Raw genomic sequence first — 57,116 nt, forward strand, 5'->3', positions numbered from 1 at the left:
AGGAACCGGCGCGCATTTTGAAGCGAGCGGATGCTGCCTGCTTCTTCTCCCCGCCGGGGAGAAGGTCGCGGCAACGGGATGAGGGGGCAAGGGTGGCGATATTCGGGGAGCTAGCCCTTCATCCGACCCTTCGGGCCACCTTCTTCCCGGCGGGAAGAAGAAACGAGCGGCGATCTCGAACCCAATGTATTTGGCGTGGCGCCCGTATCCGAAATGCTGACCCGCTCTGTAAAACCGAATGGTAGCGGATGACAGGAGTTCATCTTCGAAAAAAGCTGCTTGCAGCCGACTACCAGAATCAAAAACGGCGCCAGAGGCGCCGCTTTCTTTTACCTGTCGCTCAATCGTCGCGCCCTGGAGGTCGGGCAGCGGGACGATCGTTTACGCCTTAGCGGAACGAACGGGAAGCAACGTTACGGATGTCGTAACGTGTCAGGCCGATGTCGCTCAGGGCCTGGTTGGACAGGCTGCCAAGTTCGTTGATCGTGCGGCGGTAGGAGATCCAGTTCTTTGCGATGCGGATGGGGTTCATGGTCGTTTCCTCAATCTATCTCTGTTGATTTCGTCGGCCGGCTCAGCGGTTTCTCTGTGCTCTCGGCTGTTGAGGTTTATATATAGACATTAAGCCATGTTGTGCAGTGCAGAATTTAAGCGACTGCCATGCATTTGTGCACTATGTCGGCTAAATTTGCGGCTTTGAGTATCATCTGAGCAAAATATGAGCGGAAATGCCTGCGTTTCATGCGGCCTTCGCGCATTTGGCAGCCTTCGGTGGCGCTCAAGGGCGATTTGCGGTGTGAAAAGGGCGTTGAAAGGGCCTCAGGCACTATCCGGGTGCGGCGTTAATGCTCGGCCAGTGATGCATTTTTCATCCGCCGGCTCCCGCGGGCGCTCCGGCAGGACCGCCTCGGCGTGGAGAGCCCACCCAAAACGAAAAAAGGCCAGAGGCGGAAGCCTCAGGCCTTTTTGGGTAGGTCGTCCCGCTTCCGCCGCAGAGCGGCGGGGCGTCTAATTAGAAGCCGACGGCGGTCTTGGCGACGCGGCGGATGTCCTGACGGCCAATGCCGAGGTCATTCAGTTCGCGGTCGCTCATGCGGCCGAGTTCGGTTACGGTCTGACGATACTTGCGCCAGTTGGTCAGCGAGCGTGCAATGTTCATTTTCATCTTCCTCTTCGTGCTGTTCAGTCTCTGCGGCCAGTCTTGGGAGGCTTTGGTCCGGGGCTGAACTGATCTCTGTATGACCACTAATATAATCGGTTTAAGCGAAACAAAAACAGACAAAGCAAGATGCCACCTATGCGTTGGATGCATGGAGAACCGGAAAATCACCTCGATTGCGGCGATTCATGCACAATTTGTGACCAATTTTTGTGCTTTTGGTGGTCGAATGCGTGTCGGCGTTGCGAATCCGCGGGGGATGGCCGGATACGGTGCCAGTGCGCAGACATCTTGAACCGCAGATTCGGATGGGGAAGGGCTATTCGCCAATGTCGGTTGCGGGAGGTGCTATATATAATGTCACTCTAGCCGCATAAAGATCGACTGATTTCCACGCCGGCTTCCATGCAGAAGTATCGGCTGGGGCGGGGCGGCAAGGTGAGGAGGGCGATTACGCGATTTCCGTTTCCGGCCCGGAACAGCTCCTGTTCAGCGGTTGGACGCTGTTGCGTAGTGCTCGCGGCAAATGACCGGAGAGGGTGACTGCCGCCTCCCACCGTCGCGGGCGGCAAGAAAAGTCCGGATGAAACGAAAGGCAGGGGAACGGCGTGCTTGACCCTTTCAGAACATTGTGACATACCGCCGCCCAACGTGCGGGTATGGCGGAATTGGTAGACGCATTGGTTTTAGGTACCAACGCTTCGGCGTGGGAGTTCGAGTCTCTCTACCCGCACCACAAGCAAAGCATGGCTGCGCCACGCTTGCGCCAGAGTGCATCCTTATAGGATGCGGGGAGCTTCGGGGTTTATTATTCCCCTTTGGTCTTCTCTCCGGCGCAGGCGCAACGGTGTCCGGCTAGCGCTTGTGTAACGAAATAACAGAAGCCACGGCCGGGGAACGATGTTTCCGGCGCAGTGCTCGAAAGTAAACCAACGGCTGTCTGAGCACCGCCGCCATGATGTGAAGGTTTGAGAAAATGCAGGTTATCGAAACGCTCGCTGAAGGGCTGAAGCGCGAACTCAAGGTCGTTATTCCGGCTGCCGACATGAAGGCCCGTCTGGACGAGCGCCTCGTCGACGCCAAGGACAAGGTTCGCATCAACGGTTTCCGTCCCGGCAAGGTGCCGGTTGGCCACCTGAAGAAGATGTACGGCAAGTCCATCATGGCCGACCTCGTCAACGAGCTGGTTCGTGAAAAGCCGACCGAAATCCTCTCCAGCCGTGGCGAGAAGTCTGCAACGCAGCCTGCAATCTCCATGACCGAAGACGAGCAGGAAGCTGAAAAGATTCTGTCGGCTGAATCCGATTTCGAATTCACCGTTGCCTATGAAATCATTCCGGCCATCGAACTGAAGGCCAATGACGGTATCAAGGTTACCCGCGAAGTCGTGGAAGTGACCGAAGACGAAATCAACGAGCAGATCCTCAAGATCGCTGAAAGCGCCCGCACTTACGAGACCAAGAAGGGCAAGGCCGCTGAAGGCGACCGCGTCACCATGAACTATCTTGGCAAGGTTGACGGCGTTGCCTTCGACGGCGGCGCTGCGGAAGATGCCGAACTGGTTCTCGGTTCGGGCCGTTTCATCCCCGGCTTCGAAGACCAGCTGGTCGGCGTCAAGGCTGGCGACGAAAAGACCATCACCGTGACGTTCCCGGCTGACTACCCGGCTGCGAACCTTGCCGGCAAGGAAGCCAACTTCGATATCACCGTCAAGGAAGTTGCCGCCGCTGCCGCCGTTGAAATCAACGACGAATTGGCCACCAAGCTCGGCCTCGAATCGGCTGAAAAGCTGAAGGAAATCGTTAAGGGTCAGATCGAAAGCCAGTATGGCAACGTCACCCGCCAGAAGGTAAAGCGTCAGATCCTCGACCAGCTGGACGAGATGTACAAGTTCGACACGCCGGCTGGTCTGGTTGATGCCGAGTTCGACAACATCTGGCGCCAGATCAACACCGATCTTGCCCAGTCCGGCAAGAGCTTCGCTGACGAAGACACGACTGAAGAAGAAGCCCGCGAAGAATATCGCAAGCTGGCTGAACGCCGCGTCCGTCTCGGCCTCGTTCTCTCCGAAATCGGCGAAAAGGCCGGCGTTGAAGTGACCGAAGAAGAAATGCAGCGCGCGCTGTTCCAGCAGCTTCAGCAGTTCCCGGGCCAGCAGAAGGAAATCCTCGATTTCTTCCGCAACACCCCCGGCGCTTCCGCTTCGCTGCGCGCACCGATCTTCGAAGAAAAGGTCATCGACAAGCTGCTCACCGAAATCTCGGTAACGGACAAGACCGTTTCCAAGGAAGAGCTGCTGGCTGACGACGGCGAAGAAGCCACGGAAACCAAGAAGAAGGCGCCTGCCAAGAAAAAGGCCGCCGCCAAGGCTGACGACGCCGCTGAAGGCGAAGAAGCCGCTCCGAAGAAGAAGGCTCCGGCCAAGAAGAAGGCCGCTGAAGGCGACGCCGAATAATCTTCTTCAGTGCAAGCTGATTGAATGGAAAGGCCGTGGCGAAAGCTGCGGCCTTTTTGTTTGGCCGTCTTTCTTGTTGGGGTGTGACAGTCACCCGATTCCCATTCTTCCGACATGGTTATGTCATTCCTGATTGTTATGTTTCAAATCAATGGCCGCCATGTGTCACCGGCCAAAGCGAGGGAGAGCCAGATGGAAGCGCTATGGGTGTCAGAAACTACCTGATTGAGGGTGTCTCCGGTGTCGGCAAGACGTCGGTTGCAACAGAACTTCAGCGACGCGGCCATCATGTGATCCATGGCGATCGGGAACTTGCATATAGGGGCGACCCTGAAACGGGCGCGGCCCTTGATCCAGCTCTGGAGCGCGATGCGGCGGATATGCGTTTCCGTCACAGGCATCATATATGGGATATCGAAAAGGTTCGGCAGATTGCCGCCGATCACGGCCACCCGCTCACATTCTTCTGCGGTGGCTCAAGAAATTTTCAGCGTTTTATCGATGTGTTCGATGCGGTCTTCGTTCTCGATCTCGATAGCGAGACCCTGCAAAGACGATTGATTGAGAGGCCCCGGGACGAGTTTGGCGGAAAGCCGGAGGAGCGGGAATTTGTCCTGCAGCTTCATGCGACGAAAGAAGACATTCCCGTTCATGCCACAGTCATCGATTCATCCCCCTCTCGAATGCTGTCGTGGATGATATCCTCGCGCGTTGCGCGTCACCGATTGAAAAAGAGTAGCGACCGGGCGTCTCGCATCCTTGTTCTGATCACAATGCAGTGCAGCATGATTTTTTGCTGCATATGCTCTTGTTCATCTCCCGTTCATCTGGCACCCTGCGGAGCATGATTTGCCCGGTCGTATCAAGCGGCCGTTCGGGCATTGTGCCGCCTGAAAGTGGCCTCATCGCAGCCAAACCATTGGCCTTAGCTTTTACCGTGCTTGCCGGGTTCTCCCGGCGCGCCCTTAATTTGCCAGGGGACAAGTATGTCGCTCCGAACGGGTTCTGCCCTTTTATTATTGTTCTTCACCGCAGCCACGGCCGCCCATGCTGATGAGGCCGGGCTGATCTGGAAGCCGATTAAGAATTCCGATCGGTCTTATACGGCCCGCATCGGCGCGAAACTGCCGGTCGATACCCCGATCCGGGCCGGGCTGGAAATGGGCATGAATGCCTCGAAGACGGGGCAGGTGATGGATACGCCGGTGCGGCTGTGGGGCAATGTCACGCTATTGGCCGAACAGCTGCCCGGTGTTTCGCTGGCGCGGGATGTCGGCGTCATGTTCAACGCGCTGACGGGTTCGAGCAGCGTTTCCATGACCTCGCAGCAGAAGCGTATCGTCACGCCGGAGCTGGACATCGAGGCAAACCGCAATTTCACCGTGCGGTATGATGGCACGGCGCAACAGTGGAACGGGCTTGATGTGTCGCAGTCGCTGCGCCTGTCGCGCTCGGAAACCGGCACGGCCTTCGTGTTGACGGGGGCGAGCCGCAACAGTTTCAACGAGTTCAGCAGCGGCGTAGCGGTCGAGCAAAAGCTTGGCGATCACCTGACGGTTCGCGGCACGCTCGATCAGGGTTATGCGGATCATTTCCGGCCGGGGGTAAGCGCGCGGTACAGTATCCGGTGGTGAGGATAGGCGTGACCGGTCGTCCAAGCATTGCGTGCGACCGGCATTCTCGCTCGATACGCGGCGTCATCCTTGGGCTTGTCCCAAGGATCTAATCACGTCTCATAAATCGAGACGTTGCAGATGCTCGGGACAGGCCCGAGCATGACGGCAGGAGGGGGGCGCACATTGCAGGTGATCGTCTCACCCGCGACAAAGCCTCAATCCTTCTTCATCTCACCCATGCGGTTCCATGCATCAAGCCCGGCAATCTTGTAGGCCTCCGCCAGCGTCGGATAGTTGAACGTATTCTCCACGAAATATTCCACCGTGCCCTTGAGGTTCAGCACCGCTTGGCCGATATGCACCAGCTCGGTCGCACCTTCGCCGACGATGTGGACGCCGAGCAGGCGGCGGGTTTTCAGCGAGAAGATCATCTTCAGGAGGCCGCTGTCGAGACCCATGATGTGACCACGGGAGGTTTCGCGGAAATGGGCGATGCCGCATTCGTAGGGAATGTTGCGTTCGATCACTTCTTCTTCCGTCAGGCCGCAGGTGGAGATCTCCGGCACGGCATAGATGCCGTAAGGGAAGAATTGCGGCGGTTCGCCGGCCGGTGCGCCGACGGCATGGCGGGCGGCGATGCGGCCCTGTTCCATGGACGTGGAGGCGAGGCTCGGGAAACCGATGATATCGCCGGCGGCATAGATGTTCGGCACGGACGTCTGGAAGGTTTCAGGATCGACTTTCAGACGGCCGCGACTGTCGGCTTCCAGCCCGCAGGCCGAAAGGTTGAGCGTATCGGTGGCGCCGACACGGCCGGCGGCGAAGAGAACGGTCTCGGCCTTCAGGACGCGGCCATTGCCGAGCGAGACGAGGCACTTGCCGCTCTCGTCGCGTTCCACCTTCTCCGCCTTCTGGCCGAAGATCAGCTTCATGTTGCGGTCGCGCAGCTGATAGGCGAAATCCTCGACGATTTCCTTGTCGATGAATTCGAGCATGGTTTCGCGCGGCTCCACCACCGTCACCTGCGTGTCGAGCGCGCTGAAAATGGTGGCATATTCGATGCCGATGACGCCGGCGCCAACGACGATCATGGAGCGCGGCAGTTCCTTGATTTCGAGAATCTCGTCCGAATCGAGCACCGCTTCGCCATCGAAGGGAATATGCGGGGGCCGGTAGGGGCGGGTGCCGATGGTGAGCAAAATGGAGGTGCCGGTGACATTCATGACCTCACCGTCGTTCTTCACCACCTTCATGGTGTTGGCGTCAATGAAGCTTGCCGTGCCGCGAATGTGCTGTACGCGGTTGCGGGCGAACTGATGTTCCAGCACTTCCACTTCGTGATCCAGCGTGATGAGAAGGCGGCGGCGCAGGTCTTCGGCGTCGATCTCCTGCTTGACGCGGTAGGAGCGGCCGTAAAAACCGCGCTCGCGCCAGCCGGTGAGGTTAAGCGCGGTTTCGCGCAGGGTCTTGGATGGAATGGTGCCGGTGTGCACCGAAACGCCGCCGACGCGGCTGCCTTTCTCGATGACCAGAACCCTCTTTTCGAGCTTGGCGGCCTGAATGGCGGCTCGTCTACCCGCCGGACCGCTGCCGACAACAATCAGATCGAACTGGTGCATGAAAAACCCCGGAACAGAATGCATTTGGATACCGGATGTCGCATCCGGCATGGCGTCGTCACGAAATGGTCGTGATGCCATTTTGACGATGGGGAGTGATTCCCCCGTTTGCCTTGCCCGCTAGAGTGCAATGCAACAAACGCCTGCGTCAATCTGTAGCGTAAGAATCTGACGGATTCGTAACTAGGGTGAATTTCGACTTGGCTAGGAGCGCGGGGCTTTACCCCCCTCTGCCCTGCCGGGCATCTCCCCCACAGGTGGGGAGATCGATATGCAGCAAGGTCTCGCCCAGCTCAAGCTTGAGAATGAAGTGACGATAGCGCTTCTTGCCGATCTCCCTCCTTGTGGGGGAGATGCCCGGCAGGGCAGAGGTGGGTAAAGCCCCTCGCGCTTCTGTCTATTATGCTCCAAAACCCCAACAGCTTCATCCCGCCCGGCACTGCCGAACGGGGGATGGTCAGAGTACATCGGGCGATTGCCCGGCTGCGCCTCGGTTGGGTTTGGTGTGGGTCGGATGCGTTGCGCAGCCGGGTCTTTCACCATGCCGTATCTCGCAAGGGCCGTGCACGGCGCGTTGCGAAATGGTCCCTTCCACGAACGTTGCCAGCGTTCCACCACCAGGACCGTCCTTCGGTTTCCGCCACGTCTGGCTTCCACCCGGCAGGACTGGTGAAAGGATAACAACGCCCGTGACCCCGGGGAAAAGCGGGGAAGACAATTTTTGGCGTCAGTCGTCTTTCCGGGTGACGTGGCGGTGGATTGCGGCGATATCCTGCCGCAGTGCCGCCAGTTCGGCGAGCACTTTGACATCGATCTTTTCATGCAGCGAAAGAACCTCGAGCTCGGCCTTCAGGTTCACCTCATAATCCTTGGTGGCCTCGAAACGGTCGCGGGCCGCCTGGCGGTTCTGCGACATCATGATGATCGGCGCCTGGATGGCGGCCAGCATGGAGAGCAGCAGGTTGAGGAAGATGAAGGGATAGGGGTCGAAGGCGCGGGTGGTCAGCACGATGGTGTTGATGATGGCCCAGAAGATCAGGAAAAAGCAGAAGCTGAGGATGAACCCCCAGGAACCGCCGATCTTGGCGATATTATCCGCCAGCCTGTCACCGACACTGGCGCCGGCGGAAAATTCCGCGTTGATGTCGCTCGAAACCAGCTTTTTCTGGTGCGACAGTTCCAGGATACGCCGCTCCACCTCGCCGATTTCGCGGGAGGAGCGTTTGAAATGCGACGTGATGTAGTCGGAGATATCTGACACGGTGTGTCTCCGGTTCTGATGGGGTGCCTGTGCGTTTCCCGAGATAACCCCGCATGGCGGCGGAATTCAAACATTTTCCGTCACAATTCGGTTCGGGCGTTTCCATCAGGCCGTCACACGGCCGGCGTGCCCTCATGCAGCCAGTTGAAGCCGGGGAAGAAACGCTCGCGGCCATATTGCTGGCCGAACATCATGTCGAATTGCAGCAGGCGGTAATCTCGCACCACGTCTGGAACGGCGTTCGGTGCGATCGACCAGTCGGGCAGGGCCTTGCCATCGGTTGCCACCAGCATATGCCGGTCGATGACGGAGAAGGCCTGCTGAACCTCACCCAGCGTGCCGGTGTAGAAGGGATCGGAGAAACCTGCGGTCTTCAGCACGTGATAGGGCAGAAGCGCCGGGCTGATGGTGCCGATATTCTTGCGCACGCCCTTCTTCGACGACCAGACGACGAGCGGCGTCTCATGTTCCTTCTTCATCACTTCCAGCGGCGCGCGGCGGCTGGCGACCATGCCCGGCATGTAACCGCTTTCCACAAAGGCCTGGCCGAGCGGCGGCAGGTGATCACCGAAAAGGACGATGATGGTTTCGCGATCGCGTTTTTTTGCCCAGCGCATCAGCTTCAGCAGCGCTTCGTCTGCTTTCACGACACCCTGCGAATAGGTGGCGAGCGCCTCGGAAGCCGAGGTGGAAAGACCGCCCGTTACACCGATGGTGTTTTCAGCATAACGGTTCGTTTCGTAAGGGCCATGTCCCTGCAGGGTGACGGCAAAAAGGAAGAGAGGGTTCTTTGCCGTATCCGTGGTCGCCATGATTTCGTCCATCAGCGCGTCGTCGGAGGCGAAGTTGCCGCGTTTTTCCATGGCCGGCAGCGTCTCTTCGGAGCGGAATTCCTCAAAACCGAAATTTTTATAGACCTGCTTGCGGTTCCAGAACCATTCCTGGAACGGATGCATGGCAATGGCGGAATAACCTTCGCCACGGAAGAAGCTGGCAAGTGAAGGCACCGGACGGCGGATATATTGCTGGTAGGGAATGCTGCCATAGGGCAGGAAGGCGTTGGAAAAACCGGTCAGCGCCTCAAATTCCACATTGGCCGTCATGCCGCCGAACTCGGGGGAAAACACATTGCCGGACTGTTTGGCGCGGATCGTCGGCATGGGGTCGGCCGACAGCTCGACGTTTTCAAGCCGGGTCGGATCCCACAGCGATTCGCTCATCAGCATGATGATATCGGGGTAATCGCCCTTATTGGCAGCAAAGGAGGCGGGTTTCGAGGTGAGATCGGCGATGCTGCTATCGCCGTAACCCTCGGGCGCCGAGACATTGGCCATGGGAATGTTGAAGGCGAAGGCCATCAGGAAACCGTTATGGCGGTAATTTTCCTGCTGGTCCCACATCATGGGAATGATGTTGAGGCGATCACGCACCCAGGAATAATGCGAATAGTCCATCAGCGAGGCGAGACCGGCAAGAAGCGGCAGCGTGAGCATGAGACCCGCGGCGCGCTCGCGCCAGCTTAAGCCCGGCGAATGGCGGCGCGCCAGCAGCCAGAGCGCCACAAGCGCGGCGATGGCGGCGCAGAGGCCGAGACCCACAAGCGCAGCCGTCAATGGTTGCGCCTTCAGCATGGTGGGCAGAAGCTCAAGAATCTGGCGGCCGAACAGCAGGTCGGAAGGGTAAAGCGGATCGGAGAGATAGGTCTGTTTTTGCGCAGAAATAAGCCCCGTCAGCGCGCAGAGCGGCGCAATTGCAATCAGCGACAGGTAACGTCGGCCAAGCATGGCATCCAGCGCCACGAGAAGGGCGAGCATGGCGGCGATGGTGGTCACGCCCGGGCGGGCGGGGGAGGTGAGGAAGGCGCCAACGTCATGGAGCGAACCACGGGCGATCCATTCCAGCGAAACGACGAGTACGATGGATGCGAGCGTGAGATTGGCAAGCGTATAGGCAGTGCCCGAAAGCTTCGAAAGGCCCCTTTTTGCCGCAGGCGAAAAGACAAAACCAGCCTTTTCGGAAGCCGTTGTTTTTGGCGCCGAATGTTTCAAACCCATACTCCGGTATTTCAGGCGGCAGCGCCGATCCGGGGAGGTGAATCGGGCGTTGCAAAAGTGTCATGTAACTGTCACATAAGCGCGATGAATGCGACATGAACTTTGCTGACTCTGGCGGGCGTGGTGATAACCTTCGTGTGAACGGGGATACCGGTCCTTGAGCCGCTGCGGTATGCAATTGCCGCGTTGCGGAGCGGCCACGGGCGCGGTATTGAATGGGCATGAGCGACAGACACGATATCAAGAACCATCTCCGGATTGCCGTTGGGCAGTTCAATCCGACTGTTGGCGACGTGGCGGGCAACCTCGCCAGGGCGCGTGAGGCGCGGGCCGATGCGGCGACGCAGGGCGCCGACCTGCTGCTTCTGACCGAGCTGTTCATTTCAGGCTATCCGCCTGAGGATCTGGTGCTGAAGCCGGCTTTTCTGAAAGCATGCCTGAAAGCGGTGGAAGAACTGGCGGCAGAAACGGCCGATGGTGGGCCGGGTGTCGTCATTGGCTTTCCGCGCCAAGGCGAGACGGGCCGGCACAATTCGGTGGCGCTGCTGGATGGCGGCAAGATCATTGCGCTGCGCGACAAGATCGACCTGCCAAATTACGGCGAGTTCGACGAAAAACGCGTTTTCTCCGAAGGGTCGATTTCCGGTCCCTATAATTTCCGTGGTGTGCGGATCGGCATTCCGATCTGCGAGGAAATCTGGAACGACATGGGCGTGTGCGAGACGCTGGCCGAAAGTGGGGCGGAAATCCTGCTGGTGCCGAATGGGTCGCCCTATTATCGTGGCAAGCTGGATGTGCGCCATCAGGTGGCGCTCCGGCAGGTGATCGAGAGCGGGCTTCCGCTCGTTTTCGCCAATCAGCTGGGCGGGCAGGACGAGCTGGTATTCGACGGTGCGAGCTTCGCCTTTAATGCAGACAAGACGCTCGCCTTCCAGATGAGCCAGTTCGAGGCCACGCTTGCCGTCACCGACTGGAAACGTACCGCGGACGGCTGGCGCTGCGAGAGCGGGCCATTCTCGAAGATTCCCGAGGGCGAGGAGGCGGATTACCGCGCCTGCATGCTGGGCTTTCGCGACTATGTTAACAAGAACGGTTTCAAGAGCGTGGTTCTTGGCCTTTCCGGCGGTATCGATTCGGCGATCTGCGCTGCCCTTGCCGTCGATGCGCTTGGTGAGGAGCGGGTGCGCTGCATCATGCTGCCTTACCGCTATACCTCGGAAGAATCGTTGAAGGATGCCGCCGATTGCGCCCGGGCGCTCGGTTGCCGTTACGATATCGTGCCGATCGTCGAGCCGGTGGAAGGCTTTCTCTCGGCGCTGTCAGAACTTTTCGAGGGCACCGAAGAGGGCATCACCGAGGAAAACCTGCAGAGCCGCACGCGCGGCACCATTTTGATGGCCGTTTCGAACAAGTTCGGCTCAATGGTGGTGACGACGGGTAACAAGTCGGAAATGTCTGTGGGCTACGCCACGCTTTATGGCGATATGAATGGCGGTTTCAACCCCATCAAGGACCTCTACAAGATGCAGGTCTATGCCATTTCCGCCTGGCGCAACGCCCATGTGCCGCCGGGTGCGCTGGGCCCTTCCGGCGAGGTGATCCCCGCCAACATCATCGCCAAGGCGCCATCGGCCGAATTGCGCCCCAACCAGACCGACCAGGATTCGCTGCCGCCCTATCCGGTGCTGGACGATATTCTCGAATGCCTTGTCGAGAAGGAAATGTCGGTCGAGGAAATTCTGGCGCGCGGCCATGATTTGGCGACCGTGCATCGGGTGGAGCATCTGCTCTACCTCGCCGAATACAAGCGCCGGCAATCGGCGCCGGGTGTTAAGATCACCAAGAAGAATTTTGGGCGTGACCGGCGTTATCCGATCACCAACCGGTTCAGGGATCGGTGACTAAGGCGGTTTCCGGAAGGCGCGTTTAAGGCCGGTCCTGCGTCATCGAGGTTGATTGCCTGTGAGACGGTGCGGCATATTTCTTCTCCCCGCCGGGGAGAAGGTGGCCCGAAGGGTCGGATGAGGGGGCACGATTGCCGTATCTCACTACCCTTGCCCCCTCATCCCGCTGCCGCGACCTTCTCCCCCTCGGGGAGAAGAAACATGCGGCATGCGCTCGGTCCACGATGGGGGTTCATGAATGGCGCGGAGAAAACCCCGCGCCACTCTTCACTCACCTCAAATAACCTGCCCCACATCGATGCGATTGCCATCAGGGTCTTCAAAGACAAAGGCCCTCAGACCATAATCCTTGTCCTGCAGCCCCTTGATGATGCGCAGCCCATGGCTTTTGCAAATCGCGTGCAGCGCATCGACATCGCTCACCATCATATGCGCCACGTTGAAAGGAGCTGCCCTGTGGGCCGGCTGCAATGTCAGATGCAGCTCGGCATTGCCCTGTTTCAGGATCATGAAGCCGACGGGATTGCCGTTTTCGAAGGTCTTTTCGAAACCGAGTACGCCGACATAAAAATCATGGGCCTTTTCGATACTTCTGACAGGAAGCATTGCGGCGATCCGGCCGAACCGGATGCCGTGATCGGCGATGGTATTCATCGCGGAACCTCGGATCTGGGAGAAACGGGGAGGGTCACGGGCGGTGCCGGAACGCTGGCGTTTTTTCCGATTTGAATTTGCAGGACGGTGCCTGCGGCCATAGGATCATAATCACGGCGGTGGTTAAAGCAAACGGAATGTGCGCGCGTGCCAACGGTCCGAGCCAGACTTTTAAAGCCCGGGAGGCAGAATGCGCAGTTCCATCGAAATCTTCAACATCCGCACCCGACAGATGCGGATTGTGTGGCAGACGCCTGACCTGTTCGAGGCGCCGAACTGGTCGCCGGATGGCAAATATCTGCTGTTGAACAGCGAAGGGCTGATTTATCGCCTGTCTCTTACCGGTGATGCGTCGCCGGAGAAGGTCGATACCGGCTTTGCCACGCTCTGCAACAATGACCACGGCATTTCGCCTGATGGTTCGCTTTATGCCATTTCCGACAAGGTGGAATTCGGCAAGAGCGCCATCTATCTCCTGTCCTCGGCAGGCGGCGTGCCGCAGCTGATGACGAAGAACCTTCCTTCCTACTGGCACGGCTGGTCGCCGGATGGGAAGAGCTTTGCCTATTGCGGCATTCGTGATCAGGTTTTCGATATTTACTCCATGGACATAGACAGCGGCGTTGAGACACGCCTTACCCATGGTGAAGGCCGCAATGACGGGCCGGATTATTCGCCTGACGGTGCGTGGATCTATTTCAATTCCAGCCGTACCGGGTTGATGCAGATCTGGCGGGTGCGGGTGGATGGTTCCGCCGTCGAGCGTATAACCGACAGCCCCTATGGCGACTGGTTTCCACACCCGTCTCCGACCGGTGATAAGGTGGTATTCGTTTCTTATGACGCCGACGTCTTCGATCATCCGCGCGATCTCGACGTGCGGGTGCGGCTGATGGATATGGATGGCGGCAATGTCGAAACGCTTTTCGAGCTGTTTGGCGGGCAGGGCACGATGAACTCTCCCAACTGGTCACCTGATGGCGACGAGTTCGCTTATGTCAGATATTTCCCGGTGGAATGATGAAGGCAAGCTGCGGCAGGCCACATTGCCGCACCACCTGCACGACACTTGTGTTCGCAAGCTTTTTTGCCCATAGCTTCACCCGTCAGGTGCCCGCCCTCCGGCGGGAGAATCGGGAATCCGGTGAAAAACCGGAACGTGCCCAACGCTGTGAGGCGGATGCTCTGTTTCTCATGCCACTGAAGCAATTCGGGAAGGCGAAACGGGGCGGATGAAGCTTAGTCAGAAGACCGGCCTGGCAGGATGGACCGAACCGCGCGGACGGCGGCAGGTTGCTGGAAAGCGCGTCGTCGCTGCAAACCTCCCATGGTTTCGGCACCGGCCCGCCCGCATTGTTAGGGATAAACGATGCCGACCGAACCGCCCGTCACCACGCCACACGACACCAACCCCTTCGATCACGCGCTTTCACCCGCTCGCCCGTTTTCCGGGGACGAGCGCGAGGCGATCTACCGCGCCATCGAGACGCGGCGTGATGTGCGCGACCAGTTCCTGCCAGAGCCGCTGCCGGATGATCTCGTCGAGCGCCTCCTGAGAGCGGCGCATGCCGCTCCCTCTGTCGGTTTCATGCAGCCGTGGAATTTCACTCTCGTTACCGATAGCGCCGTGCGTGGGGCTGCATGGGAAGCCTTCAGCCGCGCCAATGAAGAGGCGGCGGCGATGTTTGCGGGCGAGCAGCAGGCGCTTTATCGCAGCCTTAAGCTCGAAGGAATCCGCAAGGCGCCGCTCAGCATCTGCGTCACCTGCGATCCGACACGGGGTGGCAAGGTGGTGCTGGGCCGCACCCATAATCCGCGCACGGATGTCTATTCCACCGTCTGCGCCATCCAGAACCTCTGGCTCGCGGCCCGCGCCGAAGGCGTCGGCGTTGGCTGGGTCAGCATTTTCCATGACAGCGATATCAGGGCCATTCTGGATATTCCCGATCATATCGAGATCGTCGCCTGGCTGTGCCTCGGTCGCGTCGATACGCTTTATACCGAACCGGAACTGGCGGTGAAGGGCTGGCGGCAGCGCGTGCCGCTGGAAGAGCTTGTGTTTCGTAACCGCTGGGGTGGGGTGTAAACACGGAGGCCTGCGAATAGGGCGGGACATTGGCGTGCATTTCTTCTCCCCGCCCGGGAGAAGGTGGCCCGAAGGGTCGGATCAGGGGGCAACATTGCCGTACCTCACCACCCTTGCCCCCTCATCCCGCTGCCGCGGACTTCTCCAAGGCGGGGAGAAGAAATACGCCTCGCGCGCTCGCTGACGACGTAGTCACTGCTGCGGCTGTATACCTTTCAGCGCCGGGTTTTTCAGGTCGATCTTGCCGGTCTGGTCCGGCAGGAATTTGGGTCCGATGACACGCACTTTCGCATCGTTCGGGTCATAGTCGCGCTCGGGAACGGGTTGCTCCGGCGGCTTTGCGGCCTGCTGCTCGGCGGGCTTTGGGGCCTTGTCACCTTGGGGTGATGGAATGGTGGTGATGCTGGAATAGGGCTTTTCGGCTTCCGGCCGGGACGCCTGTTCCTGCTTTTGCATCTCCTCGTGATAGGCTGCCATGTTGCAGGCGCAGCCGGGCGCTTTCGTTGAGGCATTGCGATAGGCGAAGGCGGTGGGCAGGTCCTTGTAGGGTTTGCCGGTCTCAGCGGACACCATGTCTGCTGTTTCCTGATCCGTCATGGAGTGGAAATAGAGTTCCGTTTCGGTTCCCGGGCACATTTTCTGGCACTGTTCGGCCTGGGCGCGGAAATCGAGCGGCGAGGCGTTGGAGGCGATCGGGAAGAAAGAGCCGTCGCAGGTGCGCACGCAGAGTGTGCGAAGCCCGCCCTCGGCGGAGGCATTGGGGTAGGGCGAAAGTCCTGTCTGTCCCGGCTCAACGCCACCCTGCCTGAAGGCATCGGGATAACGGGTTACGTTGGGAGCCTGGGGCGGTCGCGTGGCCGTTTCCGGCATCGTCGTGCAGCCATTGGCATCGAGGGCGGCGAGAATGCGCTCGCGCCTGACGTCACTGTCGTCGTTCCTCGCCGCCGCCATGGCATCGTCGCGGTCGCGGATGATCGCGTCACGTTCGGCCTCGGCATCCACCAGCGCATCGCCGATCTCGGCGCAGAGCCCGGCATTGGGATTGCCATAAACGATGACGCTGCCTGATGAGCAGCCATAGCTGCGCATGTCGTTCCTGATCTTGCGGATGACGATGTTCTGGCGGGCAAGCGCATTGGCGTAACGACGCACCTCGGCCGTATTGCCGATGACGCGCGGCGGCTCGCGCAGCTGTTGATAAAGCGTATCGCAGACCTGGTCCGCAAAAGCGGCGGCAGGAGCGATGAGAACAAGGGGAAGCAGGAGGCCGATGATGCGGCTGCGCCGGGTCAATTGTGCGATCCGTTTGATGTCCCCGGCCTGTGGCAGGGGTGTTATGCTTCGGGAAATCCGTGTTTCAGGAAGATAACATAGGCTGTTGCCGCAATGCGGCAACAGCATGTTCAAAACTGCGTTAATGCGCCTTCATCACACCGAAGGGTGCGAGGCCTGCACCACGGCAAAGGCCGCCATGTTGACGACGCCGCGCGAGGTGACGCTGGGCGACAGGATGTGGGCGGGCAGGGCCGTGCCGAGCAGGATGGGGCCAACATGCAGGCCTTCCGTCAGCGTGCGGGTGACACCGAGCGTGATGTTGGCGGCGTCGAGGTTCGGGAAGACCAAAAGGTTCGCCTCGCCGGTCAGCACGCTGTTCGGCATCGCGCGCTTGCGCAGCGTTTCCGACAGGGCCGAGCCGCCCTGCATTTCGCCGTCCACTTCCAGTTCGGGTGCGGCCTGCTGGATGATCTTCAGTGCGCGGCGCATCTTGCGGGCGCTTTCCGAGTCACGCGAGCCGAAGTTGGAGTGGCTGGCGAGCGCGATCTTCGGCGTGATGCCGAAGCGGCGGATTTCCCGGGCCGCGAGAATGGCCATTTCCGCCACTTCTTCTGACGTCGGGTCGTTGTTGACGAAGGTATCGGTCAGGAACAGCGCGCCCTGCTGGGTAATGAGAAGGCTGAGGCCCGCAAAGGAGCGCACACTTTCCTGCTTGCCGATGATCTGGTTCACGTCGCGCAGATGGCGGTCGTAGCGGCCTTCCAGACCGCAGATCAGCGCATCCGCTTCGCCACGCTTCACCGACAGCGCACCGATGACGGTGGAGTTGGTGCGCACGATGGTGCGGGCGGCTTCCGGATTGATGCCGGCGCGGCCAACGAGGGCGAAATAATCATCCACATATTCACGGTAGCGCGGATCGTCTTCGGGGTTGACCACGGCGAAATCTGCATGCGGGCGGATGCGCAGGCCGAAGCGCTTCAGGCGCGTTTCGATGATCTGCGGGCGGCCGATGAGGATCGGGATGCCGGTGCCTTCTTCCAGAAGCACCTGGGCGGCGCGCAGCACGCGTTCGTCTTCGCCTTCGGCAAAGATGATGCGCTTCTTTTCGGCGGCCTTCGCGGCGTTGAAGACAGGCTTCATGATGAAGCCCGAGCGCCAGACAAAGCGGTTCAGCTGGTCGAGATAGGCTTCGAAGTCGGTGATCGGCCGGGCGGCGACACCGCTTGCGGCGGCGGCACGGGCAACGGCCGGCGCAATCCGCAGGATAAGGCGCGGATCGAACGGCGAAGGAATGAGGTAGTTCGGGCCGAAGACCGGCGTTTCGCCGGTATAGGCCTTGGCGGCCACTTCGGAAACTTCCTCACGCGCCAATTCCGCGATGGCCTGCACGGCGGCCATCTTCATTTCCTCGTTGATCGTCGTCGCGCCGCAATCCAGCGCCCCGCGGAAGATATAGGGGAAGCACAGCACGTTGTTGACCTGGTTCGGGAAGTCCGAGCGGCCGGTGCAGATCATCGCATCCGGGCGGGCCGCACGGGCCGCCTCCGGCATGATTTCCGGATTGGGGTTGGCAAGCGCCAGGATCAGCGGGTTTTCCGCCATGCGCTCCAGCAGTTCCGGCTTCAGCACACCGGCTGCGGAAAGGCCGAGGAAGACATCCGCGCCGTCGATCGATTCGGCCAGAACGCGCTTGTCGGTCTTCTGGGCGTAGACTTCCTTCCACTCGTCCATCAGCGAATTACGGCCGTCATAAACGAGGCCTTCAATGTCGTGGACCCAGATATTTTCTTTCTTCGCGCCCATGGCGACAAGCAGATTGAGGCAGGCAAGGGCTGCCGCACCGGCGCCTGACGCAACGATCTTGACGCTCGACAGCGACTTGCCAGCTAGTTCCAGCGCGTTGGTGACTGCGGCGGCGACGATGATCGCGGTGCCGTGCTGGTCGTCGTGGAAGACGGGAATATTCATCTTCTCACGCAGCTGACGCTCCACCTCGAAACATTCCGGCGCCTTGATGTCCTCAAGGTTGATGCCGCCGAAGGTGGGTTCCAGCGCTGCGATGGTGGAAACCATGTCATTGATGCCGGGCGCGTCGATCTCGATGTCGAAAACGTCGATGCCGGCGAATTTCTTGAAGAGGACGGCCTTGCCTTCCATCACGGGCTTGGAAGCGAGCGGGCCGATATTGCCGAGGCCGAGAACGGCCGTGCCGTTGGAGATGACGGCGACGAGATTGGCGCGGGCGGTGTAATCTGCCGCCATTTCCGGATTTTCATGGATGGCGAGGCAGGGGGCGGCCACACCCGGCGAATAGGCGAGCGCCAGATCGCGCTGGTTGCCGAGCGGCTTGGTGGCCTGGATTTCCAGCTTGCCGGGGCGTGGGTAGCGGTGGAAAAAGAGCGCCTGTTCCTCGATGTCGGCCTTTGCCGTGTTGGCGGGCGTGTTGTTCTTATCGTGAGAGGTCATGTCTTCCACCGTCGTATCTGGTTTTATTTCGGACCCCTGAATACAACAAACTTACCCGTGGTACAGCCGTTATTTGACCGCACCTTATGCAAATGCGGCCATGGCTTATTCGCGTTTTCGTGAAAGCTTTCGTCATATTCCCTATAAAAACCGGCGTCTGTCATGTTGCTGAAACACGAGTCTGGTTCTGAGAGGTAAGAAAGCCGCAGGGACGCAACCGAACAGGGGGATGAAATCCGTGGCCGGTCAAATCGAAACCAGACAGTTCAGAACGCTTTTCATTTCGGATGTTCATCTCGGCTCCAAGGCGGCCAAGACGGATTATCTGCTCGACTTCCTCAGACATCACGAAGCCGAAACGATCATCATGGTCGGCGACATCGTCGACGGCTGGCGGCTGCGCCGCAGCTGGTACTGGCCGCAGGGCTGCAACGACGTGGTGCAGAAGCTGCTGCGCAAGGCCCGCAAGGGAACGCGCATCGTCTATATTCCCGGAAACCACGACGAATTCCTGCGGGAATTTCCCGGCATGCATTTTGGCGGCATCGAAGTAGCCGAGCGGATGATCCACGAGGCAGCCGACGGCAAGAAATATCTGGTCATCCATGGCGACGAGTTCGATGTGGTTGTGCGCAATGCCCGCCTGCTCGCCTATCTGGGCGACTGGGCCTATGATGCGGCGATCGCCATCAACATCGCCCTTGCCGCCGTGCGCCGCCGCATCGGTCTGCCTTACTGGTCGTTTTCGGCCTGGGCCAAGCTGCAGGTCAAACACGCTGTCAACTTCATCGGCGAGTTCCAGCGCGTGGTGGCGGATGAAGCCCGGCGCAACAATGTGGATGGGGTGATCTGTGGTCACATTCACCACGCCGTGATGGAAGACATGGACGGCATCCGTTACATCAACACCGGCGACTGGGTGGAAAGCTGCACGGCGATTGCCGAGAACGCCGATGGCAGCTTCGAGTTGATCACCTGGATGCAGACGAGCGAAGTGGTTGCCGAGCAGACATCGGACGAGATGGAGCCGGTAAATATTCCGGGGCTGATTGGCAAGCACGCGGCCTGATTGGGGTCGGTTCAACAGGCAGGGCGATCCCTAAGGGCGGGATGGTTCAGCTCTCTGTCGTCATCCTTGGGCTTGTCCCAAGGATCTGCAACCAATTGATTTCGCGCGACGTGGATAGATTCTCGGGACAAGCCCACTGCTGTCCGGTTTAAATTTGCGGCCATTGGAAGGCTATCTGGTTTTGGTTTGTGGGTTTGTCTGGTGGCGGGTTGAGAAGCCGATCGGTGCGTCGTCGGTGCATGAGGTTTGCGCGTACCAGCCTGGCGAAGGCGAGTGGGCTTGGCACGGTCTTCTGGTCAGCCTGCGCCAATCGCAGCAGCAGGTAAGCGATCAGAGCGACAGCGATCTGGATGCGCACGGCATTTTCTGACGTGCCGAGGAAATGGCCGATCTTCAGCGTCTGCTTGACCCAGCGGAAGAACAGTTCGATCGCCCAACGGCGCTTGTAGAGATCGGCGATCTCGTGAGCCGGTGCATCGAGATCACTGGAGAATATGCGCAACACCTTTCCCGTCTCGGTCCTGATGGTGATCTCGCGGACCGGATCGCTGAACGGATTTTTGCGGCTTTTGGCCTGGCGGGCCGGCAACAGGCCGATGCGGTCGGACAGGATGACACCGTCGCCGTCCACCGCCTGCTCATGGGTGACCGTCAGCGGCGTGTGCGACTTGAACCGGGTGACGATCCGGCATCCGGCTTTGTCCAGCTTGGCCCACCAGCCGAAATCATAATAGCCAAGATCAAAGACATAGGTTGCGCCTGATGCGATCGGCATGGCCTTGGCAGCCGTGATGTCGTTGATATTGGCCGGCGTGACCGCCGCATAGATCGGTTGTTCGGCATCCGCATCGTAGACGATGTGGACCTTGACGCCGCAGGCTTGATGGGAAAACCGCGCCCACTGCGATCCGGCACCGGAGAGGCGAACCCCTGTCGCATCGATGAGGTAGGTTGCCTCGCCCACCGCCCGGCGCAGGCCGCGTCCCGCCATCGCCACCATCTGCGCAAACAGCCCGGCAAAGACAGGGCTCGGACGCAGACGATTGGCATCGGCAAGCGTCGAGCGCGACACCGGCTTTGCGCCGACATGATAGAGCCGTGCAGAGTGGCTCTCAAGGCCAAAGACGATCTCGCGCAGGCTCACCGAACCCGCCAACTGCCCATACAGGAGGGCGATGAACTGGCTTTTGGTCGACAGCCGGCGGACATGCTTGTCAGCCCCGTGTTCATCCACAAGCCGCTCAAACGCCGCCCAGGGAATACGCTTCAAAAGATCATGAAAGACGCTATTCTTGTGCCGCACGGTGTTGCTCCTCTTTCGTGTCCGAGATCGTCGCCAAACGCTCGAATACGGGTAGAATCAACACCGTGCGCCATGTCCACCAAATTTAAACCGGACAGCAGTGGGACAAGCCCGAGGATGACGTCGAGTGTGAGGCAAGGTTGGTCATACAGTTTACGTGATATTGCAAAGATTATTGCGATGTTCGGCGTAGTGCTTTCACACGAAACCCGAACGACGGCTCTTATCCCCACAACTCCGGCCGTGCCGGATAAACCAGCGAACCCTCATAAACCAGCCCAGGCTCCCGGTCCTCAGCCAAAAGCAACGGCCCGTCGAGATCGGCAAAGGCCGTGCCCTGCGCGACGAGCACGGCGGGGGCCATGCCGAGAGAGGTGCCGAGCATGCAGCCGACCATGATGGTGAAGCCGAGCCTTTCGGCTTCCGCCTTCATGACAAGCGCTTCCGTCAGGCCGCCGGTCTTGTCGAGCTTGATGTTGATGGCATCGTAACGATCGCGCAGGGCGGCGAGGTCCTTGGTGGAATGCACGCTTTCGTCGGCACAGATCAGCACCGGATGGTCGATGCGGGCGAGAATCGCATCCTTGCCGGCGGGAAGCGGCTGTTCGATCAGCGATATCTTCAGTTCTGCTGCAAGCCTCATATAATATTCGATATTGTCGTCATTCCAGCCTTCGTTGGCATCGATGATGATGCGTGCCTCGGGCGCGGCGGCACGAACGGCGCGAAGGCGGGCTTCATCATCGGCGGTGCCGGTCTTGATCTTGAGAAGCGGCCGTCCGGCATTTTCAGCCGTCTTTGCGGCCATGGTTTCTGGATCGGCAAGCGAGATCGTATAGGCGGTGACGAGTGGCTTTGCGGCCTGTCCCAGAACCTGCTCGGCGGCGCTCTTGCCGCTCATTTTTGCTTCGAGGTCCCACAGCGCGCAATCGACCGCATTGCGGGCAGCGCCGGGTTTCATCGCCTGCTGCAATTCCTGCCGTGTCAGGCGGCCGGCGACCTGCTCGGCAACCGCCTTTATATCGGCGATGACGCCCTCAATGCTTTCGCCATAACGCGGATAGGGCACACATTCGCCTTTGCCGGTAAAGGAACCATCGCGGATGATGCACGTTACGACATCCGCATGCGTGCGGGTGCCGCGTGAAATGGTGAAGCTGCCGGCAACGGGGAAACGTTCAGTTGTGGCTTGAAGGTAACGGGGCATGTTTTTTCACTTCCTAATAGGCGTCAAAAGACACATGACGCCAAATTTATCGCGAATTGTCGGCCGTCACTGTGGCTTGCCGAAGGCCAAACCGTTATGAAACCATTAAGAATCTCGTGACGGCTGCACTCGCTCGGAGCATTATGCAAGAACAGGACACACGGCAACAGGCGAACCCGGCCGCAATTTCCGCAGACGATACCGTCTCCGGCGGCGCGTCGCGTTTTGTGCTGAGTGGTTCCTGGCGCAACAGCAATCTCTCCGGCATTTTTCCCATTCTCGACAAGATCGAGAAAGACGCATCTTCCAGCGCTGCGGAAATCGATCTCTCGTCCATCGAGGCGATCGACACCACCGGCGCCTGGATCATCCAGCGTCTGCGCCGGGATCTTGAGGCGAAGGGGGCCACCGTCACCGTGACGGGCAATGACCAGATTGAAGAGGTCATTTCCCAATTGCCTGAAAAGGTGGAGATGGAGGGCGAGGCGCCTAAGAAGGTGGGGCTTGCCGAGCGCATCTTTGCACCGATTGGCCAGGCTGTCGTCCAGAACGGCGCGGATTTCCTGGCGGGCATGTATATTCTCGGCTCGGCCGTGCGCGGGGCGCAGATGAAGCTGGGACGAGGGCGCGGCGTTTCGCCGGCGGCGATCGTCAACCAGATCGACCATATGGGCGTGCGCGCCGTGCCGATCATCATGCTGATGTCGTTCCTGATCGGCGCGATCATCGCCCAGCAGGGTGCGTTCCAGCTCCGGTATTTCGGTGCCGAAGTCTTCGTCGTCGATCTCGTCGGCATTCTGCAGTTGCGTGAAATCGGCGTTCTCTTGACCGCCATCATGATCGCAGGCCGCTCCGGCAGCGCCATCACGGCGGAAATCGGCTCGATGAAAATGCGCGAGGAAATCGACGCGCTGAAGGTGATCGGTCTTAATCCGGTTGGCGTGCTCGTCTTCCCGCGGCTTGTGGCGCTGACGATTGCGCTGCCGCTATTGACGATACTCGCCAATTTCGCAGCGCTTTTTGGCGCAGCCATCGTCACGCTGCTTTATTCCGGCATCACGTTTGAAGTGTTTCTGTCGCGCCTGCATGGGGCCGTGGAAGAATCGACCATTGCGGCGGGCATGATCAAGGCGCCGTTCATGGCGCTGATCATCGGCATCGTCGCGGCGGTTGAGGGCATGAAGGTGGGTGGTTCGGCGGAATCGCTCGGCAAGCACGTTACCTCGTCGGTGGTGAAGTCCATCTTCGTCGTCATTCTGGTGGATGGCCTCTTTGCCATCTTCTACGCAGCCATCGATTTTTAAGGAGGGCGCGTTGGAAACTTTGGACCAGAAACCGCAAGAGACAAAAACCGCAAAGGACGGCCGTGAGGCGGTACTTTCTGTCGAGGGCGTGACTGTCGGTTTCAACGGGCGGAACGTGCTCGAAAATCTCGACCTCGACGTTTATCGCGGTGAAATCCTCGGCTTCATCGGCCCATCCGGCGCCGGCAAATCGGTGTTGATGCGCGCGATTTTGCGGCTGTTGCCACGGCAGGCGGGCGCCATCCGCATTCTCGGCACCGATTATGACAAGGCGAGCGAAGATGACCGCATGATGCTCGATCAGCGCCTTGGTGTGCTGTTCCAGCAAGGCGCATTGTTTTCCGGCCTGACGGTGAAGGAAAACATTCAGCTGCCGATGCGGGAATATCTCGACCTGCCGAAGAAGCTGATGGACGAGCTTGCCTACCTGAAGATCGAGATGGTGGGGCTGAAGGCCGATGCGGGCGACAAGTATCCTTCGGAACTGTCCGGCGGCATGATCAAGCGTGCGGCCCTGGCCCGGGCGCTGTCGCTCGATCCGGACCTCGTCTTCCTCGATGAGCCGACATCCGGCCTCGATCCCATCGGCGCGGCGGAATTTGATATGCTGATTGCGCGCTTGCGCGATTCGCTCGGCCTGACCGTTTATATGGTGACGCACGACCTCGACAGCCTGTTCTCCGTCTGTGACCGCATTGCGGTGCTGGGACAGAAGAAGGTGCTGGTGGAAGGGACATTGCAGGACATGTTTGCCTGCGACGACCCGTGGGTGCAGTCCTATTTCCGCGGCAAACGGGCCCGCTCTGTCGTTCTTCCGGACGGCAAACACGAAAATCCGGTGGAGTAACGGGAAGCATGGAAACCAAGGCGAACTACACCATAGTCGGAATTTTCACGCTGATCGTGATCGCCGCCGCATTCGGCTTCGTTTACTGGATGGCGGAATTCGGCCGTGGCGGCCCGACGGCGCAGCTTGTCGTGCGTATTCCGGGCTCCGCCAACGGCCTGTCCGTTGGTTCGCCGGTGCGGTTCAACGGCATTCCGGTCGGCACCGTGCGCGGCCTTGCCATTGACCGCGACGACCCGGCCTATTCCATCGCCTTTACCGAAGTGCAGGCCGATGCCCCGGTTTTCCCGTCGACACGCGCCGTGCTTGAAATTCAGGGCCTGACCGGTGCCGCCTATATCGAGCTGTCCGGCGGCAACAAGGATGGCGAGCGTATTCTGCAGAAATCCGTCGAAAGCGGCGTTCCCGCCGAACTGACCGCCGATCTTTCGAGCGTCACCAACCTGCTTGCCACCGCCGACAAGATCCTGAAGCGCGCTGACGGTGCGATCGGCGAATTGCAGGGCTTCGTGCAGGATGCGCGCGGCCCGCTGACGCAGACGGTGCGTAATGCCGAAAAGTTCTCCGATGCGCTGGCAGCCAATTCCGATGGTATCAAGAATTTCATCGCCAGCCTGAGTTCGCTTTCCACCACCGTACAGTCGGTCTCGGTGCGTCTTGATGGCACGCTGACGGCCATCGAGGATCTGGTGAAGGCGGTGGATGCTGGGAAGATCGATTCCATCCTGTCGAATGTCGACAAGGTGACGAAGGATGTCGCGTCCGCTTCCAGCGATATTCAGGGCATTATGGAAACGGTGCAGAGCACAGCGAAAAACTTCGAGGCGGCGAGCACGGAAGTGCAGACGGTCGTCAAACGCGCGGATGAGCTTCTGGCGTCGGTCGATCCCGCCAAGGTCAGCACCGCGGTGGGCGATGTTTCCGCTGCGACCGCCGATGCGCGCGATGCGGTGGCGAACTTCAAGCGGATTGCCGATGATGTCGGCGCTCGCCGCGCCGATATCGACCAGGCGGTTTCCGATTTCACCGAAATGGGCCGCAAGCTGAACCTCGCCTCCAGCCGTGTCGATGGCATTCTGGCCAAGGTGGACGGCATGCTCGGCACCGACGATGCCAACTCGCTGTTTGCCAAGGCGCGCGAGACGCTTACGTCGTTCAAGGCGGTGGCCGACAATCTCAACGCCCGCATCGGGCCGATTGCCGACAATCTGACCCGTTTCTCCAGCTCGGGCCTGAAAGATTTCCAGGCGCTGATCGGCAGCACGCGACAGACGGTCGACAATCTCAACAACGCCATCACCAATATCGACCGCGATCCGCAGCGGTTGATCTTCGGCGGCGAAACCGTGAAACAATATGACGGCAGAACAAGGCGCTAAGAGGGGTATGGGCCAATGAGACTATCGATGAACGGCCAACGCCGCACCCTCATTCTGGCGCCGCTGCTTGCCGCCTTGATGGCAGGCTGCGCGGGTGCGCCAAAGAACGACACGTTCGATCTCTCCGTCTCTTCGGCGGCGGTGACGCAGGGGCCGTCGCTGAAAAGCCGTCAGCTGCTGATTGCCGATCCGACCGCGCTGAAGGCGCTCGATAGCGAGAACATCGTGGTGCGTCTATCTGGCTCCGAGGTGCAATATCTCGGCAATTCGCAATGGAGCGACCGCCTGCCGCGCATGGTGCAATCCAAGCTCGTGGAAGCCTTCGAGGATACCGGCAAACTCGGCGGTGTCGGCCGCCCGGGGCAGGGTCTCGCCATCGACTATCAGGTCGTGAGCGATATTCGTGCCTTCGAGATCGATACCGCGAAGAACCTCGCCAATATCGAAATATCGGTGAAGCTGTTGAATGACCGCAACGGCACGGTGAAGGCGCAGGAAGTGTTCCGCGCCAGCGCCCGCGTCAGCGGTTCCGGCAATGCGAACTTCGTGAAGGCACTGGATCAGGCCTTCGCTGCCGCTACGCGCGAGATCGTGGCCTGGACGTTGAAATCGCTTTAAGCAGCTTGCAGTCGTCTCATTGAGGGGAAAAAGAGTGCGTTCCGACTGTCTCTGATAAATGAGATGAGAAGCGCCGTGTCTCGAAACGGCGATACGCCCGGCGTACAACCGGGCGGAATTTCATCGCGGCTTCAGCACCGACCTCGTCGCGATCTTCAGACGTTGTTTCGTTCACTTCCCCTGTGCGCCACGGCCGCCCCTCAGGCGGCGTCCTGCTGCGACTTCCATTCCGGCAGTGGGAAAATCCGGTCATAGCTCCAGTTGAAGACGAAAGCATAGACCACGTAGAACAGCGCAAAGGAAATATCCATCACCAGCGCGTGGACGAGGCTGATATTCAGATACCAGGCGATGAAGGGCATCAGCACGATCAGCAGGCCGAGTTCGAACAGCACCGCGTGGGCTACGCGAATGGCTGGCGTCTTCAGCGTCGTGCCTTTCAGCCGCTGCATGGCATGGTCGAAGCCGAGATTATAGACATAGTTCCACACCGTGGCGAGCGTGGCGCTGACCAGGCCGACAACGCCGATATCTTCCATCGGCATGCCAAAGAGCAATGCGCCAAGGGGAATGATGAGCAGAAGGCCGATGATTTCAAAACTGAGTGCGTGGCGAATACGATCTTGCAGGGAGCGCATTTCATTCTCCGGTATGTGACCGGGCCGTCCCGCATGCTGTCGCCGATATGGCCGAGGTCGTCCTCGCGCTCGGTCATATAGAGCTTTTGGGTGGATTTTTCAAGCGTGGCGCTTTCCCGCGCTGGGAGTGTTCCGTTTCTCTCGCGCGCCAACGAAACCGTGATCGGAACCAGACCGGCGTATTTTCGTTATCGCTCATGGAAGGAGGCGCGCCATGCAGCAGAAACCCTCTGAGGGAAGAACGATCCAGGCCGCCAATACGGCGAATGCTTCGACTTACACGCCAAGCCTCATTTCCCTGAGGGAAGTTATGTGGCGATGATATTTCGTAGACCGCTTTGCCAAAATCCGCTGGATGTGCGGAAGAAATAAGGGCAGGGCTATTTGCCTTTTGCTTTGTTCGTACATCGAAAACGACGACTGCCGACATGATGATGAGCTTTAGATGTCTCTAAAGTGTGATTTTCAATCAGGCTCGTCTCCACCTAGACTGGAGATTGCCACAAAAGCGAAGGGAGAATGACATGAAATCAGTTCTCATTATCGCCGCTGTCTTTGGTTTTTCCGCCAGTGCAGCGCTTGCGGAATGCGCAGGTCATCAACAGATCAACGCTTCCGTTCCTGCCGTAGACCGTGAATTCAAAACTGCAAGCATCGTTCCGCCGACGGACCCGGTTGAGAAGCCCGTCGTCATCCTGAAAAAGACCGACAGACTTCCTGCAGCAGTTGCAACGACCGGTGAGCCCGAAGCCGCAATGCAGCGCATGCAATAGACAAGAACAATAAACTCTTTATTCAGAAAATCCCGTGCGTGAGGTAATCCGCACGGGATTTCGCTTTTTTGAAAACGATAGCAGCAGGGGACGATATCCCGTGCTCAAGGCTTGCTTCGCGCGCCTTCGCCAGCGTTTCCACGGCCGCTAGCTATCGAGTTTCAGCGACAGCTGCTTTGGCCCTTCGTTCTTCTTGAGAACGTAGAGCGGGCGGGTGATGATGACTTCCGTTCGCCGCTGCAATTCGCGGCGCCGTTCCAGCGCGCGCTCGCGCATATCGCGGGAGCGGGCGACGACGGAAAGAGCATTTTCTATGGCTGCGTCTGATGTGTTCATCGCTGACCTCCATAATGTTCACTTTATGTTCTCATTATTGGTGGCTTGTGTCAACACTATGGCACGGTCATGGGCGGGCAACGATGTGGGGTTGAAGATAAGCTGGGCCTGAGCACGGCAGGCCACATCGATGTCATGCGAGAGGGGCTCCGGCTACGTTGGGGCTTTCACGACGCGGCGTAGCGTTCCGGCAGTGTCGGTCACGACACTCCGGTCTGCTGGATCGATTTTTTGCGATGACGTTCCGATATGGCGGGAGGCACTGACCCGCCAGTCGTCAGGAGGAGATCAGGAGAGGGGTCTTTGGTCCGGCGCGGGGATGCCGCCAGCGGTGAGGAGATCGGTGAGATGCTCGCTGGCAAGCGCGACGATGGCAAGGGCGGCCTGCTGGCGGTTCCAGCCGGCATGTTCCGCTTTTTCGATTAGCCCTTGAATGGAAGGCTCAAGCGCGAACTGGCACTCGGCCTGATAGTCCATGGTGTCGATCGAAAGCGATGGGGAATTGATTGCAGCCCGCATCCTTTGGTCTCCCTGTTTTCCGACATGCCCATCCTACGCAAAACGCAAATCGGAACATGCACATTCAGAGGCCTGTGATATCGCGCAGGTTCGAGAGCCTGCGCTTATCACTGGCAGCGAATCCCCCAGCAGGCGGACGTTAGCGGCAAGTCTCGATCGCTGTCAACGAACGTTCGGTAGCGAGGAGACTATCATGCTCGTTTTCAGAGCCTTCCGTTCCGGAATGGTTTTCGCCTCCAGATCAGGAGCGCCATGACATAAAGTGCAAAAAGCACGAACCATGTCACGGGCAGCACCATGAAAAGCGCCGCATAGGCACAATTTCCCTCAAAACAGGAGCCGAGAAATCCCGAATCGGCGAGGGCTGCGGATAATAAGAACGCGCATATTCCGCTCCCGACAGCGCCGAGAATGAAAAGCGATATGTTGATGAGCAATCTCATGGCCCCGATCATAGGGATGATTGAGACAGCTTTGCGGAGACGCAGAGGGTTATCACGCCGATATCTCACCGTTTCCGGAATTCTCCGAAAGATCGGTGTTTGCGCAGTGGCGGAGACGCCCGACCGGTCGCCGGTTCAGGCCCCGCCTTGATCGGGCAGGGCCGTTCTTGCCGGTCTGCTATTCGGTGATGGTATATTCGCCGAGTTCACACAGGTTCTGCGTATCCTCGAGATCCTCCAGCTCGTCGCCCTGGAACTCGAAGCGCATGTCGTATTTGCAGACGCGGCGGCCGTCGGCGATGGTGATCTCCATCGTCTCACCCGGACCAAGCGCGTTCTTTCCGAAAACGTCTTCTTCCCAGTTGTTGACGCCCACCGGTGAGGTGTAAAAGGCGTTGAGAACCGAATTAGTGCCGTTCTTCAGCGTAAATACCAGGTCATCCGCCTGTGCCGTCCCCGCAACCGTCACCGCTGCGCCGAAGAATGCCGCCATTACCCATTTTGATGTCATGATGTCCCCCTTGCTTTTTGCTCTGGCAGGTAACCCATACAGCGAAATCAGGTGCTTGCAATACAAACTCTTACGGTTGGTTAAGAGGCGAGGCCGTGTTTCTAGATCACTCTTTGTCAGTGTATTTTCGTAAATTAATTTACTGCATTGATGTAAAATAATACAATTTATGTTATTTTATTTATTTCTTTTTCGTTGCATATTTCTGTTTATAGAAGAATTTTTATCTATGGTTTGTCATCCTATTTTTGTATGAAATACTTTATTTCAGGGATTTATATTTGATAATTTGGTTATTTATATGATCTGCTTCCTATTTTTGTGCCGTCGTTTCAAGCTATTTGGTTCTGTTCTTGCGGGCATTCTGCTCGCAGCCGACATGACGCAGGCTTCTGGTCCGTCGCGAACCTGCGGGGATCCGACACCCGCCAGCAATCTCAACGAAATGTTCGACGCGATCTATGCCTGCTGGGTGCCGCCGGAGGACACGGAAGGGTTGGTGGTGACGCTGCGGTTCATTTTGCACAAGGACGGGCAGATAAGGGGAAAGGTGGTCGTCATTGCCGCGCGGCCGCAGGAAGAGAGCCCGAGACGACAGGCCTTTATCGAATCCGCCATCAATGCGGTAAGGCAGGCGGCCCCCGTACCATTCACGGAGGAGTTCGGAAGCCGCATTGCCGGTCGCCCGCTGGAGCCGCGCTTCACGGGAGCAAAACCGTCCTCGGGAACGGGGCTGTAGATATCTCGTGGGGCTATTTTGCCGAGCGTAGCTGTGGAGTCCCACGGCGTCGTTACAGATCGTTATCCGTAGCTTTGCATACTCGGGAGGGACTGGCTGTCGCTGCGTCTGGCATGCCAATGCGATGCTTTAAGTTAGCATCGCAACGTCTTGTCATTTAAAGAAGATTTGGTGGGTGATGTAGGGCTCGAACCTACGACCCGCTGATTAAGAGTCAGCTGCTCTACCAACTGAGCTAATCACCCGACCGGCACCGTGTGGCGGTGTGAGGGGGCATATAAAGGGGAAGTTTTGGGTTGTCCAGCGCGGAAATGAAATTTCTTCGATTTTTGTGACGAAAAAATTTCAGTCGCGCTGGAAAAGCCTGGAAATCCGGGGTTTTACAGATTTTCCTTTTATTCACCCGCGCCTGAAAGCTCTGCCAATGGCGATGAGTATGCAGGCGCCAACAAAGCCGGCGATGAGATAACCGAGCCAGCCGGTCAAAACGATTCCGAATACTGAAAGAATGGCGTTGGCGACGATTGCGCCGACGATTCCAAGAAGGATGTTCATGAAAACACCCATATTGCTTTTCATGAATTGTTCGGCGAGCCACCCGGCGACACCACCGATGATGATAGCTGCGATCCAGCCAATGCCAGCAGATTCCATGATTTCCTCCCATGTTGCTGCATTATCAAAGGTGATGATTCCTGTGGTGAAAAGCAAGCAGACTCCTGAAAACCTCGCCTGATGCGGGTGGTTTTCCGCGCCGCAGGCGCTAAATAGCCTGAAGCGGCGTGAAGAGACGAAAGGCATGGATGTGCGGTTGATGTTCGGCGGATGGATGAATGGCGGGCGGGTGTTCGGCGTGCGGGCGGGTGCCGGCCGGCGAGGTGGCGGCATGGCTTCGATTTTTGCCGTTCTTTTTGCTGTCTTCAGCAGTCTCTGGGTAATGCCGGCGCTGGCGCAGGAAACCACGACACCGGCAACGCCGGGCGCCATCCAGGTCTCGATGGTCGAGCAGACGCGGTCGGACCTCGAAAAATGGAAGGCGGATATCGCATTCATCTCGGGGCAGGTGGAGGCGGGCGGACGCGATGATGCACAGCTCGTCGACCTCAAGGGACGGGCCGACAGCATCGCTGCCGATGCCGCAGCCGCCAATGCCAAACTTCGCGCGCGTCTGGATCAGATCAAGACCCGGTTGGACGCGCTGGGTGCGGCACCCGGCGAAGGCCAGCCCCCGGAAGCGAGCATGGTGACGGAGGAGCGACATCGGCTGACGGCGGAGCGTGGCGAGGTGAATGCCATGGCCAGCGAAGTGGAAGCCACCGCTAACAATGCCGCGCAGATTTCCAACAATATCACCGCGGTTCGCCGGGCGCTTTTTGCGGCCACCCTGTTCAAGCGCACGGAAGTTTCCGCCCAGACCCTGGGTGACGCATCTTCCGCCTTTGTGGCCGAACTGACCAACCTCAACAACGCCTTCAGCAGCTGGGCGGCCTATGTCTGGAACTACAAGCGGTTGCCGATGTTTGGCGCCGTCATGCTGTCGATCATGGCGGCGCTGCTGTTTCTGGTCGGTGGTTACCGCTTTTTCGGCAGCCGCATGGACCGGCGCGCTTTCACGGGCGAGCCTTCCTATTTGCGGCGGCTTTCCGTGGCCTTCTGGTCGACCATGGTGCAATCGCTGTCGCTGTTCCTGTTTCTCGTCACCTCGGCCTTCTTCCTCGATAATTTCAACGTGCTGCGGTCCGACATTGCTCCAATCCTGTTCGGGGCCATGGCGGTCACGGGCTTTGTTTATTTCGTGTCGCGGCTGAGCTATGCGATCTTTGCGCCGACGCAACCGGAGTGGCGGCTGCTCAAAGTCTCCAACAAGGGCGCGCATACGCTGTCTTCAGCGGTGCTCCTGATGGCGCTCGTCAACGGTCTTGATTACCTGTTCGGCACGATCAGCGAGACGCTTTATTCGCCGCTGATTGTCACCGTCGCCAAGAGTTTTGTCGCGTCGATCATTATCGGTCTCATCCTGCTTACCGTCTCGTTCCTGCGTCCGGTGATCGGTGAGGGGCAGGATTCTGATACCGGCCATCAGCGCCTGCCGCGTTGGCTGGTCATTCTGCTGCGGGTGGGCGGTCTCGTTCTCATCGGCGCATGCCTGACCGGTTATGTCGGTCTTGCGCGCTTTCTCGCCACGCAGATCGTCGCCACCGGCGCGGTGCTGGCGACGATGTATATCGGCATTCTCTCGGGCAAGGCGATTTCGCGGCAGGGAGCTTTTTCGGAATCTCTTGCCGGCCGTTATCTCGGACGACGTTTCGGTCTCGGCCCGGTTGCGCTCGATCAGGCCGGTCTTGCCGCCGGGCTCGGCATCTATGCCGTGGCACTTGCTTTCGGCGTGCCGCTCATCCTGTTTTCCTGGGGCTTCCAGCCGGGTGATATCGAAAGCTGGGCCTATCGCCTGCTGACGGGCATCACCGTCGGCAATGCCTCCATTTCGCTGATCGGCCTCTTTGGTGGTGTCCTCGTCTTTGCCATCGGTTACATCATCACCCGCTGGTTCCAGAAGTGGCTGGACAATAACGTTATGGCGCGCGGCCAGGTGGATGCCGGGGTACGCAACTCAGTGAAAACAGGTATCGGTTATCTCGGCATCGCGGTTGCCGCCATCTTCGGCGTCTCCTCGGCCGGGCTCAATCTTTCAAGTCTTGCGCTCGTCGCTTCGGCCCTTTCGGTCGGTATCGGTTTTGGCCTGCAGAACATCGTTTCCAACTTCGTTTCCGGCCTCATCCTTCTTGTGGAGCGCCCCTTCAAGGTGGGCGACTGGGTGGTGACGGGAACGACGGAAGGCACGGTCAAGCGGCTTTCCGTGCGCGCGACCGAGATCGAGACGTTCCGCGGCCAGTCGATCATCGTCCCGAATTCGGAGTTCATCAATTCCTCCGTCGGCAACTGGACACACCGCAACCGCATCATGCGGGCGGAAATTCCGGTTTCGGTGGCGTATGATTCCGATCCGCAGCGGGTCATGGATATTCTGCTGGAACTGGTGCGGGCCCAGCCGCCGGTGCTGCGTAATCCCGAGCCGCATGTGGAATTCCTGCGATTTGGCGATTTCTCGCTCGATTTCGAACTGCGTTTCCACCTCGCGGATCTATCGAACGGGCTTGCCGTGAAAAACGCGCTGCGCATCGCCATTCTCCACCGCTTCCGCGAAGAGGGCATCGCCATCCCGTTCCCGCAGCGCAACCTCAACATCCATGTGGAAGGCGACGCCAATCCGCAAATGCTGGCGGCACTGCTTTCGGAAGAGGGCGACAAGGCGGTGGTTGCCCATACGGGGGCGGCTGCGCCCGTTGCCGGCGCTGTGGGGGAAAAGGATGCGGGCAAGGCAGGTGACAAGACGGGCGACAAGGCCGTTGCGGAACAGCCGACGACGGCGAAGGTGGCCGGCAAGGACAATTGAGCGACTGCGGCCGATGTCGATCATTTGGCCGCCGGTATCGGTTCCGGTGGGTGCGCGACCATGTCTCGCACCCGGCTGCATTGCGGTGGATGGTGGATACTTTCCGGGATAGCTTTTTACTTTGATGGAGGTCGGATATGCCCGGCCGCCGTCATGAAAAATAATCGAAATACCCGCAATGACTGTATTGATATGTAAACTTTAAGTTGATATATTATGGTTATTATTTAGTTTATTTCTTTCCTGTCGGGGTTCAAATGCCGGATCCAGTCGATGAGAATGCCCAGCCTGCCCAGCCTGCCCAGCCTGCCCAGCCTGCCCAGCCTGCCCAGCCTCCGGGCCCCGTTCCTGCAAAAACATCTTTTCGGGATAAGCTGAAAGGGGTTTGGGCGTGGATGCGGCCTCATGCCGCCCGGCTGTCCCTTCTGACGGCGGGGGTCGTTACCGGCTCGGCGGGTCTGTTTTTCCTGATGGGTGAGACGGATGTGACCGACGATTACCTGCCCAAACGCTGGAATGAATCCATCCGACGGCTCGGCATAACGCCGGTCTATCCGCCCCAGGAGGACATCTACGTCGGCGATATCATCGCCGAAGTCGTAGATTCAGGCCATAAGTTTAAATCGCTACCGGACGATCTCCAGAGCGAATCCTTCATTGGCCGCTACGTCAAGGTGACGCAGATACCGGATCTTCGACAATACCTTTCCCTGAAATCGGAAGCCCCTTATTTCGGTGACAATAGCTGGCAGCAGGGTGAGGAAAAGCTTGCCCTTTCGCAGCCGCGCAGCGAAGTCCAAAATAATGGCACGACCTCGGGTCTTGAGGTGAAGGATGTGCTTTTCCCGGTTATCAAGATCGAGCGAAGGGAAGGAATGGCTGGGCTCTGGAACACTATGGGTTTCGGCGGCGCGCGTGCTGATGTCGAGGAAATCGAGCTGCAGAACGTCCAGACCTACGCCATCAATCCTTTTCACGCTCAATACGCATTGATTCAGTTTTGTGCCGGCGAGAAGACGCAGCTCCTTTGTAACGATGAATATCTGCGCGAGAAGCTCTCCTATATTCTTGGCCGCGACATTTTGAGGAGTGCGGAAACCAAAGATTGCGGTCTGCGCTACATCTACGACATCCGGCTGCTTGTGGTGCGGCAGGCATTTCTGACTCGCGGCGTGAAGGTCACCAACGGGCGTGGTCGGTTGATCGAAGCCAATCTGGCCAGCCGTCGGCCCGACATGGAGAAATTGCAGGACGTTGTGACGTCATCGTCCACGGAACCGCCCAAAGACGTTCCGGCAGAGGCCGCCATAAAGGACAGGCTTGCGGCTGAAAACGCCATCCGCAGCGTGAATAGTTCGGGCCTATTTTCTGATCGTCGTTTTGCGCGGCCACTAGTTATCGGGTTCAATTCCGTTTCACTAGGTATGCGTGGCAGCACGCCTGCTTGGAGGGACGATCTGGCGAAAGCCTCCGCTGATAAAAAAGTAAAAGGCACCGTGCTGGCATGTGCGACCTCAACGGAGGTAGGGAAATGAAAAGCGCTTCGATTTTTTTCGGACTTGCCGTTTCATTTTTGATGAATTCGCAAGAGGTGTTTGCACAGCCCGTCAATGGGGTCTTCCTCCCATTTGCCATAGACTGCCGATATGAGATTCCACCTTGCGAGCCTCCACCACCGCCCGGTCCCAGGAGTCCTATTCCCATTCCACCACCGGCACCGGGCGGCGGCGGTATCCATAACTTGCCGGGTGCCCCCGTGCTCAAGGAAACGATCATTATCCCAGGCAATAATATGCTGAAGGACTTCAAGCTGGATGAGCCTAAAATGCTTGATATGCAGAAGGAGCTTCAGAACAGGTGGTCCAAATAGGCGTCTGCTGGTCTTTGGGTGCCATGAGGTTTGAAAATCCTCGACGCTGCCATGGGCAGGTATTTTCCCGACATCCTCTTATTCGTCGTCCTGCTGGGCGGCGGCAATACGACAGCCCACGCCCACAACAGCAATTTCTTCCCTGTCGCAGCACCCTATGGCCATGTCGCAATCAGGCGGCTGAACAACCCGCAAGCGCTTCATATTCCTCCCATCCAAAGCTGGCGGAATAAGGCAAGGCCAGCACTTTTCAGGGGTTCTGTAAATGAAGACACATGCACGGGCGGTGGTGATCGGTGGCGGCGTTGTCGGCGTCTCGACGCTATATCATCTTGCCAAGAAGGGCTGGAGCGACAGCGTGCTCATCGAGCGCAAGGAGCTGACCTCCGGTTCCACCTGGCACGCGGCCGGGCTTCTGCCGCTGTTCAACATGAGCTACTCGGTTGGCCAGATTCACAAATATTCCGTGAAGTTCTATGAGGAGCTTCAGGAAGAGACAGGCATGAATGTCGGTTTCTCCAAAGTGTCCAATATCCGTCTCGCTCGCACCAAGGATCGCTGGGACGAATATATGTATTATGCCGGCATTGCTGAAACGATCGGCGTGCGCGTCAACATGCTGACGCCGGAGCAGGTGAAGGAAATCTGGCCGCTCTGCGAAACGGACGGCCTGCTCGGCGCCATCCAGCATCCTGACGATGGTTACATCCAGCCCGCCGATCTGACGCAGGCGCTCGCCAAGGGCGCGCGTGACCGCGGGGCGACCATCTATCGCAACACGACAGTCACCGCCATCGAGCAGCTTGAAGACGGTCACTGGAAGGTGACGACGGACAAGGGCGAGATCATCGCCGAACACATCATCTCCTGCACGGGTTCGTTCGCGCGCAAGACCGGCGAGATGGTGGGTATCAACATTCCGGTCATTCCGGTCGAGCATCAGTACATCGTCACCGAGCCGCACCCGGCCATTCAGGAACGCCGCCGTCAGGGCCTGCCGGAAATGGGTGTTCTGCGCGAATCCGACTCGGCCTGGTACATGCGCGAAGAAGCGGGCGGCCTGATCCTCGGTCCTTATGAAGTCGGCGCGCCGGTCTGTTATGTCGACGGTCCCTCCGATGACAGCGAATATGAGCTGTTCCAGGAAGAACTCGACCGCCTGATGCCGCATATCGAAACCGCCATGGTGCGCGTTCCGGCCTTTGGCGAAGTGGGCATCAAGAAGGTTTATAACGGCGCGATCGCCTATACGCCTGACGGCAATCCGATCGTCGGTCCCGCGCCGGGCCTGAAGAACTTCTGGCTGAACGAAGGCCATTCCTTCGGTATCACCGCCGCTGGTGGTGCCGGCTGGCAGCTGGCGGAATGGATCGTCGATGGCGAGCCGACGCTCGACCTGATGGGTGTCGATCCGCGCCGCTTCGGCCCTTACGCAACGGAAGGTTACCTCATCGCCAAGAACGAGGAAGCCTATGCCAACGTCTTCACCATGCATTATCCGGATGAAGAGCGCTCTGCCGCCCGTCCGTTGAAGACGACGCCGGTCTATGACCGTCTGAAGAAGCTCGGCGGCGTGTTCGGGTCCGTCTATGGCTGGGAGCGGGCCAACTGGTACGCACCGGAAGGTTATGCGCTGCGTGAGGAAGATCTTGGCGTCGGTGCCGATGTCATCACCAGTCATAACCATGCGCCAGCCCTGGACGACGGCCGTATCGTCGAGAAGTGGTCGTTCCGCCGCTCGAACTACTTCGAGCATGTCGGCAACGAAGTGAAGAACGTGCATCAGAATGTCGGCGTGCTCGATATGTCAGCCTTCGCGAAGATGGAGGTGTCCGGTCCGGGCGCACGGGCTTGGCTCGACAGCATTCTCGCCAATGCGGTGCCGAAGAAGCGCGGCCGTATTGCGCTCACCCATCTCCTGACGCCGAATGGCGGCGTGAAGGCGGAATTCACGGTCTATGAATGGGCGCCGGGCCGCTTCTACATGGTTTCGGCCGGTGGTCTCGAAGCCCATGACCATGACGTGCTGTTCCGCCTGGCGCCGACCGATGGCTCGGTCGTGCTGCAGCCGATCACGCAGAAATATGGCGTGCTGGTTCTGGCCGGTCCGAAATCGCGTGATCTGCTTAAGAAGCTGACCCGCACCAGCCTTGAGAACAAGGACTTCCCCTGGCTCACCGGCAAGCAGATTTCCGTCGGCGTTGCGACGGCGCATGCGCTGCGCGTCAACTTCGTGGGTGAACTTGGCTGGGAGTTGCATCACCCGATCGAGATGCAGAACTACATCTTCGACCGGCTGATGGAAGCGGGCGCTGAATTTGGCATCAAGCCTTTCGGTATCCGCGCCATGGTGTCCATGTCGCTTGAAAAGTCCTATCGCAATATGGGCCGCGAGCTTTCGGTGGAATACAACGCCTATGAATCGGGTCTCGACCGCTTCCTGCGCCCTGAGAAGAACTTCATCGGCCGCGACGCACTGGTGGCCTACAAGGAGGCGGGCCTGAAGTCGGTCTTCTCGACGCTGACTGTGTCGGGCAATACGGATGTTGATGCGCGCGGTTCGGAAGCGATCTTCGATGAAAACGGCGCGCTTGCCGGTCGTGCGACTAGCGGTGGTTTCGGCTGGCGCATGGGCAAATCAATCGCGCTTGCCATGCTCAAGCCGGAATACGCGGCAGTCGGCACCAAGCTCAAGATCCGCATTCTCGGCACGTCCTATGATGCCGAAGTGGTGGAAGAGAGCCCCTTCGACACCGACAACGCGCTTCTGCGCGTATAACACCCAAATCCCCTCCCAAAGTCGGAATACGGCCCCTCGCGGGCCGTATTTCCGTTTAGGTAAGCATGTGCTCAACTGATGCTTTAGGAAAAATGCTATTAATCATTCCGCAAAATGAGCCTGTTATCTTCCGCTTACATTCGATGGGGGTCGGGACAGAATGAATTTCCTGGGCATAACGGGCATGCAATATTCGGGCGTGCCTTTCACCAATAGCCGGATTTTGCTGGCGGAAGACAGCAACGTGTTCACGCAGATGGTGAGCATGCGGCTTAATGAAATGCTGGGCGTTTCCGTGGAGGTTTGCCGCTCATTTGAAGAGTTGCAGGCCTGTTACGAACATTCGTCCGAGCCGGTGACACTTGCCATTTCCAACATCAACCTGCCGGGGGCGGAAAAGGGCGAGGCGCTGGAATATCTGATCGATCTTTCGATCCCGACCATCGTTTTTACCAGTACCTTTCATGAAGCGACCCGCGAAACGCTGATCGCCAAGGATGTTGTCGATTACATCCTCAAGGACAATATTTTCGCCGTGGACATGCTGACGGAATCGGTCTGTCGCTTTCTCACCAATCACCGCCATCATGTGCTGATCGTCGACGACAGCCCGACGGCGCGGGCGCTGCTTTCGAGCCGCCTCAAGCGCTATAATTTCCGCGTCAGCCTTGCCGACAGCGGTGCGAAGGCGCTCGAAATCCTGAAAGCCAATCCCGATATCGGTCTTGTCGTAACCGACTACAACATGCCTGACATTGACGGTTTTGAACTGACGCGGCGCATCCGCACCGTGCGCGGTTCGCATGAGCTACGCATCATCGGCGTATCGTCCTCCACCAACCGGCTGCTTTCGGCGCGCTTCCTGAAGGCGGGTGGCAATGATTTCATGCTGCGGCCTTTCATCGACGAGGAATTTTACTGCCGCGTCAACCAGAACCTCGATACACTGGTGCAGATTCAGCTGGCAAAGGCGGGAGTAAGGCCGGCCGCCTGAGCGGGGCTCCTTTCGTCATAGCTGGGATTCCAGCGGCAGGAAACGCATGATGCCGGCAATGATCCGGCGGCTGATGGCGGCGTCGGGCTCGCGACGATAGATCCTTGACTGCCCCTGTTCCTCCGTTACCCAGACGATGTGTTTGCCCTTGTCGATTTCCAGCTCGAAACTCATCGTCCGGCGAATTTCGTCGGCGAATATCTCGTCCATACATGCAACTAGTGCTGCAGAGCTAAACACCACGCCCATTTCCGTGTTGAGCGAGGCGGACCGTGGATCAAAATTGAGTGAGCCGATGTAGCCCCTGTTGCCATCTCGCGTGAATGCCTTGGTGTGCAAACTTGCCTGACCCGAGCCGCGCAGGGTGAAATTCGGCTGATCCGCCTGCGCGCGCAGCTCATGCAGCCGCACGCCGCTGGCGAGAAGCGGTTTTCGATAGCGGGCATAACCGGCGTGAACGGCAGCCACATCCGTTGCGGCCAGCGAATTCGTAAGGATAGCGACGGAGACGCCGCTTTCGGCAAGTTGTGAAAATATCCCCAATCCCTGTTTGCCGGGAATGAAATAGGGGGAGGTGATATGCAGGCTGTCGCGTGCCTCCTGCATCAACGGCAGCAGGCTTTCCATCAGGAAGTTGTGACCCTTGCGGCGTTTGCCTGCCGCCTTTTCCGGTGGATCGGCCAGAACATCTGCCGCCTCGACCCAGTGTAGGCGGTCCGACATCAGGAAATGGTTGCGGTCATACTGGCTTTCGACGCGCTCCAGATAGGGTTTGGCCGCCTCGCTTTTGGGCAGCGCATCCAGTTCGCGCCGCAACTTGGCAAGTTTATTTGGCCTGCGCGCCAGCAGCGAGCGTACCGGCACGGAAACGGCGCTGTTCCAGTAATCATCGAAGATTTCGGTGGCGTCGGCGACGATCCTGCCGAAACCGAGAATGTCGAAATCGTGGAAATTCGCCCGCTCGGCGGCATCGAAATAGGCGTCGCCTATATTACGTCCACCGACGATCACGGCGCGGCCATCGGCAATCCATGCCTTGTTGTGCATACGCCGGTTGACGCTTCGGAAGCGCAGCACCAGTTCGAGACTGCGATGCAGGATATTTTCCCGCGCTCGGGTGGGATTGAACAGGCGAAGTTCGATGTTGGGGTGGCTGTCGATGGCGTGGAAGATGCGGTCTGACATGGAGACGCCGAGATCATCGAGCAGCAGCCGCACGCGTACGCCACGGTCCGCGGCGGCAATAACCTCGCGCATCATCAGCCGCCCGGTCAGGTCGGCATTCCACATGTAATACATGAGATCAAGACTACGCCCCGCCGCCCGTGCCGCTGCCACGCGTACGGCAAAGGCATCAAGGTTGGAATGCAGCAGGCAAAGTGCGTTTTTCTCGTTCCAGCCGTTCCTGATCGATTGCCAGTGACGGTCCAGCGCCGTTTCGTCTTCGGCAACGGGGAGGGCCGTGGAGGGGCGTTTGGGAATGGCCTTTTCCCGCTGTTTGCCGATGACGACGAACAGGCTCGGCCCGATGAGCACGAGAAGAATGACGATGAAGACCGTAAATGCAGTCACTTGTTTTGATCGCTCCCGGCCCGAAGATTATCAGGCACAACGCAAACGCGCGAGGGGAGAAAGGGTTCACGGCACAGGGTTCTGTGGATTGAATACGCTGTTTTCCAGGTGCCGAAGGGGCTTGTGAATCAGATAAGTGTGTGCTTATGTGTTGTCATGACTGAGAACGATATTTTCCGGGCGCTGGCCGATCCGACGCGCCGTGCCATTTTCGAAAAGCTGGCTGACGGCGCGATGAACGCTTCCGCCTTGCGTCAAGGCATCGAGATCAGCCAGCCTGCCATGTCGCAGCATCTTTCGGTGCTGCGCGGGGCAGGGCTGGTGGTGGAGAAGCGGCAGGGCCGTTTCGTCAATTACGAAGTTGATCCGGACGGGCTGACGCGGATTGCGGCCTGGCTCGGGAAATATCGCGCCTATTGGCCACAGCGCATTGAGGCTCTCAAACTCCTGTTGAAGGATATGGACCAATGAACAGGCAGACACCGGAAGCACCTAAAAACGGCATCGCGCTTGAATATGATCTGGACGAGCCGCCGCAGAAAGTGTGGCGCGCCATCAGCATTCCGGCGTTCCGCGAACACTGGTTGCCGAACAAGGTTCTGGCTGAACCTGACGCGATCGACATCAAGCCCGGCGAGGAGCTTCGCTACCGGTTGCGCGAGGATAATCCGCCATTTCTGGAAAGCACGGTTACCGTCAGGATCACGGCGAATGCTGATGGCGGCACCATCCTCAGCATCATTCACGATCTGCCCGTCCGTACCGTCCGCGTGACGAAGGCCGCCGCAAACCACAACGGTTCGCCGATCAAGCTCGCCGCCTGACGCGTAACGTTCCTCAACATTTTAACGACAGGAGTTCGCCGATGCGCGAAGTGATGCAACTCGTCCCTATGGTCGTCGAACAATCATCAAGGGGAGAAAGGTCTTTCGACATCTATTCCCGCCTGCTGCGGGAAAGGATCATCTTCCTCAACGGCGAGGTTAACGATGCGGTTTCCGCGCTGGTCTGCGCACAATTGCTTTTTCTCGAAGCGGAAAACCCGAAGAAACCGATCCATCTTTATATCAATTCTCCGGGCGGCGTCGTCACGAGCGGTCTGGCGATGTATGATACCATGCATTACATCCGCGCCCCGGTTCACACACTCTGTATGGGCACGGCACGTTCCATGGGATCGTTTCTGTTGATGGCGGGCGAACCGGGCGAGCGCACAGCACTTCCCAATGCCAGCATCCATATTCATCAACCGCTGGGCGGTTTCCAGGGACAGGCGTCGGACATGCTGATCCATGCCGAAGAGATGCAGCAGACCAAGCACCGCATGACGCGGCTTTACGCCGAACATTGCAAACAGAGTTACGAGAAATTCGAAGCGGCCATGGATCGGGATTTTTTCATGACGGCGGAGCAAGCCTTGGAATGGGGCCTGATCGACCGCGTTCTGGGCGTCCGTGAAGATGTCGCGGCGTAGTGCCGGGAACTACCCGCAAGATGTTGCTTCCATATCAACGCAAAAGGCAGCGCCCTGCGCTGCCTTTCAAGGGTTGGTCCGGATAATCAAATATCCAGATTATCCGCAAAGGCCGCCCGTTCCTGAATGAAGCGGAAACGGGCATCAGCCTTAGTACCCATCAGATTGTCCACCGCCTCGCGGGTGCCTTCGAAATCCACGTCATCGATCTCGACGCGCAGCAGGGTGCGCTTTTCGGGATCCATGGTGGTTTCCTTCAGCTGCTGGGCCATCATTTCGCCAAGGCCTTTGAAGCGGCCAATTTCGACCTTCTTGCCCTTGAAGACGGTTTCCATCAGCTCGGCGCGGTGGGCGTCGTCGCGGGCATAGGCGCTCTTGGCGCCCTGGCGAATGACGTAGAGTGGCGGCACTGCCAGATAGAGGTGATTACCGCGAATGAGTTCCGGCATTTCCTGATAGAAGAAGGTGATGAGCAACGAGGCGATGTGGGCGCCGTCGACGTCGGCATCGGTCATGATGATGATGCGCTCATAGCGCAAATCTTCTTCGCGGTACTTGGTGCGGGTGCCGCAGCCGAGCGCCTGGATGAGATCGGCGATCTGCTGGTTGGCGGAGAGTTTTTCGCGGCTGGCGCTGCCGACGTTCAGGATTTTGCCGCGCAACGGCAGAATGGCCTGATTGGCGCGGTTGCGCGCCTGCTTGGCTGAGCCGCCAGCCGAGTCACCCTCGACGATGAAGAGTTCCGCACCTTCGGCCGTGTTCTGGGAGCAATCCGCGAGCTTGCCGGGCAGGCGCAGCTTGCGCACGGCGGTCTTGCGGTTGACTTCCTTTTCCTTGCGGCGGCGCATGCGCTCTTCCGAGCGCTCGATGACCCAGTCGAGCAGCTTTGCCGCCTCGGCCGGATTGCCGGTCAGGTAATGGTCGAATGGGTCGCGCAGCGCGTTTTCGACGATGCGCTGGGCTTCGACGGTGGCGAGCTTGTCCTTGGTCTGGCCGACGAATTCCGGCTCGCGGATGAAGACGGAGAGCATGCCGGCAGCCGAAATCATCACGTCATCGGTGGTGATGTCCTTGGCGCGCTTGTTCTGCGTCAGGTCGGCATAGTTTTTCAGGCCCTTGGTGAGCGCGATGCGCAGGCCCGCTTCATGCGTGCCACCTTCAGGCGTTGGGATGGTGTTGCAATAGGAATGGATCTGCGTGTCGCCCCCATACCAGGTGACTGCCCATTCCAGCGCACCGTGGCCGCCGGTCTTTTCGGTTCGCCCGGAGAAAATCTCGCGGGTGACGGTGAATTCCTTGCCGAGCGTGGCGGCGAGGTAATCCTTGAGGCCGCCGGGGAAATGGAACACGGCCTTTTCCGGTATTTCGCCACCGGCGGGCACAAGACCGGGATCGCAGCTCCAGCGGATTTCAACGCCGCCGAAGAGGTAAGCCTTGGAGCGAGCCATGCGGAAAATGCGGGCCGCCTCGAATTTCGCGTGATCGCCGAAGATCTGTGGATCGGGATGGAAACGCACACGGGTGCCGCGGCGGTTATGCACGTCGCCCAGCTCTTCCAGCGGACCGATCGGCAGGCCGCGCGAAAAGCGCTGGCGGTAAAGCTTGCGGTTCCGCGCGACTTCGACTTCCAGCAGGTCGGACAGCGCATTCACCACAGAAACGCCGACGCCGTGCAGGCCGCCAGAGGTCTCGTAAGCCTTGCCGTCGAATTTGCCGCCGGCATGCAGCTTGGTCATGATGACTTCAAGCGTCGACTTGCCTGGCACCTGCGGGTGGTTCTCGACCGGGATGCCACGGCCGTTATCCGTTACCGTCAGGAAACCTTCGGCATCGAGATGGACCTCGATGAAATTGGCGTGACCGGCAACGGCCTCGTCCATGGAGTTGTCGATGACTTCGGCAAAGAGATGATGCAGCGCCTTTTCGTCCGTGCCGCCAATATACATGCCCGGGCGCATGCGCACCGGCTCGAGGCCTTCGAGTACGCGGATCGATGAGGCGCCGTAGTCGTCACCGGTGGGAGATACGGGCGGGGGGGGAGCGGACGAAGCGACGGGGGCAACGGCTGCCGGTTTAGGCTGCACATTCACATTGGCGGCAGCGGTCGCCGGGGCCTTCGCGGGTTTCGCCGCGTCCTCGTTCGTATCCGTGTCGCTGTTTCGTGCTGCCGGAAGACCGGAGAAAAGATCGTTGCTGTCGTCCATCATGTCCAAAGTTCAAAAGCGTGTGTCAGAATTTCGCCATGCGAATCATTATGCCATCGGCGTCAATCATAACGCCAAACGCGGTTCCCGTCCGATTGAACCGGGTTCGTCTGGGCGAGCGCGGCGCATCCTATGCCACAATTGTGTCAGGGTTTCGCAACAGGAGGATTGCGCTGCCGGCCTTGCGATGGCAAGTCTCGCAGCCACGAATGAACGGTTAGCCAAGGCATGTCCACAGCTCATTTCACGTTTTGTACTCTTTTTAGCCTGACTGTGGCGGCCATGCCCGTCGCAGCCTCTGCCGCCGAGGGCCCGCTGCGGCCTTTCAAGGACGAGTTGTTTTCCGCGCAGACGGTGCTTTCCACGGGCGATAGCGGCGCATCCGAAGTCATCGACTATCAGGAGATGCGCGATATCAACGGCCGCGACGAGGTGCCGGAGCGACGGGTGAAGCGGCAATATGTGGATATGGCGCCGAAGAAGGTGCAGGCGCTGGAAACCATGTCCGTTGAGGGCAGGGCGCTTGAGGTCGGTCGCGTCGGACCGGCTAGCGGGCAGGCGTTCACCGTCATCTTCATCCATGGGCGCGGCGGTGACCGGCGGCTTGGCATGAACGATTATACGTTCGGCGGTAATTTCAACCGGCTGAAGAATCTGGCCGTCGCCAATGGCGGCACCTATTACGTGCCGAGCGTTCGGTCCTTCGATGAGAACGGCGTTGCCGATGTAGCTGCACTGATTGCCGATGCGGCCAACAAATCGGGCGGAAAGCCCGTCATTCTGACTTGCGCCTCGATGGGCAGTTTCATCTGCTATGGCATCAGCCGTGACAAGGCGGCGGTCGCTAACCTTAAGGGCATGGCGATCCTCGGTGGTGCTGTCGATCCCGACTTTCCGAAAAGCGCTTTCGCGAAGGCAAAGAAGCCGGTCTGGTTTACCCACGGCAGCGCCGACAAGGTTTATTCGGCCGACAGCCAAGCGACGATCTTCCGCACGTTGTTGAAGGCTGGCGAGCCGGCGCGGTTCACGCGTTACGAGACCGGCAGTCACGGCACCCCGGTGCGAATGACCGACTGGCGCGTGGTTTTGAACTGGATTTTCAGCCGATAGGGGAGCATTCCGGGCCCGGTCACGACAAATTTTCCAGATTTGCCGCTGGTTTTAACCCTTGGACCGCTTTTTTGTACCAATTGCCGCCGGCTGCGGCTAAAGGAATATCCGGGAAATTCAGGCAGAGCTTCTGTCTTGATCAAGGGCCGGCTGCGGCCGAGGGATGGGGCGCGTTTGCGGCGCTCCTAGACAAAGGGAATGGGATACGCATGACGCCGAATGTTCGACCGCTTGTTGCCGGAAACTGGAAGATGAACGGCACGCGTGCCTCGCTCGATCAGATCAAGGCCATGGCAGAGGGCGTCAAGGGCGCACTGTCCGAGAAGGTGGATGCGCTGATCTGCCCGCCTTCGACCTTGCTCTACGTGGCAACGGCGCTGTGCGATGACAGCCCGCTGATGATCGGCGCGCAGGATTGCCACCAGAATGCCTCCGGCGCGCATACCGGCGATATTTCCGCCGAGATGATTGCCGACTGCTTCGGCACCCATGTCATCGTTGGCCATTCGGAGCGCCGCACCGACCATGCCGAGACCGACCATCTGGTTCGCGCCAAGGCATCCGCCGCCCATGCGGCCGATCTCATTGCCATCGTCTGCATTGGGGAAACGGCGGATGAGCGCAAGGCGGGCCAGACGCTCGATATCCTGAAGCGCCAGCTTGCCGGCTCCCTGCCGGATGAGGCGACCGCGGAAAACACCGTTATCGCTTATGAGCCGGTCTGGGCGATCGGCACCGGTCTTACCCCTACCACGGAAGATGTGCGCGAGGCCCATGCCTTCATGCGGGACGAGCTCGTCAAGCGCTTCGGCGATGCCGGCAAGACCATGCGCATTCTCTATGGCGGCTCGGTAAAGCCCGCCAATGCGCTGGAGCTGATGGGCGTGGAGAACGTGGATGGCGCGCTGATTGGTGGCGCGAGCTTGAAAGCGTCGGACTTCCTGTCCATCTATGCGGCATATGAGCGACTGACGGCCTGAATGAGGCTTTCCTGAAAGAGTATCGGGAAAGGGGCTTGGAATAAGCCTTCGCCTCATGTAAAGAGCCGCAAAACCTTCTTTATGGTGCTCCGTGCGGGGCATGGAATGGATTGTCATGCAGACCGTTTTGATTGTTATTCACCTCATGATCGTGCTGGCGCTTGTCGGCGTGGTCCTGATCCAGCGTTCCGAAGGCGGCGGCCTCGGCATCGGCGGCGGTTCGGGCTTCATGTCCGCGCGCGGAACGGCCAATGCGCTGACCCGCACCACGGGCATCCTCGCCGCGCTGTTCTTCCTGACGTCGCTCGGCCTTGGTCTCATGACCCGGTACGAATCGCGCCCGACCGATATTCTGAACCGTATTCCGGCCACTCAGGGACAGGGTAACGGCATTCTCGATACGCTCGGTCCGTCGACGACGGCACCGGCAACACCGGCTCCGGCTGAAAATGGCGTGCCGACCAATAGCGGTGCTGCTGCACCGGCCCAGAACGCACCGGCACAGACCACACCGGCTCCGGCCGCTTCCGGCACGGCCGCCCCGGCCCCGGCGCAGCCAGCCGATCCGAACGCAGTTCCGACCGGTCAATAAGCCCGGTTTTGATTTAACGCTCCGGCAGGCCAAAAGCCTGCCGGTTTTCTTTTGTTCGTATTCCGGCCAGTTGAATTACACATTCGTCAACAGCGAATTTGTAACAGCATGAAATTTGGGCTGGCGGAATCAGAGGTAAAAAGGTATCCGGTGAATCCCATGGCGCGATATGTATTCATCACAGGCGGCGTGGTCTCCTCTCTCGGTAAGGGCATCGCAGCTGCTGCACTCGGAGCTTTGCTGCAATCCCGTGGTTATCGGGTGCGGCTTCGCAAACTCGACCCCTATCTGAACGTTGATCCCGGCACCATGAGCCCGACACAGCACGGCGAAGTGTTCGTGACTGACGACGGTGCCGAGACGGACCTCGACCTTGGCCACTATGAACGCTTTACCGGGCGTTCGGCCACCAAGACCGACAACATCACCACCGGTCGCATCTATAAGAACATCATCGACAAGGAACGGCGCGGCGACTATCTCGGCGCAACGGTTCAGGTCATTCCGCATGTCACCAACGAAATCAAGGATTTCGTGATCGAAGGCAATGACGATTACGACTTCGTCATCTGCGAGATCGGCGGCACGGTGGGTGACATCGAGGCGATGCCGTTCATGGAAGCGATCCGTCAGCTCGGCAACGATCTGCCGCGCGGCACGGCGATCTATCTTCACCTGACGCTGATGCCCTACATTCCGGCAGCAGGCGAGCTGAAGACCAAGCCGACCCAGCATTCCGTGAAGGAACTGCAGGCGCTCGGTATTCACCCCGACATCCTCTTGGTGCGCGCAGACCGGGAAATTCCGGAAGCGGAACGCCGCAAGCTTTCGCTGTTCTGCAACGTGCGTCCTTCCGCCGTCATCCAGGCGCTGGATGTGGCGAATATCTATGACGTTCCGATCGCCTACCACAAGGAAGGCCTCGATTCGGAAGTGCTGGCCGCGTTCGGCATCGAGCCAGCGCCCAAGCCGCGTCTGGAACAGTGGGAAAAGGTCTGCAACCGTATCCGCACGCCGGAAGGCGAGGTCACGATTGCGATCGTTGGCAAATATACCGGCCTCAAGGACGCGTATAAGTCGCTGATCGAGGCGCTGCATCACGGCGGCTTTGCCAACCGCGTCAAGGTCAAGCTGGAGTGGATCGAGTCGGAAGTCTTCGAAAAGGAAGATCCGACGCCATACCTTGAAAAGGTCAACGGCATTCTGGTTCCGGGCGGTTTCGGTGAGCGCGGTTCTGAAGGCAAGATCATGGCGGCGCAGTTCGCGCGTGAGCGCAACGTGCCCTATTTCGGCATCTGCTTCGGCATGCAGATGGCGGTCGTGGAAGCGGCGCGTCATCTTGCCGGCATCGAAAATGCATCCTCCACCGAATTCGGCCCGACTGCCGAGCCGGTTGTTGGTCTGATGACCGAATGGGTGAAGGGCAACGAGCTGGAGAAGCGCTCCTCCAAGGGCGATCTCGGCGGCACGATGCGCCTCGGCGCCTACAAGGCGGCGCTGAAGAAAGATACCAAGATCGCCGAGATTTACGGCTCCACGGATATTTCCGAGCGCCACCGTCACCGCTACGAGGTGAATGTGGACTACAAGGACCGGCTGGAAAATTGCGGCCTCGTCTTCTCCGGCATGTCTCCAGATGGTGTGCTGCCGGAAACGGTGGAATATCCTGACCATCCGTGGTTCATCGGTGTTCAGTACCACCCGGAACTGAAGAGCCGCCCGCTCGACCCGCATCCGCTTTTCGCAAGCTTCATTGAAGCGGCGGTGGAGCAGAGCCGGCTGGTTTGACGGTTTGGAAGGATTACGAAGAGGGTCGCGAAAGCGGCCCTTTTTTGTTTGGGCGATCGTGCGTCTCAGGATGCACGGTGCGATGGCTCGCTTACGCGCCTTACCCCAGAAAATTATGCTTCTGGAGCCACGCCTCGTACCAGTTCGGCCATTCCACCGTAGGGTTGCCGGGCTTGCCCATGCCGAACCCGTGGCCGCCGGATGCGATCGGATGAAATTCGACGTCTACGCCAGCCTTTTCACAGGCGTCTCGCATGAGCCGGCTGTTGGCTGGATTGGAAATTCGATCGTCATCGGCCTGCGTCAGAAAAATTGGCGGGCAATCCTTTCGCACATGGCTTTCGACCGACCATTCGCGCATGGCCTTTTCTGTCGGGTGTCTGCCGACAAGCGATCTGCGGGTCGAGGTATCGTCATAGGGAATTTCAAGCGTGATAACGGGGTAGATCAGCGCTGCAATATCCGGGCGGGCTGATTGCCCGTCAATGTCGTCGATACGTTCGTAAGACGTAAATGCCGAGCGGGCGGCGGCAAGCCCCATCAGATGGCCACCCGCTGAAAAGCCGAGCGCGCCGATCCTGTGCGGATCAATCTGCCAGTCTGAAGCGCGTGCACGCACCAGACGAAACGCGCGCTGCACATCCTGCAACGGTGCGAGGGGTCCGAGGGCCCATCCTTCAATCGGCAGGCGGTAGTTGAGGACGAAGGCATAAATGCCTCTGGCCGCGAGCCAGCGGGCGGCGGGATAGGATTCCTTGCCTTCCTCTATGCGTTTATATCCACCGCCTCCTGCGATGATCATCGCTGACCCATTTGGCTTTTCCGGGGCAAATATCTCAAGGCTTGGTATGGCGATGTTGGTGACGGCGCCTTTGTTGCTGATATCCGAGGGACCATCCGGACCGCCACCGCCCGGAGGCCGGTTGGGCCAAAGGGCAATGCGAGGCCGATCGTCCTCAGCAAGCAGATTTGGGACTTTCATCGCTGTTGCGAGGAGTCCGCCGGCAAAAAGCAGGCTGCGGCGGCAGATCATGATGTGGTCCTCAATCGCGCATTGCGTGTTCAGTCTTTCCCCGAACAGCAGTGTATGAGGTCGATATAAAAAGCCAATTGGTCAATCTTGCGGGCGATCCGATCCTGGCTCGGTAGACACTCACAAAAAACGGGCCCGAAGGCCCGTTCTAAATCCAGCGACAAATCCCGACCGGCTTACTTCGGCCCGATCATGTTCTCCGGGCGCACATACTGGTCGAATTCCTCGTTGGTGAGGTATCCGCCACCAACGGCTTCTTCGCGCAGCGTCGTGCCGTTCTTGTGGGCGGTCTTGGCGATCTTGGCGCAGATGTCGTAGCCGAGCTTGCTGTTCAGCGCCGTCACCAGCATCAGCGAGTTTTCGACGCCCTTCTTGATATTGTCTTCGCGGGCCTCGATGCCCACGACGCAATTGTCGGTGAAGGAGACGGCGGCGTCGCCGAGAAGCTGGACGGACTGCAGGAAGTTGTAGGCCATCATCGGGTTATAGACGTTGAGCTCGAAGTGGCCCTGCGAACCGGCAAAGGAGAGCGCTGCATTGTTGCCGAAGATGTGGGCGCAAACCTGCGTCAGTGCTTCCGACTGGGTGGGGTTCACCTTACCCGGCATGATCGACGAGCCGGGCTCGTTTTCCGGCAGCGAGAGTTCACCGAGACCTGCGCGGGGGCCGGAACCGAGGAAGCGGATGTCGTTGGCGATCTTGAACAGTGCCGCTGCTGCCGCATTGATCGCGCCATGGGAGAAGACCATGGAATCATGCGAGGCGAGCGCTTCGAACTTGTTTGGCGCGGTGACGAAGGGCAGGCCGGTGATCTTGGAGATTTCCTCGGCGACCTTTTCGGCGAAGCCGATGGGGGCGTTGAGGCCCGTGCCGACGGCCGTGCCGCCCTGGGCGAGCTTGGAAAGCGCGGGCAGGGTGGTTTCGATATTGGCGATGGCGGAGGCGACCTGCGCAGCGTAACCGGAGAATTCCTGGCCGAGCGTTAGCGGCGTCGCATCCTGCGTGTGGGTGCGGCCGATCTTGATGATCTTTTCGAACTGCTTGACCTTGGCTTCCAGCGCCTTGTGCAGGTGCTTGAGGGCCGGCAGCAGGTGGTGAACGATTTCTTCCACGCAGGCGATGTGCATCGCCGTCGGATAGGTATCGTTCGAAGACTGGCTCATATTGACGTGGTCGTTGGGATGAACGGGCTTCTTGCTGCCCATCTCACCGCCGAGCATTTCGATGGCGCGGTTGGAAATCACCTCATTGGCGTTCATGTTGGACTGGGTGCCGGAGCCGGTCTGCCAGACGACGAGCGGGAAATGCTCGGTCAGCTTGCCGTCGATGACTTCCTGTGCGGCGGCGATGATGGCTTCACCGATCTTCGGGTCGAGGCCGGCAAGCGCCATATTGGCGCGGGCGGCGGCCTGCTTGACGATGCCGAGCGCGCGAACGACCGATGCCGGCTGCTTTTCCCAGCCGATCTTGAAGTTGCCGAGCGAGCGCTGCGCCTGCGCGCCCCAGTAGCGATCGGCCTGAACGTCAATAGGGCCAAATGTATCGGATTCCGTCCGTGTGGCTGTCATCAATCTTGCCTTTTTACTTGTTTTCCTCCGCCAAAACGGCGCCTTCGCCCGCCTTGCGCGGCCGATATATAGAATCATCGCGGCAGCAAAGAAAGCCGCTGTCATGCGGTGCGGGAAGATATTTCCCCTTGGGTTGCGGTGATTTTCGTGTGCCCGCGGCGGTACGGCGAAAAACGGGCTTGCGTGTCATTTTTACTACGTCATGAAAATGCCCGAAAATCTGTGCCGTGCCTCGCCCGACGGCGATGCGCGGTCAAAGCAAAGTAAATGAAATAAATAGAAATTTAACCATTCTCACCAATTCTGGAAATTACGTTTTTATGGCTTTGGCTGTATCATGAAGTTCATTTCGGCACGATTTTGGGCTTTTGGCGTTTTCTTTTCAACAGGCCGTTGATCGGCTAGACAGGCATGAAACTAATGCCCGCCGTTTTCCCGGTGGTGCTGGGTGCTACGAGGATCAAATTGCAAGTCACATCTGGAAAATCATCGGCAGCACTGATGCTGGCTCTCGGTCTTTCCCTTTCCACCGCTCTTCCCGGCAGCGCCGGCGCGGTGACGCTGATGGATCTTCTGCGCGGCGGACCGGGCAAGATCGCGCGTGATCGCGGCGAGTTGCCACCGGCCGGCATCGTCACGTCGCCATCCGGCTCCAGATCAGGCGCTGGTCAGAGTGCTGATGCTTCCGATCCCGAGCCTTTGCCCCGCGTTTCCGGCCCTCGCTATTATGACTACAAGGCGGATACGGCCCGCGCGGTAAATACCGCGAATTTCGGCGAAGGCCTTGCCAATCTGAAGTTCAGCGCCACGCCTGAAATCGCCAAGGCACTCGAAGCTTACTATGGCGCTGGCGGCAAGACGTTGTGGGTATCCGGCGGCGAACTGACCGAGCGTGCCAACGCCGCCATCGCTTTCCTGGAGACGGTTGGCGATAGCGGTCTCGATCCCGCCGATTACAGCATTTCCGCACCGGCAAAGGACGTGACGGCCAGTATCAGCAGCAATGTTGCCGGCACGACATCGAACGGTACGCCGGTCGAGACGGCCTCGGCGCCTGTTTCCGATGCCTATCAGCGGGCGCAGATGCAGTTCGAGCTGGCGCTTTCAGCAAAAATTCTCGCCTACGTGCAGGATACGACCCGTGGCCGCGTCGATCCAAACCGGCTTTCCGGTTACCATGATTTCAAGCGCAAGACGGTGAACCTCGCTCCTGTGCTGAAGCTTGCTGGCCTGAGCCCCGATGTGGCCGCTTATCTGCGCAGCCGCGAGCCTTCCAGCGCTGAGTATCAGGCGCTGAAGGCAGAGCTTGCCCGCCTGCGTGGCGAGGGCGATGCCGCCCACGTCGTGCGTGTTCCTGCCGATCTGGTGCTGAAGCCCGGTAACAGCAGCGCGGATATGGCCAGCGTCGTCAAAGCCATCGAACATCGCGCGTCGCCGGCTTTCAAGGCGGAACATGCGGCGATCATTTCGGGTTACCAGCAGACGCCGGATTATACGCCTGATCTCGTTGATCTCGTGAAGGCGTTCCAGAGCGAAAATGGCTTGAAGGCCGACGGCGTCATCGGTCGTGCGACCGTACGCGCCATGGTCGGCGAAAGCAACGATACCAAGATCGCCAAGGTGCAGGTGGCGATGGAGCAGATCCGCTGGTTGCCGGCAGATCTCGGCCAGCGTTACGTCTTCATCAACCAGCCCGCCTTCATGGCTTATTATCACAATGATGGCGTCGAGCAGTTCGGCATGAAGGTCGTGGTCGGCTCCAAGGCCAACCAGACCTATTTCTTCCAAGACGAGATTCAGACCGTCGAGTTTAATCCCTATTGGGGCGTGCCGCAGTCGATCATCATCAACGAGATGCTGCCGAAGCTGCGCCGTGACCCGTCCTATCTCGACCGGCTGGGTTACGAAGTGCAGGTGAACGGCCGTGCCGTCTCGTCCTCCAGCGTCAACTGGTATGGCTCGACCAATGCCGTTTCCGTGCGCCAGCCGCCGAGCAGCGACAATGCGCTGGGCGACCTGAAAATCCTCTTCCCGAACGCGCATGCGATTTACATGCATGACACGCCGGCAAAGAGCTTCTTCAACCGCGACATGCGGGCTCTGAGCCATGGCTGTATCCGTCTGGTGGAGCCGCGCCGCATGGCGGCTGCCGTTCTCGGCACCACCATCGACAAGGTCAACGAGCAGATCGCTTCCGGCAAGAACCGCGCCGTGCAGGTGCCGGTGAAAATCCCTGTTTACGTTTCCTACTTCACGGCGTGGCCAGACAAGGACGGCAAGGTGCAGTTCTTCGACGATGTCTATGATCGCGACAGTTACGTGCAGAAGGCCTTTGCGGTGACGACGAAGGCGAGAGCCGCTTCGATCTGATTGATCGCACCGAGAAAAAAGCGCCGGAAACGGCGCTTTTTTCGTTTGGAGGTGGGGGCCGAGCTTCGTCTTTCCGTGACACAGGTGCAGTGCGCTTATGTCATGGACCACAAAGAAGCCTAGTCCGGCCCGGGCCAAATACCCTGCCGTCGTCCTCGGGCTTGTCCCGAGGATCTGCCTACGCTCTGATTTTGTCGAGGTGGTTAGATCCTCGGGACAAGCCCGAGGATGACGGCGAAGCGAAGTGCGCACGCTTCTGCCTCAGTTTCGTTATCATGCACAGACTTAAACTGAACGGCATTTCTAGAGCACCGCGTGACGGAAGAGAGGTCAGGACACTCAAGCCGCCGCAGCGCCCCTGGCAATCAGCTTCGCGAACAAATCAGGTGTCAGGGCGTCGAAATCATCGATGACGACATCGGGCGCGAGCTCGGCCATCGGCACGTCGGTGTAACCGAAGGTGACGCCGATGGAGGGCACGTTGGCGTTTTTCGCGGCGAGGATGTCGTTGATGCTGTCGCCGACCATGACCGTGCGCCTGATATCGCCGCCGGCCTTTTCAATAGTACCGAGAATATGGCGTGCATCCGGCTTGCGGAATTCGAAAGTGTCACCGCAGGTGATCGCGGCGAAATAGTGGGTCAGACCGAGTTTTTCGAGCAGCGGTACAGCGAGGACTGCGGTCTTGTTGGTGCAGACGGCAAGCGTGATGCCGGCTTTGGAAAGCGCATCCAGCGTGTTGATGATGCCGGGGTAAGGGCGGCTTTTGCCGGGCATTTCAGCGCGATAGTGCGTGATGAAGCGTTCGTAGAGCGGATCGACGTCGGCCTCCGGCAGCTCTGTTTCACGAAGGGCAAAGGCCCGCTTGATCATGACCCGTGCGCCCTGGCCGACGAGATGCGTCAGGTCGTCATAGGTGACGGGCGCAAGCCCGGCTGTGGCAATGGTATGGTTGAGGCTCGAGACGAGGTCGGCGGCGGTGTCGACCAGCGTACCGTCGAGATCAAAAATGGCGAGCGGGGAGAGCGGGCGGGATGTCACGGAAACGGCCTCTTGGAGAATGCGGGTTCTGAGGTATTCATGCTTTCATTTGCGCCAAGCCTAGGCAAAGCCACCTGTCTTTGCAACCGCATCACAACGTTCTGTTCGTTGCCTTGAAAAAGGCTTTCGTTTGGCTTTCGACCCGTGTAAACAGCACGGCGACAACAAAGCTACCGGAGTTTCAGGCACATGGATGCCCGCCAGATGAAGATCAAGGCCGCCGAGGCCGCATTGTCCCATGTGCAGGACGGTATGCGGCTGGGTATCGGTACCGGTTCGACGGCCGAGGAATTCGTCCGTCTTCTGGCCGAGAAGGTTGCTGCCGGCCTGAAGGTCGAGGGCGTGCCCACGTCCGAGCGCACCGCGCGCCTGTGCGTCGAGCTTGGCGTGCCGCTGAAATCCCTCGATGAATTGCCGGAACTGGATCTCACCATTGACGGTGCGGACGAGGTGGATCATGCGCTGCGTCTCGTCAAGGGTGGCGGTGGCGCGCTTCTGCGCGAAAAGATCGTGGCGGCTGCATCCGGTCGCATGATCGTCATCGCGGACCAGAGCAAGGTCGTCGAAACGTTGGGCGCCTTTCCGCTTCCCATCGAAATCAATCCCTTCGGCCAGGTGGCGACGCGTATCGCCATCGAAAAGCTGGCGGCGCGATCGGGTCTTTCGGGCACACTGACAATGCGTTCATCCGGCGACGGCGTCTTCATGACGGACGGCGGGCACCTGATCCTCGACGCATCTTTTGGCCGTATTCCTGATGCAGAAGCACTGGCACGCGAGCTGAACACTATCCCCGGTGTTGTCGAGCACGGACTTTTCATCAATTTGGCATCGCTTGCCATTATCGCGGGTCCTGAAGGCGCCCGCGTGATGCAGGCAGTATAACAGGAGCGAGATTTTCATGATCAAATTGGCGGGACTCGGCAAAGCTGCCGCTGCTTCGATCCTCATTTCCGGCATCGTGTTCGGTACTGCCGCACGCGCCCAGGAAATTTCCGAAGCGCATATTGCTGCCGCACGCAAGGCGATCGCCTCTCTGGGCGTCACCGACCGTTTTGACGACATTCTGCCCGGTCTGGCGGAGCGTCTGAAGGGCGAACTCATTCAGGCTTCGCCGAACGTTCAGGACGCCATCACCACGACGGTTGACGCCAAGGCGCTCGAGCTTGCACCGCGCCGTGCCGATCTGGAACGCGAAGCGGCACTCACCTATGCACGCGCCTTCAGCGTTGACGAGCTGAATGCCATTTCCACCTTCTACAGCAGCGAAGCTGGCAAGAAGCTCCTGAAGGACGGCCCGATCGCCACGCGCGAGCTGATGAAGGCTGCCGACATCTGGGCTGCGGGCATCAACCGCGATCTCAACGCCGCCAGCATGACGGAACTCCAGAAGGTAGCCGGCGCCGATCTGAAGCCGCTTCCGGCTGACCACAACGCGACCGGTGGCGCGCCTGCAGCCAAGCCGTAAGGCAACCTTCAAAGGTTCAGAAATATTCAAAGCCCGGCCGCAAGACCGGGCTTTTCATTTGTGCGTCGCAGCACCTATATGTGGCGTGGACAGGCCGCTGGCCCATATCGAGGTCATGGCGGTTTTGAGCAGGGGTTTTGACTATGACAGCTTATCACTACGATCTCTTCGTCATCGGTGGCGGTTCCGGCGGTGTGCGCAGCGGCCGCGTGGCGGCCTCGCTCGGCAAGCGCGTGGGCATTGCTGAAGAATACCGTTATGGCGGCACCTGCGTCATTCGAGGTTGCGTGCCCAAGAAGCTGTTCGTTTATGCCTCGCAATTCCCCGAGCATTTCGAGGATGCCGAAGGTTTCGGCTGGAGCGTCGGCGAGCGCCGTTTCGACTGGAAGAAGCTGATCGCGGCGAAGGACAAGGAAATCACCCGTCTCGAAGGGCTCTACCGCAAGGGGCTGGAGAACGCCAAGGCGGATATTTTCGACAGCCACGCCGAGCTGGTCGATGCTCATACCGTTAAGCTTACGAAGACCGGCGAGACCTTCACGGCCGAGCGTATTGTCATTGCCGTCGGTGGCACACCGAAT

At 59.1% G+C, this 57,116-nt stretch carries 49 protein-coding genes, 2 tRNA genes, 1 pseudogene and 1 riboswitch (1 of these 53 running past the window's edge); of the genes and pseudogenes, 30 read left to right on the forward strand and 22 right to left on the reverse strand.

Going from position 1 to position 57,116, the window contains the following annotated elements:
* Positions 1-388: 388 nt before the first annotated feature.
* Together ACFVTJ_RS04480 and ACFVTJ_RS04485 are read right to left on the reverse strand one after the other, a co-directional pair.
* Positions 389-532, reverse strand: a complete 144-nt coding sequence (locus tag ACFVTJ_RS04480) for a DUF1127 domain-containing protein (RefSeq protein ID WP_003515516.1) — start codon at positions 530-532, stop codon at positions 389-391.
* A gap of 480 nt (positions 533-1,012) precedes the next feature.
* The gene (locus ACFVTJ_RS04485; RefSeq protein ID WP_006314448.1) at positions 1,013-1,159 is read right to left on the reverse strand and encodes a DUF1127 domain-containing protein; all 147 of its coding nucleotides are present in this window, start codon (positions 1,157-1,159) and stop codon (positions 1,013-1,015) included.
* A 653-nt stretch (positions 1,160-1,812) separates the two neighbouring features.
* Here ACFVTJ_RS04485 and ACFVTJ_RS04490 point away from each other — a divergent pair.
* From ACFVTJ_RS04490 to ACFVTJ_RS04505, 4 genes and pseudogenes are all read left to right on the forward strand, one after another.
* Positions 1,813-1,895 (forward strand) — tRNA-Leu (locus tag ACFVTJ_RS04490).
* Positions 1,896-2,135: 240 nt separating this feature from the next.
* Entirely contained in the window at positions 2,136-3,614 is a 1,479-nt protein-coding gene (gene tig, locus ACFVTJ_RS04495; RefSeq protein WP_386904957.1) for a trigger factor, read from the forward strand.
* A gap of 203 nt (positions 3,615-3,817) precedes the next feature.
* Positions 3,818-4,353: pseudogene (locus ACFVTJ_RS04500) on the forward strand (AAA family ATPase).
* Between the two features lie 247 nt (positions 4,354-4,600).
* Positions 4,601-5,248, forward strand: a complete 648-nt coding sequence (locus ACFVTJ_RS04505; RefSeq protein WP_386904959.1) for a hypothetical protein — start codon at positions 4,601-4,603, stop codon at positions 5,246-5,248.
* 197 nt (positions 5,249-5,445) lie between these two features.
* Here ACFVTJ_RS04505 and sthA read toward each other — a convergent pair whose 3' ends face one another.
* The 3 genes from sthA to ACFVTJ_RS04520 form a co-directional block, all read right to left on the reverse strand.
* A complete protein-coding gene (gene sthA, locus ACFVTJ_RS04510) occupies positions 5,446-6,849 on the reverse strand; it encodes a Si-specific NAD(P)(+) transhydrogenase (protein WP_386904961.1) in 1,404 nt (467 codons plus the stop codon).
* A gap of 727 nt (positions 6,850-7,576) precedes the next feature.
* The gene (locus ACFVTJ_RS04515; RefSeq protein ID WP_386904962.1) at positions 7,577-8,110 is read right to left on the reverse strand and encodes a DUF1003 domain-containing protein; all 534 of its coding nucleotides are present in this window, start codon (positions 8,108-8,110) and stop codon (positions 7,577-7,579) included.
* A 113-nt stretch (positions 8,111-8,223) separates the two neighbouring features.
* On the reverse strand, positions 8,224-10,164 hold the full coding sequence (locus ACFVTJ_RS04520) for an LTA synthase family protein (protein WP_386904964.1): 1,941 nt from the start codon (positions 10,162-10,164) through the stop codon (positions 8,224-8,226).
* A gap of 221 nt (positions 10,165-10,385) precedes the next feature.
* Here ACFVTJ_RS04520 and ACFVTJ_RS04525 point away from each other — a divergent pair, with 221 nt between their 5' ends.
* Complete coding sequence (locus tag ACFVTJ_RS04525; RefSeq protein WP_386904966.1) at positions 10,386-12,065, forward strand: NAD+ synthase; 1,680 nt, start codon at positions 10,386-10,388, stop codon at positions 12,063-12,065.
* 279 nt (positions 12,066-12,344) lie between these two features.
* Here ACFVTJ_RS04525 and ACFVTJ_RS04530 read toward each other — a convergent pair whose 3' ends face one another.
* Positions 12,345-12,722 carry a glyoxalase superfamily protein gene (locus tag ACFVTJ_RS04530; protein ID WP_386904967.1) on the reverse strand — a complete coding sequence of 126 codons (378 nt, stop codon included), beginning with the start codon at positions 12,720-12,722 and terminating at the stop codon, positions 12,345-12,347.
* A gap of 190 nt (positions 12,723-12,912) precedes the next feature.
* Between ACFVTJ_RS04530 and ACFVTJ_RS04535 the strand changes: the two genes are divergently transcribed.
* Both ACFVTJ_RS04535 and bluB read left to right on the forward strand, forming a co-directional pair.
* Positions 12,913-13,743, forward strand: coding sequence for a hypothetical protein (locus tag ACFVTJ_RS04535; protein WP_386904969.1), 831 nt, complete (start codon positions 12,913-12,915; stop codon positions 13,741-13,743).
* Positions 13,744-13,813: 70 nt separating this feature from the next.
* Positions 13,814-13,997, forward strand: a riboswitch (cobalamin riboswitch).
* A 94-nt stretch (positions 13,998-14,091) separates the two neighbouring features.
* Entirely contained in the window at positions 14,092-14,808 is a 717-nt protein-coding gene (gene bluB, locus ACFVTJ_RS04540; RefSeq protein ID WP_386904971.1) for a 5,6-dimethylbenzimidazole synthase, read from the forward strand.
* A 192-nt stretch (positions 14,809-15,000) separates the two neighbouring features.
* Here the strand turns inward: bluB and ACFVTJ_RS04545 are convergent, their stop codons facing one another.
* Both ACFVTJ_RS04545 and ACFVTJ_RS04550 read right to left on the reverse strand, forming a co-directional pair.
* Complete coding sequence (locus ACFVTJ_RS04545; protein WP_386904973.1) at positions 15,001-16,101, reverse strand: DUF2865 domain-containing protein; 1,101 nt, start codon at positions 16,099-16,101, stop codon at positions 15,001-15,003.
* 135 nt (positions 16,102-16,236) lie between these two features.
* Positions 16,237-18,552 carry an NADP-dependent malic enzyme gene (locus ACFVTJ_RS04550; protein ID WP_386904975.1) on the reverse strand — a complete coding sequence of 772 codons (2,316 nt, stop codon included), beginning with the start codon at positions 18,550-18,552 and terminating at the stop codon, positions 16,237-16,239.
* Between the two features lie 229 nt (positions 18,553-18,781).
* Between ACFVTJ_RS04550 and ACFVTJ_RS04555 the strand changes: the two genes are divergently transcribed.
* Positions 18,782-19,621 (forward strand): UDP-2,3-diacylglucosamine diphosphatase, encoded by an 840-nt coding sequence (locus ACFVTJ_RS04555; RefSeq protein ID WP_386904977.1) that lies wholly within the window; start codon positions 18,782-18,784, stop codon positions 19,619-19,621.
* A gap of 148 nt (positions 19,622-19,769) precedes the next feature.
* Here ACFVTJ_RS04555 and ACFVTJ_RS04560 read toward each other — a convergent pair whose 3' ends face one another.
* Positions 19,770-20,924, reverse strand: coding sequence for an IS4 family transposase (locus ACFVTJ_RS04560; protein WP_386904624.1), 1,155 nt, complete (start codon positions 20,922-20,924; stop codon positions 19,770-19,772).
* Between the two features lie 223 nt (positions 20,925-21,147).
* Positions 21,148-22,131 carry an N-acetyl-D-Glu racemase DgcA gene (gene dgcA / locus ACFVTJ_RS04565; protein ID WP_386904978.1) on the reverse strand — a complete coding sequence of 328 codons (984 nt, stop codon included), beginning with the start codon at positions 22,129-22,131 and terminating at the stop codon, positions 21,148-21,150.
* 143 nt (positions 22,132-22,274) lie between these two features.
* Here dgcA and ACFVTJ_RS04570 point away from each other — a divergent pair, with 143 nt between their 5' ends.
* From ACFVTJ_RS04570 to ACFVTJ_RS04585, 4 genes are read left to right on the forward strand one after another with little or no spacing between them, the layout of a single operon-like run.
* Positions 22,275-23,435: an ABC transporter permease gene (locus ACFVTJ_RS04570; RefSeq protein WP_209088249.1), complete on the forward strand. Its 1,161-nt coding sequence runs from the start codon at positions 22,275-22,277 to the stop codon at positions 23,433-23,435.
* A 10-nt stretch (positions 23,436-23,445) separates the two neighbouring features.
* The gene (locus tag ACFVTJ_RS04575; RefSeq protein WP_386904980.1) at positions 23,446-24,282 is read left to right on the forward strand and encodes an ABC transporter ATP-binding protein; all 837 of its coding nucleotides are present in this window, start codon (positions 23,446-23,448) and stop codon (positions 24,280-24,282) included.
* A gap of 8 nt (positions 24,283-24,290) precedes the next feature.
* Positions 24,291-25,661: an MlaD family protein gene (locus ACFVTJ_RS04580; protein ID WP_386904982.1), complete on the forward strand. Its 1,371-nt coding sequence runs from the start codon at positions 24,291-24,293 to the stop codon at positions 25,659-25,661.
* A 15-nt stretch (positions 25,662-25,676) separates the two neighbouring features.
* Positions 25,677-26,279, forward strand: coding sequence for an ABC-type transport auxiliary lipoprotein family protein (locus ACFVTJ_RS04585; RefSeq protein WP_386904984.1), 603 nt, complete (start codon positions 25,677-25,679; stop codon positions 26,277-26,279).
* Positions 26,280-26,479: 200 nt separating this feature from the next.
* On the opposite strand, the gene ACFVTJ_RS04590 is transcribed toward ACFVTJ_RS04585, so the two are convergent.
* Positions 26,480-26,917, reverse strand: coding sequence for a PACE efflux transporter (locus ACFVTJ_RS04590; RefSeq protein WP_386904986.1), 438 nt, complete (start codon positions 26,915-26,917; stop codon positions 26,480-26,482).
* A gap of 524 nt (positions 26,918-27,441) precedes the next feature.
* Between ACFVTJ_RS04590 and ACFVTJ_RS04595 the strand changes: the two genes are divergently transcribed.
* Positions 27,442-27,690 carry a hypothetical protein gene (locus tag ACFVTJ_RS04595; protein WP_003502962.1) on the forward strand — a complete coding sequence of 83 codons (249 nt, stop codon included), beginning with the start codon at positions 27,442-27,444 and terminating at the stop codon, positions 27,688-27,690.
* A 147-nt stretch (positions 27,691-27,837) separates the two neighbouring features.
* On the opposite strand, the gene ACFVTJ_RS04600 is transcribed toward ACFVTJ_RS04595, so the two are convergent.
* The 4 genes from ACFVTJ_RS04600 to ACFVTJ_RS04615 form a co-directional block, all read right to left on the reverse strand.
* Positions 27,838-28,026: a hypothetical protein gene (locus ACFVTJ_RS04600; protein WP_006315378.1), complete on the reverse strand. Its 189-nt coding sequence runs from the start codon at positions 28,024-28,026 to the stop codon at positions 27,838-27,840.
* Between the two features lie 288 nt (positions 28,027-28,314).
* Entirely contained in the window at positions 28,315-28,545 is a 231-nt protein-coding gene (locus tag ACFVTJ_RS04605; RefSeq protein ID WP_386904988.1) for a hypothetical protein, read from the reverse strand.
* Positions 28,546-28,748: 203 nt separating this feature from the next.
* Positions 28,749-29,000 carry a hypothetical protein gene (locus ACFVTJ_RS04610; RefSeq protein WP_006315380.1) on the reverse strand — a complete coding sequence of 84 codons (252 nt, stop codon included), beginning with the start codon at positions 28,998-29,000 and terminating at the stop codon, positions 28,749-28,751.
* 166 nt (positions 29,001-29,166) lie between these two features.
* The gene (locus ACFVTJ_RS04615) at positions 29,167-29,499 is read right to left on the reverse strand and encodes a hypothetical protein (protein ID WP_386904990.1); all 333 of its coding nucleotides are present in this window, start codon (positions 29,497-29,499) and stop codon (positions 29,167-29,169) included.
* A 379-nt stretch (positions 29,500-29,878) separates the two neighbouring features.
* On the opposite strand from ACFVTJ_RS04615, the gene ACFVTJ_RS04620 reads away from it, so the two are divergent.
* A complete protein-coding gene (locus ACFVTJ_RS04620) occupies positions 29,879-30,238 on the forward strand; it encodes an energy transducer TonB (protein WP_386904992.1) in 360 nt (119 codons plus the stop codon).
* A gap of 169 nt (positions 30,239-30,407) precedes the next feature.
* Here ACFVTJ_RS04620 and ACFVTJ_RS04625 read toward each other — a convergent pair.
* Positions 30,408-30,483, reverse strand: a tRNA-Lys gene (locus ACFVTJ_RS04625).
* 154 nt (positions 30,484-30,637) lie between these two features.
* Positions 30,638-30,892, reverse strand: a complete 255-nt coding sequence (locus ACFVTJ_RS04630; RefSeq protein WP_269711426.1) for a GlsB/YeaQ/YmgE family stress response membrane protein — start codon at positions 30,890-30,892, stop codon at positions 30,638-30,640.
* A 145-nt stretch (positions 30,893-31,037) separates the two neighbouring features.
* Between ACFVTJ_RS04630 and ACFVTJ_RS04635 the strand changes: the two genes are divergently transcribed.
* The 5 genes from ACFVTJ_RS04635 to ACFVTJ_RS04655 all read left to right on the forward strand — a co-directional run bounded on the left by ACFVTJ_RS04635 (position 31,038) and on the right by ACFVTJ_RS04655 (position 39,335).
* Positions 31,038-33,692, forward strand: a complete 2,655-nt coding sequence (locus ACFVTJ_RS04635) for a mechanosensitive ion channel family protein (RefSeq protein WP_386904993.1) — start codon at positions 31,038-31,040, stop codon at positions 33,690-33,692.
* 395 nt (positions 33,693-34,087) lie between these two features.
* Positions 34,088-35,227 carry a hypothetical protein gene (locus tag ACFVTJ_RS04640; RefSeq protein ID WP_386905283.1) on the forward strand — a complete coding sequence of 380 codons (1,140 nt, stop codon included), beginning with the start codon at positions 34,088-34,090 and terminating at the stop codon, positions 35,225-35,227.
* Entirely contained in the window at positions 35,224-35,562 is a 339-nt protein-coding gene (locus ACFVTJ_RS04645) for a hypothetical protein (protein ID WP_080816929.1), read from the forward strand. The genes ACFVTJ_RS04640 and ACFVTJ_RS04645 overlap by 4 nt, the downstream gene beginning before the upstream one ends.
* 265 nt (positions 35,563-35,827) lie before the next feature.
* A complete protein-coding gene (locus tag ACFVTJ_RS04650; protein WP_386904996.1) occupies positions 35,828-38,341 on the forward strand; it encodes an FAD-dependent oxidoreductase in 2,514 nt (837 codons plus the stop codon).
* A 160-nt stretch (positions 38,342-38,501) separates the two neighbouring features.
* Positions 38,502-39,335 (forward strand): response regulator, encoded by an 834-nt coding sequence (locus tag ACFVTJ_RS04655; RefSeq protein WP_386904998.1) that lies wholly within the window; start codon positions 38,502-38,504, stop codon positions 39,333-39,335.
* A gap of 15 nt (positions 39,336-39,350) precedes the next feature.
* Here ACFVTJ_RS04655 and ACFVTJ_RS04660 read toward each other — a convergent pair whose 3' ends face one another.
* A complete protein-coding gene (locus ACFVTJ_RS04660) occupies positions 39,351-40,907 on the reverse strand; it encodes a phospholipase D family protein (protein WP_386904999.1) in 1,557 nt (518 codons plus the stop codon).
* A 156-nt stretch (positions 40,908-41,063) separates the two neighbouring features.
* Here ACFVTJ_RS04660 and ACFVTJ_RS04665 point away from each other — a divergent pair, with 156 nt between their 5' ends.
* From ACFVTJ_RS04665 to ACFVTJ_RS04675, 3 genes are read left to right on the forward strand one after another with little or no spacing between them, the layout of a single operon-like run.
* Positions 41,064-41,378, forward strand: coding sequence for an ArsR/SmtB family transcription factor (locus ACFVTJ_RS04665; protein ID WP_386905000.1), 315 nt, complete (start codon positions 41,064-41,066; stop codon positions 41,376-41,378).
* Positions 41,375-41,731: an SRPBCC domain-containing protein gene (locus ACFVTJ_RS04670; protein ID WP_386905001.1), complete on the forward strand. Its 357-nt coding sequence runs from the start codon at positions 41,375-41,377 to the stop codon at positions 41,729-41,731. The genes ACFVTJ_RS04665 and ACFVTJ_RS04670 overlap by 4 nt, the downstream gene beginning before the upstream one ends.
* Positions 41,732-41,772: 41 nt before the next feature.
* On the forward strand, positions 41,773-42,381 hold the full coding sequence (locus ACFVTJ_RS04675) for an ATP-dependent Clp protease proteolytic subunit (RefSeq protein ID WP_386905004.1): 609 nt from the start codon (positions 41,773-41,775) through the stop codon (positions 42,379-42,381).
* Positions 42,382-42,467: 86 nt separating this feature from the next.
* On the opposite strand, the gene parE is transcribed toward ACFVTJ_RS04675, so the two are convergent.
* On the reverse strand, positions 42,468-44,588 hold the full coding sequence (parE, locus tag ACFVTJ_RS04680; RefSeq protein WP_386905006.1) for a DNA topoisomerase IV subunit B: 2,121 nt from the start codon (positions 44,586-44,588) through the stop codon (positions 42,468-42,470).
* Positions 44,589-44,813: 225 nt separating this feature from the next.
* Between parE and ACFVTJ_RS04685 the strand changes: the two genes are divergently transcribed.
* The 4 genes from ACFVTJ_RS04685 (at position 44,814) to ACFVTJ_RS04700 (ending at position 49,055) form a co-directional block, all read left to right on the forward strand.
* The gene (locus tag ACFVTJ_RS04685) at positions 44,814-45,695 is read left to right on the forward strand and encodes an alpha/beta hydrolase (protein WP_386905008.1); all 882 of its coding nucleotides are present in this window, start codon (positions 44,814-44,816) and stop codon (positions 45,693-45,695) included.
* A 209-nt stretch (positions 45,696-45,904) separates the two neighbouring features.
* Positions 45,905-46,675: a triose-phosphate isomerase gene (gene tpiA / locus ACFVTJ_RS04690; protein ID WP_386905010.1), complete on the forward strand. Its 771-nt coding sequence runs from the start codon at positions 45,905-45,907 to the stop codon at positions 46,673-46,675.
* 115 nt (positions 46,676-46,790) lie between these two features.
* Positions 46,791-47,267, forward strand: coding sequence for a preprotein translocase subunit SecG (gene secG / locus ACFVTJ_RS04695; protein ID WP_386905012.1), 477 nt, complete (start codon positions 46,791-46,793; stop codon positions 47,265-47,267).
* Positions 47,268-47,426: 159 nt separating this feature from the next.
* A complete protein-coding gene (locus tag ACFVTJ_RS04700; RefSeq protein WP_386905013.1) occupies positions 47,427-49,055 on the forward strand; it encodes a CTP synthase in 1,629 nt (542 codons plus the stop codon).
* Between the two features lie 100 nt (positions 49,056-49,155).
* Here ACFVTJ_RS04700 and ACFVTJ_RS04705 read toward each other — a convergent pair whose 3' ends face one another.
* Positions 49,156-50,088, reverse strand: coding sequence for an alpha/beta hydrolase (locus tag ACFVTJ_RS04705; RefSeq protein ID WP_386905015.1), 933 nt, complete (start codon positions 50,086-50,088; stop codon positions 49,156-49,158).
* A 176-nt stretch (positions 50,089-50,264) separates the two neighbouring features.
* The gene (fumC, locus tag ACFVTJ_RS04710) at positions 50,265-51,656 is read right to left on the reverse strand and encodes a class II fumarate hydratase (RefSeq protein WP_386905017.1); all 1,392 of its coding nucleotides are present in this window, start codon (positions 51,654-51,656) and stop codon (positions 50,265-50,267) included.
* 501 nt (positions 51,657-52,157) lie between these two features.
* On the opposite strand from fumC, the gene ACFVTJ_RS04715 reads away from it, so the two are divergent.
* Positions 52,158-54,026: a murein L,D-transpeptidase gene (locus tag ACFVTJ_RS04715; RefSeq protein ID WP_386905285.1), complete on the forward strand. Its 1,869-nt coding sequence runs from the start codon at positions 52,158-52,160 to the stop codon at positions 54,024-54,026.
* A 339-nt stretch (positions 54,027-54,365) separates the two neighbouring features.
* Here the strand turns inward: ACFVTJ_RS04715 and ACFVTJ_RS04720 are convergent, their stop codons facing one another.
* A complete protein-coding gene (locus ACFVTJ_RS04720; protein ID WP_386905019.1) occupies positions 54,366-55,067 on the reverse strand; it encodes an HAD family hydrolase in 702 nt (233 codons plus the stop codon).
* A 189-nt stretch (positions 55,068-55,256) separates the two neighbouring features.
* On the opposite strand from ACFVTJ_RS04720, the gene rpiA reads away from it, so the two are divergent.
* From rpiA to gor, 3 genes are all read left to right on the forward strand, one after another.
* Positions 55,257-55,952 carry a ribose-5-phosphate isomerase RpiA gene (rpiA, locus tag ACFVTJ_RS04725; RefSeq protein ID WP_386905021.1) on the forward strand — a complete coding sequence of 232 codons (696 nt, stop codon included), beginning with the start codon at positions 55,257-55,259 and terminating at the stop codon, positions 55,950-55,952.
* A gap of 16 nt (positions 55,953-55,968) precedes the next feature.
* Positions 55,969-56,535 carry a DUF2059 domain-containing protein gene (locus ACFVTJ_RS04730; RefSeq protein ID WP_386905023.1) on the forward strand — a complete coding sequence of 189 codons (567 nt, stop codon included), beginning with the start codon at positions 55,969-55,971 and terminating at the stop codon, positions 56,533-56,535.
* A 143-nt stretch (positions 56,536-56,678) separates the two neighbouring features.
* Positions 56,679-57,116 carry the beginning of a glutathione-disulfide reductase gene (gor, locus tag ACFVTJ_RS04735; RefSeq protein WP_386905025.1) on the forward strand. It continues 951 nt past the right edge of the window, so only the first 438 of its 1,389 coding nucleotides appear in the window; the start codon lies at positions 56,679-56,681; its stop codon lies off the right edge, out of view.

Origin of the sequence: Agrobacterium sp. NPDC058088 (assembly GCF_042885035.1) — a bacterium.
In the GTDB taxonomy this organism is placed as follows: Bacteria; Pseudomonadota; Alphaproteobacteria; order Rhizobiales; family Rhizobiaceae; genus Agrobacterium.

Bases quoted from the DNA above. Each gene is read 5' to 3' on its own strand.
- ACFVTJ_RS04480 (WP_003515516.1), bottom strand. From the start codon at position 532: ATGAACCCCATCCGCATCGCAAAGAACTGGATCTCCTACCGCCGCACG.
- ACFVTJ_RS04485 (WP_006314448.1), bottom strand. From the start codon at position 1,159: ATGAACATTGCACGCTCGCTGACCAACTGGCGCAAGTATCGTCAGACC.
- tig (WP_386904957.1), top strand. From the start codon at position 2,136: ATGCAGGTTATCGAAACGCTCGCTGAAGGGCTGAAGCGCGAACTCAAG.
- ACFVTJ_RS04505 (WP_386904959.1), top strand. From the start codon at position 4,601: ATGTCGCTCCGAACGGGTTCTGCCCTTTTATTATTGTTCTTCACCGCA.
- sthA (WP_386904961.1), bottom strand. From the start codon at position 6,849: ATGCACCAGTTCGATCTGATTGTTGTCGGCAGCGGTCCGGCGGGTAGA.
- ACFVTJ_RS04520 (WP_386904964.1), bottom strand. From the start codon at position 10,164: ATGGGTTTGAAACATTCGGCGCCAAAAACAACGGCTTCCGAAAAGGCT.
- ACFVTJ_RS04525 (WP_386904966.1), top strand. From the start codon at position 10,386: ATGAGCGACAGACACGATATCAAGAACCATCTCCGGATTGCCGTTGGG.
- ACFVTJ_RS04530 (WP_386904967.1), bottom strand. From the start codon at position 12,722: ATGAATACCATCGCCGATCACGGCATCCGGTTCGGCCGGATCGCCGCA.
- ACFVTJ_RS04535 (WP_386904969.1), top strand. From the start codon at position 12,913: ATGCGCAGTTCCATCGAAATCTTCAACATCCGCACCCGACAGATGCGG.
- bluB (WP_386904971.1), top strand. From the start codon at position 14,092: ATGCCGACCGAACCGCCCGTCACCACGCCACACGACACCAACCCCTTC.
- ACFVTJ_RS04550 (WP_386904975.1), bottom strand. From the start codon at position 18,552: ATGACCTCTCACGATAAGAACAACACGCCCGCCAACACGGCAAAGGCC.
- ACFVTJ_RS04555 (WP_386904977.1), top strand. From the start codon at position 18,782: ATGAAATCCGTGGCCGGTCAAATCGAAACCAGACAGTTCAGAACGCTT.
- dgcA (WP_386904978.1), bottom strand. From the start codon at position 22,131: ATGCCCCGTTACCTTCAAGCCACAACTGAACGTTTCCCCGTTGCCGGC.
- ACFVTJ_RS04570 (WP_209088249.1), top strand. From the start codon at position 22,275: ATGCAAGAACAGGACACACGGCAACAGGCGAACCCGGCCGCAATTTCC.
- ACFVTJ_RS04580 (WP_386904982.1), top strand. From the start codon at position 24,291: ATGGAAACCAAGGCGAACTACACCATAGTCGGAATTTTCACGCTGATC.
- ACFVTJ_RS04585 (WP_386904984.1), top strand. From the start codon at position 25,677: ATGAGACTATCGATGAACGGCCAACGCCGCACCCTCATTCTGGCGCCG.
- ACFVTJ_RS04590 (WP_386904986.1), bottom strand. From the start codon at position 26,917: ATGCGCTCCCTGCAAGATCGTATTCGCCACGCACTCAGTTTTGAAATC.
- ACFVTJ_RS04595 (WP_003502962.1), top strand. From the start codon at position 27,442: ATGAAATCAGTTCTCATTATCGCCGCTGTCTTTGGTTTTTCCGCCAGT.
- ACFVTJ_RS04600 (WP_006315378.1), bottom strand. From the start codon at position 28,026: ATGAACACATCAGACGCAGCCATAGAAAATGCTCTTTCCGTCGTCGCC.
- ACFVTJ_RS04605 (WP_386904988.1), bottom strand. From the start codon at position 28,545: ATGCGGGCTGCAATCAATTCCCCATCGCTTTCGATCGACACCATGGAC.
- ACFVTJ_RS04610 (WP_006315380.1), bottom strand. From the start codon at position 29,000: ATGATCGGGGCCATGAGATTGCTCATCAACATATCGCTTTTCATTCTC.
- ACFVTJ_RS04615 (WP_386904990.1), bottom strand. From the start codon at position 29,499: ATGACATCAAAATGGGTAATGGCGGCATTCTTCGGCGCAGCGGTGACG.
- ACFVTJ_RS04620 (WP_386904992.1), top strand. From the start codon at position 29,879: ATGACGCAGGCTTCTGGTCCGTCGCGAACCTGCGGGGATCCGACACCC.
- ACFVTJ_RS04630 (WP_269711426.1), bottom strand. From the start codon at position 30,892: ATGGAATCTGCTGGCATTGGCTGGATCGCAGCTATCATCATCGGTGGT.
- ACFVTJ_RS04635 (WP_386904993.1), top strand. From the start codon at position 31,038: ATGGATGTGCGGTTGATGTTCGGCGGATGGATGAATGGCGGGCGGGTG.
- ACFVTJ_RS04640 (WP_386905283.1), top strand. From the start codon at position 34,088: ATGCGGCCTCATGCCGCCCGGCTGTCCCTTCTGACGGCGGGGGTCGTT.
- ACFVTJ_RS04645 (WP_080816929.1), top strand. From the start codon at position 35,224: ATGAAAAGCGCTTCGATTTTTTTCGGACTTGCCGTTTCATTTTTGATG.
- ACFVTJ_RS04650 (WP_386904996.1), top strand. From the start codon at position 35,828: ATGAAGACACATGCACGGGCGGTGGTGATCGGTGGCGGCGTTGTCGGC.
- ACFVTJ_RS04655 (WP_386904998.1), top strand. From the start codon at position 38,502: ATGAATTTCCTGGGCATAACGGGCATGCAATATTCGGGCGTGCCTTTC.
- ACFVTJ_RS04665 (WP_386905000.1), top strand. From the start codon at position 41,064: ATGACTGAGAACGATATTTTCCGGGCGCTGGCCGATCCGACGCGCCGT.
- ACFVTJ_RS04670 (WP_386905001.1), top strand. From the start codon at position 41,375: ATGAACAGGCAGACACCGGAAGCACCTAAAAACGGCATCGCGCTTGAA.
- ACFVTJ_RS04675 (WP_386905004.1), top strand. From the start codon at position 41,773: ATGCGCGAAGTGATGCAACTCGTCCCTATGGTCGTCGAACAATCATCA.
- parE (WP_386905006.1), bottom strand. From the start codon at position 44,588: ATGATGGACGACAGCAACGATCTTTTCTCCGGTCTTCCGGCAGCACGA.
- ACFVTJ_RS04685 (WP_386905008.1), top strand. From the start codon at position 44,814: ATGTCCACAGCTCATTTCACGTTTTGTACTCTTTTTAGCCTGACTGTG.
- tpiA (WP_386905010.1), top strand. From the start codon at position 45,905: ATGACGCCGAATGTTCGACCGCTTGTTGCCGGAAACTGGAAGATGAAC.
- secG (WP_386905012.1), top strand. From the start codon at position 46,791: ATGCAGACCGTTTTGATTGTTATTCACCTCATGATCGTGCTGGCGCTT.
- ACFVTJ_RS04700 (WP_386905013.1), top strand. From the start codon at position 47,427: ATGGCGCGATATGTATTCATCACAGGCGGCGTGGTCTCCTCTCTCGGT.
- ACFVTJ_RS04705 (WP_386905015.1), bottom strand. From the start codon at position 50,088: ATGATCTGCCGCCGCAGCCTGCTTTTTGCCGGCGGACTCCTCGCAACA.
- fumC (WP_386905017.1), bottom strand. From the start codon at position 51,656: ATGACAGCCACACGGACGGAATCCGATACATTTGGCCCTATTGACGTT.
- ACFVTJ_RS04715 (WP_386905285.1), top strand. From the start codon at position 52,158: ATGCTGGCTCTCGGTCTTTCCCTTTCCACCGCTCTTCCCGGCAGCGCC.
- rpiA (WP_386905021.1), top strand. From the start codon at position 55,257: ATGGATGCCCGCCAGATGAAGATCAAGGCCGCCGAGGCCGCATTGTCC.
- ACFVTJ_RS04730 (WP_386905023.1), top strand. From the start codon at position 55,969: ATGATCAAATTGGCGGGACTCGGCAAAGCTGCCGCTGCTTCGATCCTC.